56 protein-coding genes and 1 riboswitch (2 of these 57 running past the window's edge) are annotated in these 57,671 nt (G+C 51.4%); of the genes, 40 read left to right on the forward strand and 16 right to left on the reverse strand.

The annotated features are described in order from the left end of the window. From ligA to JG50_RS0105470, 7 genes are all read left to right on the forward strand, one after another. Positions 1 to 879: the 3' portion of an NAD-dependent DNA ligase LigA gene (gene ligA / locus JG50_RS0105445; RefSeq protein ID WP_181735414.1), read on the forward strand. It extends 1,158 nt beyond the left edge of the window; the window shows 879 of its 2,037 coding nt (coding positions 1,159-2,037); the start codon falls outside the window, past its left edge; its stop codon occupies positions 877 to 879. A gap of 218 nt (positions 880 to 1,097) precedes the next feature. Then, entirely contained in the window at positions 1,098 to 2,783 is a 1,686-nt protein-coding gene (locus JG50_RS0105450; protein ID WP_033100172.1) for a transglutaminase domain-containing protein, read from the forward strand. A 235-nt stretch (positions 2,784 to 3,018) separates the two neighbouring features. Beyond that, positions 3,019 to 3,957 carry an RluA family pseudouridine synthase gene (locus tag JG50_RS0105455; protein ID WP_033100092.1) on the forward strand — a complete coding sequence of 313 codons (939 nt, stop codon included), beginning with the start codon at positions 3,019 to 3,021 and terminating at the stop codon, positions 3,955 to 3,957. 1 nt (position 3,958) lies between these two features. Then, the gene (locus JG50_RS0105460) at positions 3,959 to 4,411 is read left to right on the forward strand and encodes an NUDIX domain-containing protein (protein ID WP_033100093.1); all 453 of its coding nucleotides are present in this window, start codon (positions 3,959 to 3,961) and stop codon (positions 4,409 to 4,411) included. A 285-nt stretch (positions 4,412 to 4,696) separates the two neighbouring features. Further along, complete coding sequence (locus JG50_RS18685) at positions 4,697 to 5,299, forward strand: esterase/lipase family protein (RefSeq protein WP_052154024.1); 603 nt, start codon at positions 4,697 to 4,699, stop codon at positions 5,297 to 5,299. 21 nt (positions 5,300 to 5,320) lie between these two features. Beyond that, on the forward strand, positions 5,321 to 6,346 hold the full coding sequence (locus tag JG50_RS18115; protein WP_052154025.1) for a hypothetical protein: 1,026 nt from the start codon (positions 5,321 to 5,323) through the stop codon (positions 6,344 to 6,346). Between the two features lie 235 nt (positions 6,347 to 6,581). Further along, a complete protein-coding gene (locus JG50_RS0105470; RefSeq protein WP_033100094.1) occupies positions 6,582 to 7,358 on the forward strand; it encodes an SDR family oxidoreductase in 777 nt (258 codons plus the stop codon). An 84-nt stretch (positions 7,359 to 7,442) separates the two neighbouring features. Here JG50_RS0105470 and JG50_RS0105475 read toward each other — a convergent pair whose 3' ends face one another. After that, the gene (locus JG50_RS0105475; protein WP_033100095.1) at positions 7,443 to 7,622 is read right to left on the reverse strand and encodes a hypothetical protein; all 180 of its coding nucleotides are present in this window, start codon (positions 7,620 to 7,622) and stop codon (positions 7,443 to 7,445) included. Positions 7,623 to 7,773: 151 nt separating this feature from the next. Here JG50_RS0105475 and JG50_RS0105480 point away from each other — a divergent pair, with 151 nt between their 5' ends. From JG50_RS0105480 to JG50_RS0105490, 3 genes are all read left to right on the forward strand, one after another. After that, positions 7,774 to 10,455 (forward strand): transglycosylase domain-containing protein, encoded by a 2,682-nt coding sequence (locus JG50_RS0105480; RefSeq protein WP_033100096.1) that lies wholly within the window; start codon positions 7,774 to 7,776, stop codon positions 10,453 to 10,455. 100 nt (positions 10,456 to 10,555) lie between these two features. Then, positions 10,556 to 11,602 carry a YkvI family membrane protein gene (locus JG50_RS0105485; protein WP_033100097.1) on the forward strand — a complete coding sequence of 349 codons (1,047 nt, stop codon included), beginning with the start codon at positions 10,556 to 10,558 and terminating at the stop codon, positions 11,600 to 11,602. A gap of 17 nt (positions 11,603 to 11,619) precedes the next feature. Then, positions 11,620 to 12,189 carry a glycerol-3-phosphate acyltransferase gene (locus JG50_RS0105490; RefSeq protein WP_033100098.1) on the forward strand — a complete coding sequence of 190 codons (570 nt, stop codon included), beginning with the start codon at positions 11,620 to 11,622 and terminating at the stop codon, positions 12,187 to 12,189. 41 nt (positions 12,190 to 12,230) lie between these two features. Here the strand turns inward: JG50_RS0105490 and JG50_RS0105495 are convergent, their stop codons facing one another. Beyond that, on the reverse strand, positions 12,231 to 13,025 hold the full coding sequence (locus JG50_RS0105495; protein WP_033100099.1) for a DUF2797 domain-containing protein: 795 nt from the start codon (positions 13,023 to 13,025) through the stop codon (positions 12,231 to 12,233). A 256-nt stretch (positions 13,026 to 13,281) separates the two neighbouring features. Between JG50_RS0105495 and JG50_RS19995 the strand changes: the two genes are divergently transcribed. Together JG50_RS19995 and JG50_RS0105500 are read left to right on the forward strand one after the other, a co-directional pair. After that, a complete protein-coding gene (locus tag JG50_RS19995) occupies positions 13,282 to 13,449 on the forward strand; it encodes a hypothetical protein (RefSeq protein ID WP_160173816.1) in 168 nt (55 codons plus the stop codon). A gap of 22 nt (positions 13,450 to 13,471) precedes the next feature. Beyond that, a complete protein-coding gene (locus JG50_RS0105500) occupies positions 13,472 to 14,353 on the forward strand; it encodes an SDH family Clp fold serine proteinase (RefSeq protein WP_033100100.1) in 882 nt (293 codons plus the stop codon). 165 nt (positions 14,354 to 14,518) lie between these two features. Here the strand turns inward: JG50_RS0105500 and JG50_RS0105505 are convergent, their stop codons facing one another. Together JG50_RS0105505 and JG50_RS0105515 are read right to left on the reverse strand one after the other, a co-directional pair. Continuing rightward, the gene (locus JG50_RS0105505; protein ID WP_033100101.1) at positions 14,519 to 14,851 is read right to left on the reverse strand and encodes a metal-sensitive transcriptional regulator; all 333 of its coding nucleotides are present in this window, start codon (positions 14,849 to 14,851) and stop codon (positions 14,519 to 14,521) included. 992 nt (positions 14,852 to 15,843) lie between these two features. Next, positions 15,844 to 16,683, reverse strand: a complete 840-nt coding sequence (locus JG50_RS0105515) for an alpha/beta hydrolase family protein (protein ID WP_033100103.1) — start codon at positions 16,681 to 16,683, stop codon at positions 15,844 to 15,846. A 74-nt stretch (positions 16,684 to 16,757) separates the two neighbouring features. After that, positions 16,758 to 16,947: riboswitch (cobalamin riboswitch) on the forward strand. A 148-nt stretch (positions 16,948 to 17,095) separates the two neighbouring features. Here JG50_RS0105515 and JG50_RS0105525 point away from each other — a divergent pair. The 11 genes from JG50_RS0105525 (at position 17,096) to JG50_RS0105575 (ending at position 25,732) form a co-directional block, all read left to right on the forward strand. Continuing rightward, positions 17,096 to 18,037: an ABC transporter substrate-binding protein gene (locus tag JG50_RS0105525; protein ID WP_033100105.1), complete on the forward strand. Its 942-nt coding sequence runs from the start codon at positions 17,096 to 17,098 to the stop codon at positions 18,035 to 18,037. Continuing rightward, entirely contained in the window at positions 18,034 to 19,068 is a 1,035-nt protein-coding gene (locus JG50_RS0105530; protein ID WP_033100106.1) for a FecCD family ABC transporter permease, read from the forward strand. Before JG50_RS0105525 ends, JG50_RS0105530 begins: the two co-directional genes overlap by 4 nt. A gap of 15 nt (positions 19,069 to 19,083) precedes the next feature. After that, positions 19,084 to 19,872, forward strand: coding sequence for a heme ABC transporter ATP-binding protein (locus JG50_RS0105535; protein WP_052154027.1), 789 nt, complete (start codon positions 19,084 to 19,086; stop codon positions 19,870 to 19,872). Continuing rightward, entirely contained in the window at positions 19,869 to 20,462 is a 594-nt protein-coding gene (locus JG50_RS0105540) for a cob(I)yrinic acid a,c-diamide adenosyltransferase (RefSeq protein ID WP_033100107.1), read from the forward strand. Before JG50_RS0105535 ends, JG50_RS0105540 begins: the two co-directional genes overlap by 4 nt. Positions 20,463 to 20,502: 40 nt before the next feature. Then, a complete protein-coding gene (locus JG50_RS0105545; RefSeq protein ID WP_033100108.1) occupies positions 20,503 to 20,859 on the forward strand; it encodes an arsenate reductase family protein in 357 nt (118 codons plus the stop codon). A 116-nt stretch (positions 20,860 to 20,975) separates the two neighbouring features. Continuing rightward, positions 20,976 to 21,419, forward strand: a complete 444-nt coding sequence (locus tag JG50_RS0105550) for a ferritin family protein (protein ID WP_235281618.1) — start codon at positions 20,976 to 20,978, stop codon at positions 21,417 to 21,419. 268 nt (positions 21,420 to 21,687) lie between these two features. Further along, complete coding sequence (locus tag JG50_RS0105555) at positions 21,688 to 23,289, forward strand: thiamine pyrophosphate-binding protein (RefSeq protein ID WP_052154028.1); 1,602 nt, start codon at positions 21,688 to 21,690, stop codon at positions 23,287 to 23,289. A gap of 191 nt (positions 23,290 to 23,480) precedes the next feature. Beyond that, positions 23,481 to 24,020: a peroxiredoxin gene (locus JG50_RS0105560; protein WP_033100109.1), complete on the forward strand. Its 540-nt coding sequence runs from the start codon at positions 23,481 to 23,483 to the stop codon at positions 24,018 to 24,020. Between the two features lie 79 nt (positions 24,021 to 24,099). Then, positions 24,100 to 24,540: a TlpA family protein disulfide reductase gene (locus JG50_RS0105565; RefSeq protein ID WP_033100176.1), complete on the forward strand. Its 441-nt coding sequence runs from the start codon at positions 24,100 to 24,102 to the stop codon at positions 24,538 to 24,540. Positions 24,541 to 24,554: 14 nt separating this feature from the next. Beyond that, complete coding sequence (gene gcvH / locus JG50_RS0105570; protein ID WP_033100110.1) at positions 24,555 to 24,938, forward strand: glycine cleavage system protein GcvH; 384 nt, start codon at positions 24,555 to 24,557, stop codon at positions 24,936 to 24,938. Between the two features lie 368 nt (positions 24,939 to 25,306). Then, positions 25,307 to 25,732 (forward strand): hypothetical protein, encoded by a 426-nt coding sequence (locus tag JG50_RS0105575; protein ID WP_033100111.1) that lies wholly within the window; start codon positions 25,307 to 25,309, stop codon positions 25,730 to 25,732. Positions 25,733 to 25,768: 36 nt separating this feature from the next. Here JG50_RS0105575 and JG50_RS0105580 read toward each other — a convergent pair whose 3' ends face one another. The 3 genes from JG50_RS0105580 to pckA all read right to left on the reverse strand — a co-directional run bounded on the left by JG50_RS0105580 (position 25,769) and on the right by pckA (position 29,245). Then, on the reverse strand, positions 25,769 to 26,527 hold the full coding sequence (locus JG50_RS0105580) for a DUF3050 domain-containing protein (protein ID WP_160173817.1): 759 nt from the start codon (positions 26,525 to 26,527) through the stop codon (positions 25,769 to 25,771). Positions 26,528 to 26,828: 301 nt separating this feature from the next. After that, positions 26,829 to 27,458 (reverse strand): uridine kinase, encoded by a 630-nt coding sequence (gene udk / locus JG50_RS0105585; protein ID WP_033100112.1) that lies wholly within the window; start codon positions 27,456 to 27,458, stop codon positions 26,829 to 26,831. 203 nt (positions 27,459 to 27,661) lie between these two features. Beyond that, a complete protein-coding gene (pckA, locus tag JG50_RS0105590; protein WP_052154030.1) occupies positions 27,662 to 29,245 on the reverse strand; it encodes a phosphoenolpyruvate carboxykinase (ATP) in 1,584 nt (527 codons plus the stop codon). Between the two features lie 333 nt (positions 29,246 to 29,578). Here pckA and JG50_RS0105595 point away from each other — a divergent pair, with 333 nt between their 5' ends. Next, positions 29,579 to 29,959, forward strand: a complete 381-nt coding sequence (locus tag JG50_RS0105595; RefSeq protein ID WP_033100113.1) for a S1 RNA-binding domain-containing protein — start codon at positions 29,579 to 29,581, stop codon at positions 29,957 to 29,959. 263 nt (positions 29,960 to 30,222) lie between these two features. Here the strand turns inward: JG50_RS0105595 and JG50_RS0105600 are convergent, their stop codons facing one another. Together JG50_RS0105600 and JG50_RS0105605 are read right to left on the reverse strand one after the other, a co-directional pair. After that, positions 30,223 to 30,792, reverse strand: a complete 570-nt coding sequence (locus JG50_RS0105600; protein ID WP_033100114.1) for a class I SAM-dependent methyltransferase — start codon at positions 30,790 to 30,792, stop codon at positions 30,223 to 30,225. Positions 30,793 to 30,798: 6 nt separating this feature from the next. Next, a complete protein-coding gene (locus tag JG50_RS0105605; RefSeq protein WP_052154031.1) occupies positions 30,799 to 31,788 on the reverse strand; it encodes a TIGR01212 family radical SAM protein in 990 nt (329 codons plus the stop codon). Positions 31,789 to 31,934: 146 nt separating this feature from the next. Here JG50_RS0105605 and JG50_RS0105610 point away from each other — a divergent pair, with 146 nt between their 5' ends. From JG50_RS0105610 to JG50_RS0105645, 8 genes are all read left to right on the forward strand, one after another. Then, the gene (locus JG50_RS0105610) at positions 31,935 to 32,801 is read left to right on the forward strand and encodes a Cof-type HAD-IIB family hydrolase (RefSeq protein ID WP_033100115.1); all 867 of its coding nucleotides are present in this window, start codon (positions 31,935 to 31,937) and stop codon (positions 32,799 to 32,801) included. A 611-nt stretch (positions 32,802 to 33,412) separates the two neighbouring features. After that, complete coding sequence (locus JG50_RS0105615) at positions 33,413 to 34,741, forward strand: hemolysin family protein (RefSeq protein ID WP_232330913.1); 1,329 nt, start codon at positions 33,413 to 33,415, stop codon at positions 34,739 to 34,741. Between the two features lie 759 nt (positions 34,742 to 35,500). Beyond that, positions 35,501 to 36,607 (forward strand): pyruvate dehydrogenase (acetyl-transferring) E1 component subunit alpha, encoded by a 1,107-nt coding sequence (pdhA, locus tag JG50_RS0105620; RefSeq protein ID WP_052154033.1) that lies wholly within the window; start codon positions 35,501 to 35,503, stop codon positions 36,605 to 36,607. Positions 36,608 to 36,610: 3 nt separating this feature from the next. Next, complete coding sequence (locus JG50_RS0105625) at positions 36,611 to 37,591, forward strand: alpha-ketoacid dehydrogenase subunit beta (RefSeq protein ID WP_033100116.1); 981 nt, start codon at positions 36,611 to 36,613, stop codon at positions 37,589 to 37,591. A gap of 121 nt (positions 37,592 to 37,712) precedes the next feature. Next, the gene (locus JG50_RS0105630; protein ID WP_033100117.1) at positions 37,713 to 38,996 is read left to right on the forward strand and encodes a dihydrolipoamide acetyltransferase family protein; all 1,284 of its coding nucleotides are present in this window, start codon (positions 37,713 to 37,715) and stop codon (positions 38,994 to 38,996) included. Between the two features lie 4 nt (positions 38,997 to 39,000). Continuing rightward, positions 39,001 to 40,419: a dihydrolipoyl dehydrogenase gene (gene lpdA / locus JG50_RS0105635; protein ID WP_033100118.1), complete on the forward strand. Its 1,419-nt coding sequence runs from the start codon at positions 39,001 to 39,003 to the stop codon at positions 40,417 to 40,419. Positions 40,420 to 40,794: 375 nt separating this feature from the next. Further along, complete coding sequence (locus JG50_RS0105640) at positions 40,795 to 41,304, forward strand: hypothetical protein (protein WP_033100119.1); 510 nt, start codon at positions 40,795 to 40,797, stop codon at positions 41,302 to 41,304. A 28-nt stretch (positions 41,305 to 41,332) separates the two neighbouring features. Then, positions 41,333 to 41,725, forward strand: coding sequence for an acyl-CoA thioesterase (locus JG50_RS0105645; RefSeq protein WP_033100120.1), 393 nt, complete (start codon positions 41,333 to 41,335; stop codon positions 41,723 to 41,725). Positions 41,726 to 41,836: 111 nt separating this feature from the next. Here JG50_RS0105645 and JG50_RS0105650 read toward each other — a convergent pair whose 3' ends face one another. The 3 genes from JG50_RS0105650 to JG50_RS0105660 form a co-directional block, all read right to left on the reverse strand. Then, positions 41,837 to 42,064 carry a DUF1128 domain-containing protein gene (locus JG50_RS0105650; RefSeq protein ID WP_160173818.1) on the reverse strand — a complete coding sequence of 76 codons (228 nt, stop codon included), beginning with the start codon at positions 42,062 to 42,064 and terminating at the stop codon, positions 41,837 to 41,839. Between the two features lie 140 nt (positions 42,065 to 42,204). After that, positions 42,205 to 42,786 carry a YdcF family protein gene (locus JG50_RS0105655; protein ID WP_052154034.1) on the reverse strand — a complete coding sequence of 194 codons (582 nt, stop codon included), beginning with the start codon at positions 42,784 to 42,786 and terminating at the stop codon, positions 42,205 to 42,207. A gap of 44 nt (positions 42,787 to 42,830) precedes the next feature. Beyond that, a complete protein-coding gene (locus JG50_RS0105660) occupies positions 42,831 to 43,148 on the reverse strand; it encodes an iron-sulfur cluster biosynthesis family protein (protein ID WP_052154035.1) in 318 nt (105 codons plus the stop codon). 305 nt (positions 43,149 to 43,453) lie between these two features. Between JG50_RS0105660 and hutU the strand changes: the two genes are divergently transcribed. The 3 genes from hutU to JG50_RS0105675 are packed head-to-tail and all read left to right on the forward strand — an operon-like array spanning position 43,454 to position 47,394. Next, the gene (hutU, locus tag JG50_RS0105665; protein WP_033100123.1) at positions 43,454 to 45,115 is read left to right on the forward strand and encodes a urocanate hydratase; all 1,662 of its coding nucleotides are present in this window, start codon (positions 43,454 to 43,456) and stop codon (positions 45,113 to 45,115) included. Positions 45,116 to 45,121: 6 nt separating this feature from the next. After that, positions 45,122 to 46,414, forward strand: a complete 1,293-nt coding sequence (gene hutI / locus JG50_RS0105670) for an imidazolonepropionase (RefSeq protein ID WP_033100124.1) — start codon at positions 45,122 to 45,124, stop codon at positions 46,412 to 46,414. Further along, a complete protein-coding gene (locus tag JG50_RS0105675) occupies positions 46,396 to 47,394 on the forward strand; it encodes an agmatinase family protein (protein ID WP_052154036.1) in 999 nt (332 codons plus the stop codon). The genes hutI and JG50_RS0105675 overlap by 19 nt, the downstream gene beginning before the upstream one ends. 24 nt (positions 47,395 to 47,418) lie before the next feature. Here JG50_RS0105675 and JG50_RS0105680 read toward each other — a convergent pair whose 3' ends face one another. Further along, positions 47,419 to 48,927: a class I adenylate-forming enzyme family protein gene (locus JG50_RS0105680; RefSeq protein WP_033100125.1), complete on the reverse strand. Its 1,509-nt coding sequence runs from the start codon at positions 48,925 to 48,927 to the stop codon at positions 47,419 to 47,421. Between the two features lie 409 nt (positions 48,928 to 49,336). Between JG50_RS0105680 and tpx the strand changes: the two genes are divergently transcribed. Both tpx and thpR read left to right on the forward strand, forming a co-directional pair. Next, positions 49,337 to 49,858 (forward strand): thiol peroxidase, encoded by a 522-nt coding sequence (gene tpx / locus JG50_RS0105685; RefSeq protein ID WP_033100126.1) that lies wholly within the window; start codon positions 49,337 to 49,339, stop codon positions 49,856 to 49,858. A gap of 102 nt (positions 49,859 to 49,960) precedes the next feature. Beyond that, a complete protein-coding gene (gene thpR / locus JG50_RS0105690; RefSeq protein WP_152568491.1) occupies positions 49,961 to 50,533 on the forward strand; it encodes an RNA 2',3'-cyclic phosphodiesterase in 573 nt (190 codons plus the stop codon). Between the two features lie 4 nt (positions 50,534 to 50,537). Here thpR and thiC read toward each other — a convergent pair whose 3' ends face one another. Beyond that, positions 50,538 to 52,370 (reverse strand): phosphomethylpyrimidine synthase ThiC, encoded by a 1,833-nt coding sequence (thiC, locus tag JG50_RS0105695; RefSeq protein ID WP_081943736.1) that lies wholly within the window; start codon positions 52,368 to 52,370, stop codon positions 50,538 to 50,540. Positions 52,371 to 52,972: 602 nt separating this feature from the next. On the opposite strand from thiC, the gene JG50_RS18690 reads away from it, so the two are divergent. Genes JG50_RS18690 through JG50_RS20630 form a run of 3 tightly spaced genes read left to right on the forward strand, consistent with a single transcriptional unit; the run spans position 52,973 to position 54,341 of the window. After that, positions 52,973 to 53,773, forward strand: a complete 801-nt coding sequence (locus JG50_RS18690; RefSeq protein WP_160173819.1) for an ATP-binding cassette domain-containing protein — start codon at positions 52,973 to 52,975, stop codon at positions 53,771 to 53,773. A gap of 58 nt (positions 53,774 to 53,831) precedes the next feature. Next, positions 53,832 to 54,182 (forward strand): GNAT family N-acetyltransferase, encoded by a 351-nt coding sequence (locus JG50_RS18120; RefSeq protein ID WP_235281619.1) that lies wholly within the window; start codon positions 53,832 to 53,834, stop codon positions 54,180 to 54,182. Between the two features lie 15 nt (positions 54,183 to 54,197). Beyond that, a complete protein-coding gene (locus tag JG50_RS20630; RefSeq protein WP_235281620.1) occupies positions 54,198 to 54,341 on the forward strand; it encodes a hypothetical protein in 144 nt (47 codons plus the stop codon). Here JG50_RS20630 and JG50_RS0105710 read toward each other — a convergent pair. Then, a complete protein-coding gene (locus tag JG50_RS0105710) occupies positions 54,338 to 55,009 on the reverse strand; it encodes a site-2 protease family protein (RefSeq protein ID WP_033100128.1) in 672 nt (223 codons plus the stop codon). The genes JG50_RS20630 and JG50_RS0105710 overlap by 4 nt on opposite strands. A gap of 233 nt (positions 55,010 to 55,242) precedes the next feature. Beyond that, positions 55,243 to 57,671, reverse strand: the 3' portion of a protein-coding gene (gene acnA, locus JG50_RS0105715) for an aconitate hydratase AcnA (RefSeq protein ID WP_033100129.1). The gene runs 277 nt beyond the window's last position; only the last 2,429 of its 2,706 coding nucleotides appear in the window; its start codon lies off the right edge, out of view — the gene reads right to left on this strand; the stop codon is at positions 55,243 to 55,245.

A 57,671-nucleotide genomic window follows, 5' to 3' on the forward strand; every position in this document is an offset into this window, starting at 1 on the left:
GTGGTCGGTGTGCTCAAAGAGAAGCGCACGGGGGAGGAAACGCCGTTTTCCATGCCGACCGAGTGCCCGGAATGCGGGAGCCGGCTGGTCAGGCTGGAAGGAGAGGTCGCTCTGCGCTGCATCAACCCGGAATGCCCGGCCCAAACCCGTGAAGGGATTATCCACTTCGTCTCCCGCGGGGCGATGAATATCGACGGATTGGGAGAAAAAGTGGTGACTCAGCTGTTTGAGCACGGGTTGGTTCGTGGGGTCGCCGATCTCTACTACTTGCAAAAGGGAGATTTGCTGAAGCTGGAACGGATGGGCGAAAAGTCGGTGAACAACCTGCTGCAGGCGATTGAAGCGAGCAAGGAAAATTCACTGGAGCGGCTCATCTTCGGCCTCGGCATCCGCTTTGTCGGCGCCAAGGGGGCGAAAATTCTCGCCCGCCACTATAAACGGATGGAGCGCCTGCTTGAGGCCGGGGAAGAAGAACTGACGGCGTTGGAGGAGATCGGGCCCAAAATGGCGGACAGCATTGTCACCTACATGGCCAAACCGGAAGTTCGCGAGACGATTCGGCGCCTCAAGGAAGCGGGCGTCAATATGGAGTACAAGGGGGCGGATGATGCGGCTTTCCCTGCTGCGGAAGGTCATCCCCTGGCCGGAAAAACGGTGGTGATCACGGGAACACTGGAAAGCATGTCCCGCAATGAAGCTTCCGCCCGGCTCGAATCGCTCGGCGCCAATGTGACGGGAAGCGTCAGCAAGAAGACCGACTTGCTCATCGCCGGCGAGAAAGCAGGTTCCAAGCTGGAGAAAGCGCAAAAGCTCGGAATAGAAATCTGGGATGAAGAACGGTTTTTAAGCATTCTCCCGGAGCCTGTGTCGCAAGTATGAGAAATATGCCCGGATATAATCCCCCTGGCAAAGGCAGTCAGGGGGGTTTTTTATTTGAAATCACTGCCCTGAAAAAGCCCGTCCGACGATTGGCTCACGATTTTTTCCAAAATAAAAAGGGAAAAGGATGATCGATGACAAAAAATAGTAGGAGTCAAAATGGCGGGATGATCAGGTATAATGAGAAAAAAAGAATGAGGGTGAAAGGCCGGAGATTTATGAGTTGGAAATGGTTAGCTACCGGTTGTGCGCTGCTTACTGCCTTCCTCCTGGGAATGTCGTCCGTCGGAGATGGATTCGCGCAGTTGCCCCACCAGCCGAAAGAGGGCTTTTCTTTTGTAAAATGGATTAAACAGTTGGAAGAATCATACATAAGTCAACCAATTGTCTTGCAGCCATATGCCAAGCAATTGAAAGCACGGCTGGACGCACCCAAATACGATCGGGTTTCTGCCAACGGATCTTTGCCGATTTCGGGAACGGTGGAAGATTACGGCAGATTGGCCTCTCCCTATGTTTGGATTCATTTGCAATACGAGGGGCATTCCAAGGGAAATCTTCCAGACACGATGGATTACTATGTGCCGATCAAGGAAGGGCGTTTCAAGCAGACGGTCCGCTTTTTTCAAGGAAAAGGGGATTACCAGGTCTCCGTGCGCCTGCCGGATCTGAAGAAAGAGAATTATTACTATCTCATGACCTCTTTTACGGCAGATAACCAGAGCGATGAGATCAGCCGCGACATCGTTTACAGCGTGACGGCCAGACAAGCAGGACTTTCGCTTGCCAATCCTTCCCAAGGCTATGTGCAGGCGGACGATGAGGTTCTGGTAAAAGGAAGTGTGGGCAGCGGCATCCAGCGTGTGCTGATTCAGCTGAAAAAAGGGAATCAGGTGTGGCACAAGGAAGTCAGTACGGACCGCGGCCGGTTTGCCGAACGGGTTCCCTTGCTGTACGGGCAGGGGATTCACGAGATTCAGGTGATGGTTCCGGCCCGAAACAAACCGGATACGTTTATTGAAGGAGCCACTTTATTTGCCGAGCACACGAAAAATGTGGAGCGAAGCCCGGTCATGTTTACCTCGCTCTACAGCAAGCGCGGCATCCATTTGCTCTCTCCCGAGGTCAGCGGAGACATCGCTGATTTGTCCTTCCGCATTGCCGGCACGATTGATCCGTCGGCAGAGGATGCAAAACAGACCCGGTATATGGTCGTGCGCACGCAAAAAGGAGAGGACAAGGCGACATACTTCATCCCGGTTCACGACTATCGCTTTGACGGGAAAGTCTGGCTCCGTTTCGGCCCCGGAACATATAAAGTGACGCTGTATGTCCCGGAGATCACGCAGAAGCAGCGGGATTACTTCCGCTTCTTTACGGTGGCCGAGTTTGATGTGAAGAGCACGGCGAAGGAAGATCTGCGCGATCTGCTGCCGTCAAGGGGCATCCAGTCCGATGATCCGACGATCGAGTGGCTGGCGCAGCATATTACCGAGGGGGATCAATCGGAACGCTCCAAAGCCAGGGATATTTATCTGTATGTGGCCAAAACGATGAACTATGATGTGGAAAAGTTTCGCAAAAACGAATTTGCCTGGGATGACAGTGCGTTAAAGTCGCTGCGAACCGATTCCGGCGTTTGCCAGGATTACGTCTTTTTAACGATTGCGCTGCTTCGTGCCGAAGACATTCCCAGCCGCTTTGTGGAAGGAATGGCCGGAGGTCAGCGCCACGCCTGGGTGGAAGCGAAAATCGGGGGGCGCTGGGTGACGATGGATCCGACATGGGGTTCGGGTTATATCACGCCGGGCGGCCAGTTTGTGAAGAAGCTGGACATGCGGTATTTTGATCCGGACCCGACCTTTTTTGCCAAAACACATAAACGAACCGGTGTGGTTTACTGAGCATGGGGAAACGTCTCCATGCTTTTTTCTGTGTGGTATAACGCATATCGGGTCGTAATCTCCTCCCTGTGTTCCCAACGGCCGGCCAGGGGCACGACTCTTTTTCCGGGTTTGCTTAAATCCCGCTTCGGGTGGGATCGGTCATGATTGTTTTTCTTGCAAGGAAATGAAACATGGTATACTACTTGATGGCCGGATTGAGTGAATGACCTATTGGAAGCAATTGAGGTGTTTGATGAATACGACGATGTTTCACCATGAGGTGACAGAAGAAGAGAGCGGCAAAATGCTGCATCAGGTGCTGAAGAATCGGTTTCGCTTTTCCAGACGGATGATGAGCCGGCTCAGATTGGGCCGTTTTGTGACCGTCAATGGAGAAGTGATTTATTTTACTGCGCGCGTGCAGGAAGGGGACCGGATTGAAATCCGTTTTCCCGAGGAGGAGACGGATCATATTCCCCCGCAGCCGGTGCCGTTTACTGTCCGGTATGAAGACGAGGATCTCATCGTCATCGAAAAACCGCCGGGGGTGGTGGTTCATCCGACACGCGGGTATCCCGACCAGACTCTGGCCAACGGGCTGATGCATTATTGGCAGAAAAAAGGGGAAAAACACAAAGTCCGCCCGGTTACCCGTCTCGACCGCGACACTTCCGGGCTGATGGTGGTCGGAAAGCATGCGTATGCCCATGCCTTTCTGGCCGAGCAGATGGCTGCGAAACGCTATGAACGCAGCTATCTGGCGATCGTGCACGGTGCGGTGAAAGAAGAGTGTGGAACGATTGACCGGCCCATCAAAATCGATGTGGAGCGCAAAGTTTACCGGTACGCCGGGGAAGGAGAAGGAGGGACGCCGGCGGTTACTCACTTTGAGGTGGCAGAGCGCTTGCCCGGGGCCACTTTGCTGCGCTTGCGGCTGGAAACCGGGCGCACGCACCAGATCCGCATCCATCTCTCGTCAATCGGCCATCCCATCATCGGAGATGAGATGTATGGAATCGCCGAAGAACCGCCGTTGATCGACCGCCAGGCGTTGCATGCGTTCCACCTGCGCCTGTTTCATCCCCGCTTTCGCGAGTGGCTGGAATGGGAAGCGCCGCTGCCGGAGGATATGCAACAGTTATGGGAGCGGTTGAAAACGGGCGGGTTTCCGGCATCTGAGGGGGAGAGATAACGTGCAGCCTGACAAAGAGCGCATCGATGAAATCCGCCCGGCAGTCGCAGTGATCATCTTTGACCGCGAGCGACGCATTTTACTGCAAAAACGGGCGGATGTACAACGATGGGGGCTTCCTTCGGGCCATGTCGAACCAGGGGAAACGGTGGAGCAGGCAGCGATCCGCGAAATCTGGGAGGAAACAGGTCTCAGGGTGCGGATTGTGCGGCTGATCGGAGTTTATTCCGAACCGGATTCACAAATTTTTCATTACCCTGACGGGCGAACGGTTCATTTTGTCACCATCTACTTTGAAGCGGAAATCATCGGCGGTGATCTGTCCGTCCATTCAAGGGAGTCGATGGAGATCCGTTTTTTTCCCTGCGATGAACTGCCGCAAGAGATGATTCCGATGCATCCGAAGTGGCTGGAGGATGCCTTGGCCGCGGGGCACAATGGATTTGTCCGGTAGCAGGCTCCGCTTGTGTCCGACGGTTCATCTTGGCCGGAGCGCTTGCGGGAAAGCGTTTAGTAATCATTTTATTGGATCAGTGCATTCATGTGATAACCAAGACGTGTGGATGAAGCGATTTCCGCTGTCAGAGAGTGAATCCGGCAGTGGGAATCGCAGCTAAGGAATGAAAAGTCTGGTTTTTGAAGCATATTTTTATTATTATTTAGAAGGTTTTTATTAATTATATACTGAATATTATTAATATATTGATAACAATACCCCGATAAAGGAGATGACTGCGACGTGAAAGCGCGATGGCGTTTGGCGCTGGTTTTGACCCTTTGTCTGTTGCTGGCATTGCCGATGAGTATCGTGCAGGGAGCAAAGGCGGAAGTGCCCCCGCCGAAAGTGATGGGACATGTCACTGTTTCCGGTTCTGCCGGTACGGAGTCATTGTCGCCGCCATCCAATTCCACCACGCCGGGAACCTGGTTTGTCGGAGCGACTCCGCCCAATGCCGATTTGAGCAAGCCGCCGATCGTGTTTGTGCAAGGGATGAACGGCAAGGCGCAGGACTGGTGGAGCGATACAAGGTATCACGGGGTTAATGATATGTATGAACTCGCTTATGCAAACGGTTACAGAACGGCTTTTGTCCAGTTGTATGATGCGGCGGGCAACGGATCGGCCAGACCGGAGGACAACGGCAAACTGCTCGCGCAAATGCTGGCGCAAATCTCCGCCTATTTCGGTCAGAAAGTGAATATTGTCGCCCACAGCAAAGGCGGGCCGGATACCCAGGCAGCTCTGGTTGAGTACGGCGCTTATCCTTACGTCAACAAGGTGGTCACCCTTTCCTCACCGCACTACGGTTCGGATCTGGCCAATCTGGCATACAGCTGGTGAGCCGGGTGGCTGGCCGATCTGTTGGGGCAGCACAGTCCCGGGGTCTATTCGCTCCAGACGGGTGAAATGGAGAAATACCGGCAGCAGATCGACTCCAATCCCAATGTTTCCAAAAACGCCTATTTTACTGCTGCGGGCGATGATTGGGGACCATTTATGTCCGCGCTCTGGTTCGGGGGCCTTTATCTCTCCCAATACGGGGCCAATGATGGCATGGTAAACGATTGGAGCGCCGATCTTCCTTACGGGCGACACCTGTTTACCTCCCATGCTGACCATGATTCCATTCGGACGGGATCAGCCTCCTTCAGTCAAATCGATCCCGTCCTGCGCACCGCTGCCGCTTCATCAGTCGTGACGACGGCGGCAAAACCGGCAACACAGGATACTGATCCGGCGGCTGATCAGACGTATGTTCATGGCGGTCCGCTGACCACCGGGAAAACGGAAGTGCAAACCGTTCCGGTTGAGACGGGGCTGGCGCAAGCTGTTTTTGCCGTGCTGACTAAAGGTTCCGATGTAAACGTTTCCCTGGTTTCCCCCAGCGGAAAAGTATACAAAAAAGGAAATCCCGTTTACTCGTCGGGAATCGACCAGGATTTCTTCAAAGGGGCAACAGTTCAGGAATTTCGGGTGGAAAAACCGGAAAGCGGAAACTGGCAGGTTCGCCTCTCCAGTTCCCATGATGACGCCTATCTCTTGACCACGATGTTTTCCGGCGGGGAAGCAGCTTCCTTTTCCGTCGATCTCCCGCGCAGGTGGAGCCGCAATGCCCTGCCGATGTCTGTCCGGTTCAAGCATCTGGAAAAATGGGACCTTGCTGCCCTTCAGGCTCAGGTGAAAGTGCTGACTTCTGCCGACATGAAGAACAAGAAGACGAAGGGACTGCAATTTTCCCTGAAGCCAACGCAGGGTTCCGCTTTATCCGGAGCATTCAAGGGGGCAGAGCCGGGCGTCTACAACTTTACCATCGAGGTGCGCGGGAAAACGAAGCAGGGGTCCCCTTTTGCCCGCACCATCATCCGCTCGGTCTATATCGGCAACTAAATCATCCGCTCTGTTCGCAAAACAAAGGGAAGGGGTGCGACGAGACCAATCGGAAATAAGAAACGGGATGAACCGGATCATCACATGGGTGATCCGGTTTTTCTGTTCAGGGCGGTCATGACTGATGGCCGGATAGCCGGATTGGCCAATGGAATTCCGGGCCGATGCAGATTTTTTTGCCACTTTTTTCATATAGATTATGGAAGAGATGAAAGAATGAGAGGGTGACGTGAACATGGCGAAGCCGGATCGGCCCGTCGCATGGGTGGCAGGCGGCCCGAGGGGCTTGGGCGTGCAGGTGGCAAAAGGATTGGCCCGGGACGGATACCGAATTGTGATCAATTATCGAAAGAGCGCGGAAGCGGCCCGAAAGTTGGCAGCAGAGATCGAACAAATAGGAGAAGAGGCGTATCTCATCCAAGGCGATCTGAGCCGGTTGGAGGAGATCCGGGACATGGCCCGCCGGGTTTTGAACCATTGGGGCAGGGTTGATGTACTCGTGCTGATGGCCGGGCCTTTCATTTTCAATCATACGCCTGTTGCCGCGTTTACGGATGCGATGTGGCGGGAAATGATAGAGGGAAATCTGTCCGGGGCTTTTTACTTGTTCAGGGAAATTATTCCATATATGCGCAAGCAGGGAGGCGGGCGCCTGATCACCCTGGGTTATCCGGATGCGGAAATCGCTCCGGCATGGGCGGGATTTGGGCCTTATGCCGCGGCCAAGACGGGTCTGGTCACCCTGACGCGCACCGTGGCCCTGGAAGAAGCGGAAAACGGCATCACCGCCAATATGGTATATCCCGGCGACATTCGCGATCCTTACAAGGAAGCGATGATTGCCGAAGCGCGGGGCAAAAAAGATCCCCGCACACCGATCGGGCGTCCGGGTACGGGGGAAGACGTGGCACGGGTGGTCCGTTTTCTCGCCCATCCTGATTCCGATTTTATTACCGGTGCTGTGATTCCGGTGACGGGGGGTTTTACAAATCCGCGATTTTATGTAAAATAGGCATAAGTTTTGTGTAATATTCCTGTAATAATTTTAAAAACCGACAAACCCTGTTCACATGATTTAAGCTATAATGATGAAGTGCTATTTAGAAGAATTCTTTTCTTTTCTATTTATGTAAAAAGCCAGCCAAAACCAGAAAGCGGAGCCGCCCAAGCCTAGGATCAGACCGGTCATGCCGGCTGTTTTCCAAAGGAACAGGGAGGCGGCGATCCCGATCACCCCGGTTGTGCGGCTCGCAAAAATGACAGCCTGTGTAAGCATGTTTTCTCACCTCTGCTATTACTATAGCACAGATGAGAGGCTGGCAAAAATGCAAGATCGCAGTCCTGGAAGTGGATGATTCGGCGGATCCCGATGCTGGGATACAGATGAAGCAGTGTGCAGGTAACACGTGTTTCAGGAGGTTAACGCAATGGACGATTTTCGCAAGGTGAGCATGAGGAGTGGGTATTCGCCCATGCCGCCGCGTTCTCGCAGCGAACGAGTCGGTCCCCGCTCCCGCTCCGGCGGACGAGGTACCGGGGGCCCCGGGAAGCGCGGGAAGAAAGCGGGATGGAGACGTTTTTTCACATGGAAATGGTTCTTATTGGTTCTTTTAACATCTTTTCTGCTCATGGTCGGTGGATGTTCCGCCATCATGATGTCAGCCAACCCGAACGAATTGAACAAAGTGAACAAGAACAATATCGCGGCCGCGTCGAAAATCTATGCTTACAATAATAAGCAAGAGCCGGTCGACTCCTTCGGGTATGACAACCGCGAATGGATCAGTATGGATGAACTGCTCAAGCATAATAAACTGATGGTCAACACATTTGTGAAGACCGAGGACCGCCGTTTCTACCAACACCACGGGGTGGACTTCCAGGGGCTGGCCCGGGCGGTTGTCAAGGATGTCATCTCCATGGATAAAGCGGAAGGGGCCAGTACGATCACCCAGCAGGTCTGCAAAAACATCGTGTTGGAGAACTCTGCCAAAACGTATACCCGTAAAATTAAAGAGATCGGTTGTGCGCTCAACCTGGAGCGAAAACTGAAAGAAGAGGGAAAAGATCCGAAAAAGCAGATTCTCGAAGCGTATCTCAACTACATCAGCTTCGGCGGCAACATCGCCGGGGTGCAGATGGCGGCCAAATCCTATTTTGGCTACGATTTGAAAAAGCAAGAGCTTCCGGTGCAGGATGCGGCCATGCTGGCCGGGATGCCGAAAGGGCCGTCGTTGTATAACCCGATCCGGCACAAAGAAAAAGCACTGGAACGCCGAAACGTCATTTTGACGCAGGTCATGCCGGTTGATGATGTGATGCCTCCGCTGATTTCGCAGGCAGAAGCGGATAAACTGGCGCAAACGCCTTTGAACCCTTGTGAAAACTGTGCGGAGAAATACGCCAAGAAGAGCGATTTTGACGCGTACAAGGATCTGATTCAAAAAGAGCTGAAAGAGGAATATGGCATCGATCCGGATGATTTGGCAACGGGAAGCTACCAGATTTATACGGCGCTTGATCCCAAGGCGCAAGGTGCGGTGCAGGAAGCTCTGAAGAAAGACAGCCTCTTTACCAACGCTTCCGGCACAAAGCTGACAGCGGGCGGAGGCAAAGTGGATGCCGATGCGGGAATTACCGTGATTGACCCCAAAACAGGCGGGATTCGTGCCATCGGCGGCGGACGGAACTTTGTCCATACCGCTCATATCCGGGCTTTGGAACTGCATCAGCCGGGTTCATCGATCAAGCCGCTCACGGTCTATTCACCGGCGATTGAGAAACATGATTACAATGAGTATTCGATTGTTCACGACAAACCCGTCGACTGGGCCGGTACTTGGCATCCGCAAAACTATGAACCGGGCAGCTTCGGTGATATCCGGATGGAAAAAATGGTGGAGGAATCGTACAACCTGTCGACGCTTAACCTGTTGCACGATGTCGTGACATTGCCTGTGGCCTTCGAATATGCCCAAAAACTGGGCCTCAATCTTGTACCAAATGACCAGGCGTATGCTGCCTTGGGTCTTGGCGGTTTGACCAATGGGGTAAATACGGTGCAAATGGCCGGAGCCTATTCCGTCTTCCCCAACGGTGGTTATTATTATACCCCGCATGCCATCGTGAAAGTGGTGGATGCGGATGGCGACGTCAGGAAACGAAAACATCCGATTGAAGACACTCCTACCAATGTATTCTCGAAGAAAACAGCTTACTATATGACGAGGATGCTGAAAAAAGTAGTGAGTGAGGGTACGGGTTCCACATTTGCCGGATTGCATAACGGTTGGGATGTGGCCGGTAAGACGGGAACGATTAACGGAGAGAAATCCGGCTGGTTTGTCGGCTATACGCCTGATCTTGTCTGTGCGGTTGACGTATTCTACCCGGGTTACTCCGGTGACGACTACGTCAAGATGACCGGGGGAACGGCGCCGGCAAAAATCTTCTCCTACGTGATGAAGAAGTTGACCGACGATAAACCGCCGAAACACTTCAGCAATTTTGGGGTTCCTGATCCACAGCCGCCGTTTGAGCTGCATGCTCCGCATCTGACTGCCGTATCCCAAGAGGATGGCGTTCTGCTGCAATGGCAGGCTCAGCCCAACCGGGTGAAATATCAGGTGTTCCGCGACGGGCAAATGATTGCGGAGCTTGGTCCGGGTTCGACCAGCTATAAAGATACCGATGCCAAACCGCCGGCAGCTTCCGGAGGAGATGGCGGAGACGGCGGATTCTGGGATAAAATCATCGGTGGCGGTGCTGCTCAGTCCAAATCCTACACGTATAAAGTGGTAGCGATTGACACGCAGGCAACCGATCCCGGTGCAGCGCAAAAAGAAAGTAATTCGGTGACGGTGACCCTATCACCAAAAAAGCCGGAAAACCCGGATCCAAACGGAAACACGAACGACCAAAACGGCCAGAATGGCCAGAATGGTGGCCAAAACGGGAATAATCCCGGCGGCATTTTCAATCCTCCTCCGTCTGATGGCGGCCAGAATGGCGGTGGTACCCAAGATGGTGGCGGCCAGGATGGCGGCTCAACCGGAGGAAACGACAAACCGCCAAAAGGTGGCGGTGGAGGTGGCGGCGGCTGGTGGTAGTCGCAGCCCTGGAAAAGACCAGCGAACTTTCGCTGGTCTTTTCTTATGCCCGTTTTCATAAACTAGTCCTAACCAGAATAGAGAAGGGACGTGGATTGCCTTGCATGCATTTGGCAGATGGCAGCGTGCCAGCCGCGTCGGGTTTACCTATATCGGAACGGTGATCGGGGCCGGATTTGCATCCGGGCAGGAGATATTGCAATTTTTTACCTCCTTTGGCGAGGAGAGCATCTGGGGAGTGCTGCTGGCAACGGGCCTGTTCGCCTGGTTGGGATCGCGCATGATGTTGATGGGCGCCCGGTTGAGGGCGTTTTCTTATGAAGAATTCAATACGTATCTGTTTGGTGAGCGCTGGGGGCGCTTGATGACCTTATTGGTGGGGCTGATGCTGTTTGGCGTCACCACGGCGATGATGTCGGGGACAGGGGCACTGTTTCAGGAGCAGTTGGGTTTTTCCTTCCATCTGGGCGTCATTTTAACGGCTTTATTCTCCTTTATTGTGATTTTGCGCGGGATGGATGGCATTTTATCGATTAACACTCTGGTCGTTCCGTTCATGTTTTTGTTCACCGTTCTCGTCGCGATTTACGCATGGGGCAGCCATCCGGGATCACTTCTGATTACTTTCCCGGAAGAGCCGCTGCACCATCACTGGTTTCTGGCCGCCATTGTGTATGTCGCTTTTAATTTGGTCATGATGCAGGCCGTGCTGGTTCCGCTCGGTGCCGAAATCGAGGATGAAAGCACCATCCGCCTGGGCGCCTGGATCGGCGGCCTTGGACTTGGTGTGATGCTGCTTGCCTTCAATTTTGCGATGCAAGTGCATTGGAGTGAAGTGGCTCATTTGGAAATCCCGATGGCCTATGTGATCAGCACTTTGGGGGCGGGAATGAAATATTTATTTTTGGTGACGATTTGGGCGGAGATTTTCACCACCCTCGTCGGCAATGTGTACGGCTTGACGGCCAATCTTCGACAGATGATTCCGCTTTCCGATCGTCCGATCGTTGCCCTGATTTTTGTATTGGGCTATCTGTTTTCCCTGTTTGGCTTTCCCGCATTGGTTCGTTACTTATACCCGCTGTTCGGCTATTGCGGATTGATGCTGTTGGTGCTGCTGATCTTTCGCCGGTTGCCCAATCTGTAGAAAGGAGGAAGAGAGGGATGGCCTTACTCATATCGATCATCATCGCCTATTTCATCGGCGCCCTCCCGTTTGATTGGTGGGTGGTCACGAAGCCGGCCTATCGCCTTCGTCTTCCTTCCTTTTCCGTATTGAACCGGCGGGAGGCATTTGTCCTGATCGTCATTGATCTGGTAAAGGGGATGGCGGCGACGCTGATCGGCTTTTCGGTCGCCGGCTGGATGGGAGCCTACCTGGCTGCTGTGGCTGTAGTGGTCGGCAGTTTGTATTCGGTGTTTCTCGGCTTCCGGGGGGGCACCGGGATCGGCGTGGCTGCCGGGGCGCTGCTGATTTTAAGCCCTCTGCTGATTCTCATCGGCATCTTGATCTACCTTTTCAGTCTGCTTACGACACGGGTGCTGTTTGTTTCCACGTTGCTGACCACGACGGCGATGATTATCTTTGCCGTTGTGCTGGCCACCCAAATCTATGTGTGGATGGTGATTATCGTGGTCGGGGGGCTGATCTTGTACCGGATTCGGCCGAAATGGAAACGGATCAAGCGCTTTGAACCACCCTACCGCTTTAGAAACCCGTTTCGGCTGAAATAAAATGGATGCGCACAAAAAAAAGCAGGTTTTTTCCCTGCTTCTCAAAATTCCAGCGCCACCTTGAACCCCGCATGTTTGCGCACACCAAACACGCCGTTGTCCAGGATGAGGTACTGCGCTTTGACGCCGATCAGTTTTCCGCTGATTGTCTCCTGTTTTTCCAGATTAAACGAGGTGATCTTCGTCGGGGTGCCGATGTGTGGGTAATCGAACTGAAGCACTTGCGGCTCCTCGATCAGATAGCGGCGGTATGCGTCCGGCAATTTTTCGATTAAATCAGCCCGGGTTTGCAGCAAATCGATGTCGGCTGTTTCGTTTTTCAACATTTTGCGCCAGTTGGTCTTGTCGGTGATGTATTGGGAGAGGAAAACTTCGATTTCGCCGGCATCTTTTCGGGTGGGCACTTCCATCAACGGCAGGGCCGCGACCGCTCCCTGATCGACCCAGCGTTTCAGCCGGTTGGTTTTTCGCGTGATGCCCACTTTGACATCGCTGGACAGAGCCAGGTAGACGATATGGGGCTGCATGCAGTGATGCCGGCCAAATTCGGGGTCACGGCAGGTTCCTTCATGAAAATGGCAGCGTTCCGGCCTGACGATGCAAATGTCATTGTCCGGCAGTTTGCGAAAACAGTTAAAACAGGAGCTGTTGTTGCCGTAAAACTTTTTCGTTTTGCGGCCGCAAAAGATGCAGTTTCGCTCACCGAGGAACGTGATTTGTACTTCTTGTCCCAACCGCGCGTTCAGCCCGATTTCCTGGTCATCCAGTTGCAGGGCGTATTCGACGGGGGCCGCCCCCTGATGAACAAGCGGGCGTAGGATACCGATTTTTTTCACGGAAAAAGCTCCTTTGCATAAGTATATTTCAACGATCGAGATTCGCTCTGGCAGAATCGATTAGTTTCAGTCTAGCAAAGATCGGGCAAATCGATCAATAGAATTCAAGATGTGGAAAATCGGGGGAGATCGGGAGGAACAGCGGCGAGGAAGTGTCAAAAAAGGATTTTTTGCCGGTGAGAATTACCTGCATCTTTCTGAAATGTTTCGCATATAGTATACTTAAGGTATGCTGGCTGGAGGAGGGTTGTATGCCATGTTCGATGCTTTATTGGCCGCGAAAGAAGACGCGCTTGTCAAATGGAAAAAAGAAAGCGAATACGAAAATTTCACGAAGTCGGTACAAAAGCTGAAAAGAGATATGGAAACGATGGGAATCAAGCCATCCAAAGAAAAGTTGTACGGTCGCCCGTACCGGGTCTAATCCAAAGAGAAAAGGGGATTCCATGGATTACCAACAGCTTTCTTTGCCAAAGCAGACACCGCTTTATCATGCCGTTCACCGCGACCGCTATGAAAGGCAGGAATTTATCAAGGAGATTGAACAGGCAACGGGGCGAAGAATCCTGGTTTATTTAGCCAATTTGTCACATCCTGACAGCGCGATCACCAGAGAAGATATCGCTCCGTTTTATGAAATTGTTTCTTCCCTTGATGAGAACAGCGATGTCGATCTGGTGATCGAAAGTCCGGGCGGTGATCCGAATGCTGCCGAAACCCTTGTGCATACATTGCTCTCCAAGACGAAGCATTTGCGCGTTGTAGTTCCCCAGGCGGCCAAAAGTGCAGCGACATTGATCAGTTTGGCGGCCGATGAAATCATGATGAGCAATACGTCGGAACTGGGGCCGATCGATCCGCAAATTTCCATTCCCACGGTTTTCGGTTATCAGTACCGGCCGGCCCAAGCGTTTCTGAATGGATTGGAAATCATCAAGAGAGAACATGCCAATGGACAACCCCTCAACTCGGCTTATCTGCCGTTTTTGCAGGGAGTTGACGCAGCTTTGATCGATTTCTGCCACAAATCGATTGAACATTCCAAACGTTTGGCGGTGAAGTGGCTCCGGCGGTCGATGTACAAGAATCATCCGCTCAAGGCCAAACAGATTGCCGAGACATTGATCAACATTGACAAATACCCCAATCACGGTTCGGTAATTAACTATCAGGAGGCGCAAGCAATCGGGTTAAACGTTGTCTACAAACCGTTTACGGACCCGGTTTGGCAGGCGCTTTGGCGGCTATATACCCAATACCTGGTCATGATGCGGGAGAAAGCAGGCGTAAAAATATTTGAAAGCAATGTCTCCTCCGTCATGATTTAAGTTTGGATAAAAATTCGGGTAAATCACCCGGATTTTTTTATTTTACCGAATTCGCAGGCCGGATAGCGGTGCCTCTCTGATCGGCCGGCAGGGGTGTGGGAAGAATCAGGGAAGCACCGTGTACCTCCCGGTTTTGCCATGATTCGGGGATCCGGCGACTGCCGTTCATTTCATCAGTTTTTTCACCGTAATGAGCAATTCGTCGATCACTTCAATGTCGCCTTCCTGCAACCGTTCCACCACGCAGCTGCGCAGATGCCCTTCGAGAAGAATTTTCCCCACACTGTTCAATGCGGATTGAATCGCTGCGATCTGATTGAGCACATCGTCGCAGTAGGTATCATTTTCAATCATTTTTTTTACGCCGCGAATCTGCCCTTCCACCCGGTTGAGCCGGGAGATAAGGTTGTTTTTTATTTTCGGCGGGTGGTGGCTTTTACGCCCTTCGGCAGGGCAGCATTTTTCCTCATATGGAGGTTCAACCATCATTTCACCCATTTCTGACTGATTTCTCTTAGACGTTCCTATGCTATTTTTTTATTATATCTCGAATCAAGGCAGTATGATAATTTCTTTTTATGATGGACATTCATAAAGATTATTTCCAGTACGACAGTTGCGATTGTGGGTTATAAAATACATGGCAACTATAAGGTTTTTTAGGAATAAAATTCGCTCCTTCATATTTTAATGAATCAAAGTTTATTTGGTAAAAGAGAAGGTACATGATATGAGAGATTTTCAAATCAATAAGCATAATTTTTTGTTTAATATTATTATATTGAATAATAGTGAATTTATTACATAATGTAATTATTAAATTATATCAGGAGGGTGGATCTTTGAAAAAGATAAAACCGATCGTTTTATCTCTTCTTTTTTTCATCTCCATTCTCAGTTTGCCTTTTGTGAATGTAAGTCAGGTAGAAGCAGCTTGTTCGGATTGGGCTGCACAATGATTATTTACGCCTCCCCCCGAATGGCCATATTGGAACCAGTAATCTGTGCTATTCTAGCGGGGATAAAATCTATGCTCGCGTGATTGCAAATAATGATGGCAATAAAAATGAAACAGTGGGTGTATACTTACAAAAATTGAGTGGCGCAGTTGGGTAACCTTGTCTAGCACACGAGTATATAAAGATGGTGATAATCATTATTTTACATTTTCCAATCTTTCCAGCGGAACCTATCGTTATCTTGTAGAGAATGACCGGCCTCATGATGCCTGGGTGAGAGCAGATTTATCAACCGATAAAGATATCGCCGCATTGTTGGGGCATCCAGGTAAATAAACAGGCTGTAACTCGGTCTTTTGCAATCATTTGATCCCAATCAAACCACATAAATTTTGTTCCCTTGAAAAACGCCATTCCTTCAAATACCTTCAGAAAGAATGGCGTTTTTTTATAAATATGTTGGATGTGAAATGAAAACCAACAGAATCGAAAATACCAGAGAAACAATGCCGATATTTTTTCAGAGATTCTCTAAAACTCCGCCAGGAAAAAGTCTGTTGTCAGGTTCAGCGCCTCTTCCAGCTGCGGGGAGATTCCGGCAAAAGGATGCACCGAACGAAACGTGTGATCAGCCCCGCGGATGATATGCATCGACGCATGGGGAGCGCGTTTGGCCATTTGTTCGGCTCCTTGCAAAAAGCCGGGGAGATCTTCGTCGCCCTGGATGATCAGCAGGGGCTGCTTCAGTTCAGGCAGTCGGTCCATGAACTGGAAGCGTTCCCGGTTGGCTTCAATGTCGTCCAACACTTCACGGTCGATCGGAAGCTGTTGTTTCGTCCGCGCATTGGTGACATAGCCGATTCCCTTTTGCCGGATTTCCTCCATCACTTCCGCAGCGAAAAAGTCGGGGCGGTGGATGCTGTTGAAAATGGCTACGGCACGGATTTCCCCGGGATGATCAAGGGCAAAGATGAGGCTGTTTCCCCCGCCGCGGCTGTGGCCCAGAAGGCCGATGCGCTCCACATCCAGTTGCTCTGCCCCGGGCAGACGGCCTTGTTTCAGATGGCTGAGCAAAACGGACAAGTCTTCCTGCTCCCGGGTAAAGGTCAGGTGAGCGAATTTGTCCAGCTGTGTAAAGCTCTGCAAATCTTCACCGATGCCGTTCATGGAAAAATTAAACGTGATCGCTGCGATCCCTTTGCCGGCGAGGCGCTTGCCGATCACCGGAAAAAAAGACCAGTCCTTGAATCCTTTGAAACCGTGGCAAATGATGACAACCGGATGTTTGCCCCCGGCGGAAGGAAGAAACAGATCCCCGCGGATCACCCGGTTTTCCTTGTTCAATTCAATTGTAAATGGATGTGCCGGCATTGAAGAATCCTCCTTTTTTCATCTGGTTTGAAAATTGCCAACCCTCATCCTCTTCTTCTATAATGATAACGAACGAAGTGCATGGAGAAAAAGGTCTTTCTTTTTACGGGAAAGCGAAGAGGGAAGCCGGTGAGAATCCGGCGCGGTCCCGCCACTGTGATTGGGGAGGACGGCTGCCGTTGATGCCACTGTCCGGACGGATGGGAAGGCGCGGCCCGACGATGAACCATAAGCCAGGAGACCTGCCTTTTTCAATCCATCTGCGTTCTCCTTCGAGGTAAAGGAGAGACGTATGCGCAAAGGGGTTGTATCCGAACCCCCCTGTTTTCGCATGCCATTCTCCTTCCTGTGCCCTTTAAGGCCGGCACAGGTTTTTTCATGAATCGAGCCGAACAGGAGGGGGTTGATCAGATTGCGTAAACTTAATCGTGTCATGGTCTTATGTTTATCGTTTGTGCTCTTGTTTACGTTGGCCGGATGTGCGGGCGCAAATAATCCTGCCGGGCAAACAACGCCGAAAGCGTCGGGGACCAGCTATCCGGTGCAAGTGAAGGATATGGCCGGAGAAGTGACGACGATCAAAAAAGAGCCGAAGCGGATCGTTTCGCTTATTCCGAGCAATACGGAAATCGCCTTTGCCCTTCATTTGGACAAAGAAGTGGTCGGGGTGACGGCCAATGACGATTATCCGGCCCAGGTGAAAAAATTGCCAAAAGTGGGAGACTTCACGATCAATGTGGAGCAGGTGGTCGCGCTCAAGCCTGATTTGGTGCTGGCCAATACGGCGAATGACAAGCAGACGATCGAACGGTTGAGAAAGCTGGGCATTCCCGTGTTGGTGCTGGGGGCGAACAGCATTCAGGACGTTTATCGCTCGATCAACGTCACAGCTGAAGCGACCAATCATCTCCCGGAAGCCAAACAACTGATTGACGGAATGGAAAAAGAGCGGAAAGAGATTGCCGACAAGATTGCCGGGGTTCCCAAGGACAAACGGATGAAGGTATGGATCGAACTGGATCCCAATCTGTTCACCACGGGCGGGGATACCTTCATGAATGAGCTGGTCACCGCTGCCGGAGGGCAAAACGTGGCCGGCGGATTAAAGGGCTGGCCCAAGGTTTCTCCCGAACAGGTAGTCAAATGGAATCCCGACGTAATCATCACTTTTCACGGCGGGGAAAAAGAGATTTTGTCCCGTCCGGGCTGGTCTTCGATCAGTGCCGTGAAAAACCACCGCGTCCACGCGCTTGACCCTGATTTGACCAATCGCCCGGGGCCGCGCATATTTCAGGGCGTGAAACAGATCGCATCGCTTCTCTATCCTGAACTTTTTGGCGGGAAGTCAAAGTGAAGGGCCGGCCAAAGAAGCTGATCTGGGGCGGGGGACTTTTCCTCTGCCTCCTTTTCACTTTCTCACTGTCGGTCTCGCTCGGCAGCACACATATTGACATGATGACCGTCTGGAAAGTGATCGGGGAAAAATGGGGCGTGGGCAACGGAAGCGGAATTAACGCCACCGATGCCGTGATCATTTGGCAATTAAGGCTGCCGCGGGTGTTGTTGGTGGCTTTGGTCGGGGCGATTTTGGCCATCGCCGGCGTGGTTTATCAGGGGATATTGCAAAATCCCCTGGCTGATCCCTATATTCTGGGGGTTTCCTCCGGGGCATCGGTCGGGGCAGTTTTGGCGATTGTGACCAGTTGGGGTGCGGCATTGCTGGGAGGCTGGTCGCTGCCCGCCTTTGCCTTTGCCGGGGCCTGCCTCGCACTGGCGCTGGTGCTGATGCTTGCCCGCGGGCGTTCAGGACTCAACGTGATCTCCCTCATCTTGTCCGGAGTCGTTGTCCAGAGTTTTTTTGCCGCGCTGCTCACCTTTGCCCTGTCATTTAAACCGGAAGAGATGCAGCGGATTCAATTCTGGCTGATGGGCGGGTTTTCGCTGGGGGACTGGAACCAGGTGGGTGCGGTATTTCCCTTTTTACTCATCGGTTTTCCTGCCTGCTGGCTGATGAGCGCCGATCTCAATCTGATGGCACTGGGGGAACGCGCGGCGGCCCATCTCGGGGTCAATGTGGCAAAAACGAGAGTTTGCCTGCTTCTCATCGCATCGATGATGACCAGCGCGGCCGTGGCCGTCTCCGGCATGATCGGCTTTGTCGGATTGGTGATCCCTCACATCATGCGCATGTTGACCGGCGCCGACCATCGCTCTCTGCTTCCCCTGTCTGCATTGGCCGGGGCGATCTTGCTTCTGCTGGCGGATTGTCTGGCGCGGACGCTGATCGCTCCCGCCGAGTTGCCGATCGGAGTGATCACCTCTTTTGTCGGGGTGCCTTTTTTCGCATTGATCCTCAAGCGGCATCAGCGGAAAAAAGGGGAATAGAAAGGAGGGGGCACCATGCTTCAGGCAGCCCGGTTGGGGAAAAAAGCCGGCGGCCGCTGGCTGTTACAGGAGATCGATCTGTGTGTGGAGAAAGGGGAAATGGTTGGCGTTCTGGGGGCAAACGGCAGCGGCAAAAGCACGCTCATCCGTTGTCTTACGGGCGAATGGAAAGCGGACAGCGGCGAGGTGAGGCTGAAGGGAGAGCGGATCGACACGTATTCGCCCAAGGAAAGAGCGCGGATTGTCGCCGTCCTGGCCCAGGAACCGCTGGGAGAGATCGAATTTACAGTCGAAGAAGTTGTGAAAATGGGCCGTTATCCGTACCAAAGCAGGTGGTCATGGGCCTCCGGGCGTGATTTCGATGTGTGTGATTCCGTGCTGCGGCAAACCGGGCTCTGGCCGATGAAACAACGGCAACTGGCCGAGCTGAGCGGCGGGGAACGGCAGCGGGTGGCGATTGCGCGAACGATGGCCCAGGAACCGGAATTATTGGTTTTGGATGAACCCACGACTTTTTTGGACATCCGGCATCAGCTGGCGATTTTAGATTTACTGAAAAAGTGGCAGTCTGAATGCGGCCTCACCATCCTGATTGTGCTGCATGACCTCAACTTGGCAGCGCAATATTGCGACCGGCTGGTTTTGCTGAAAGAAGGCCGGATGGTGACCAGCGGTGTTCCAAAAGCGGTTATCACCCGGGAGAGGATCGAAGAGGCATATGGGGTGACGCCACTGCTTATGACGCATCCGACGCTTCACGTTCCGCAAGTTTTTTTGCAACCCGCAAAGGAGGAGAAAAAATGAAAATCTACACCCGAACCGGTGATGAAGGGAAAACCGGCCTGATCGGAGGGCGTGTCAGTAAGGATGATGTCAGGGTTGAAGCATACGGGACGGTGGATGAGTTAAATGCTTTCGTCGGCGAAGCGGTGATCCGCCTGGACGCAAAACGGGATGAGGATCTGATTCAGGATCTGACGGAAATCCAGCACGAACTGTTTGATGCCGGTGCAGACTTGGCGCAAGCGGGCAAAAGCCGCCAGTACAAGGTTTCTGCGGAAATGGTGACCCGTTTGGAAGAGTGGATCGACAAATACGATGCTGAATGCAAGCCGCTTCAGCGCTTCATTTTGCCCGGTGGTTCCCCGGGAGCATCTGCGCTTCACGTCTGCAGGGTGGTCGCGCGCAGGGCCGAGCGGCGCGTGGTCACACTCTGTGCGCAGCAGGAGACCAATGATGAGGTACGCCGTTACCTCAATCGTTTGTCCGACTTTTTCTTCACAGCGGCCCGTGCCGTCAATGCCAGAGCCAACGTTTCCGATGTGGAATACAAGCGGGGCAGTCAAGTGTTTAGGCAGGCGGATGCGGGGAAAAATGAAAAGGATAAACAGTAGAGGCTGAGGTCTTTGTCAACAGGAACAGGAGGAATGACCGATGTCCCTGATCATGTACCAATACCCGAAGTGCGGAACATGCCGGAAGGCCAAGAAATACCTGGAGGAACACGGCATTTCGTTTACCGATAAAAATATCGCCGAGGAGCCGCCTTCGCGTGAGGAACTGGAAAAACTGATCAAAAAGAGCAGTTTGCCGATCAAAAAGTTTTTCAACACCAGCGGGCAAAAATATCGCGCCCTCGGATTGTCGCAAAAGCTGAAAGAGATGAGTGAGGAAGAAATGCTGGATTTGCTCGCTTCCGACGGCATGCTCATCAAGCGCCCGATCGTGACAGACGGCAACAAGGTGACGGTTGGGTTTAAAGAAGACCTGTATAAAGAAACGTGGGGTTAGAAAGAGGTAACATCCTCGACCGTCATTCGGTCGGGGTTTTTTTGTGCACGAGGTACAAGTGGCGTACATACACTTTCCATAGCATTGTCGTTACTTACTGCGAGGAGGAACGAATTGTGTATAATATTCCCTATCTGCAAATATCGCAAGCACTGGATACGCATCTGGTTCAGGATATCGCCCACGCGATCAACGGAGAATACAGTGCGATTGCCTGCTATGCCCAACTGGCAGAATTGGCGGATACTCAAGAGGAAAAAGAGCGTATTTCAGAAATAAGAGAAGATGAAATCAAACATTATCGTGCCTTTTCCAATATTTATTTTCAGCTTACGGGTAAACAACCGGAACCGAAGATCACGGAAAAATGCCCCGATAACTTTAAAGAAGGATTAAAGTTTGCAATCAAGGATGAACAGAAAACGGTTGACTTTTACCTGGATCTGGCTGACCGGACAAGAAACCGGAATATAAAAAGAGCGTTTCAGCGCGCCGCAGCAGACGAACAGAATCACGCGGTCTGGTTTTTATATTATTACACATTGCAATGTTGCGGATAATTTATAGAAACCGGTGTGTTGATTGATTAAATACGGTACGGTATTAAATTCCGTCAAGGCGACAAGAGTCCAAGACTCATACCGGAAAAACGAAGCCTCCTGTTATAGTGGGGCTTTGTATTTTTTAGGAGTGAAAGTGATCCCGTTGCCTGTTTAATGCGATGGCAGCGTTGAAAATTCCGGAGCATGATCAAGCGAAGCAGATGTTTTTCGTGATCGGTTGTGTAAGATAAAACGGAAATAGGCACAATAGAAAGGGAGGTGTGAAATGGGGATTCATGTCGCCGGGCATTTGCTCAAACAGCTGGATATTTGGGGATGTCAGCGAATTTACGGTGTGATCGGGGATGCCAATCTTGATTTGCTTGGCGAACTGGCGAAACAGTCCGGGGTGAACTATATCGCATGTCGTACGGAAATGGGAGCTGCGCTGATGGCCTCGGCAGAAGCGAAATTGACAGGAAGGCCTGGCGTTGTTCTGGCGACAAGCGGTCCGGGGATCGTTTCGCTTTTGAATGGATTGGCGGATGCCGCGGCTGACGGTGTTCCGGTACTGGCCATCACCGGTCAGGTGGAGCGAAGCAAGTTGGGAACGGGCAGTAAACAGGAAATCGACCAGCAGCGGTTAATCGAGCCCATCGCCCTCTTTTCCGCACTGGTCGCTGACGGGAAAGGATTTTCCACACAGTTGAATCTGGCCTTCAAAGCGGCGGTAAACCGGGGCGGTGTTGCCCATTTGTCGATTCCCAAAGAGATGTGGCGGGAAGCGACGGATGAAATCTTTTACCCGAATCCGCCGCTTATGCCGCCGCTCCAGCCGCAACCTGAGGTGATGGCAGAATTGCTCTCCCGGCTGGGGCAGTCGACGCGGCCTGTATTTTTGGTGGGGCGGGGGATTGCCGGAGCAGAAGAAAAGGTGATTCGCCTCGCAGAAACGGTTCAGGCGGCGATTATTGCGACGATGCCGGCGAAGTCGCTCATACCAAATGATCACCCTCTGTTTGCCGGCGGATTGGGACAGGCGGGCAGCCAGTCGGCAACGGATCTCCTGCAGATGGCGGATTTATGTGTGATCCTGGGAGCAACCTGGTGGCCGCAAGCGTTTGTGCCGCAAAAGATTCCGGTGATCCAGGTGGACCGGATCCCGGAGAATATCGGGCGAACGCGTCCCTGTGTCACCTCGGTGGTTGGCGATGTGTCGTATGTGGTGGAGGTTTGTTTGCAGGAGATGCCGCAGAAGGATCAGGCGGAGTGGATGGAACTGATTCAAAAGCGCAAACAGAGCTGGCAGAAACGGATCGAGGAGGAAACCTCGCCTTCGGCCGGCATGCTTACCCCTGCCAGGCTGATGTCTGCTTTGGGCACGCTTGTTGATCCGCGGGCAGTCATTGTCCTTGATGTCGGAGACCATACTCTTTGGTTTGAACGAACCTTTCCCTTAAAGCAACAGGAAATTCTGATCTCCGGGAAGTGGAGGACGCTCGGATTTGCCCTGCCGGCAGCAATTGCCGCTGCTCTCAATCATCCCGGGCGTCAGGTGATTGCCATCGTCGGTGACGGGGGTTTTCCGGTGACGATGGCTGAGTTGGCCACGGCAGCTGCCCGCCGTCTCCCGATCAAGCTGGTTTTGCTGAATAACGGATGTTACGCGATGGAGAAAAACCGCATGAAAAGCGCCGGTTTGCACACGCTTGGAGCTGATTTGGACAATCCGGATTTCGTGCGTCTGGCCGAATCGTTCGGGTTTAGCGGATATCGCATTCAGAAGGAGCAAGACTTGCCGCTGCTAAAAGAAATGATCGCGATTGACCAACCGGCACTGGCCGAAGTGATCTGCGCAGATGGGATGCTTCCTCATACGCGGATTTAGGGAAAGACTTTGGCGTAGTAAATGACAAAAGATCTCAATTTATAATTAATATAAATTAGTATTGACTTTAATCTGGGGGCGTGTTATTTTTAATTTGTACCAAACAGGCCTTACCCGCTGTTTAATGCTAATCCAAATTGGGAAAGGTAAGTTTGGATCAAAAGTATACTTAATCTGAGGAGGTTATTCTCGTGGCACATCGTCTTGTAGGATTGCCAGCTCCCGATTTTGAATTGGAGAGCACCAAAAATCTTGAAACGCTTGACGAAAAGGTGCGCCTCTCCGACTATAAAGGAAAATGGCTCGTTCTGTTCTTCTATCCGCTTGACTTCACTTTCGTATGCCCGACGGAAATCACTGCTCTTTCCGATCGCTACGAAGAGTTTGCCGATCTTGATGCGGAAATTCTCGGTGTAAGCACCGACAGCAAATATTCTCACCGCGCTTGGATCAACACTCCGCGCGATGCCAATGGTCTCGGTAAAATCAATTATCCGTTGGCTGCGGACACCACCCATAAAGTAAGCCGCGACTACGGCGTTTTGATCGAAGAGGAAGGAGTTGCGTTGCGCGGGTTGTTCATCATCGACCCGGAAGGCATTGTTCGTTATCAAGTCGTGCATGACAACGATATCGGACGCAGCGTTGATGAAACCCTGCGCGTATTGCAAGCATTGCAAATGGGTGGACTGTGCCCTGCCAACTGGAAACCGGGGGATAAAACCCTTTAATCTTCACATCGATTCCGAGGGCCTAACTAGTGCGTTAGGTCCTCTATTTCCATAAAAGGGGAGGCTGAAGAGAATGGCGTTGCGTTTGCGTACGGAAATGCCCGAAATCAAAGGGATTACGGAATGGGTCAACGGCGAAGTGACCAATGAAGATCTGAAAGGACAACCGGTGATCGTTCACTTCTGGTCCATCAGCTGCCACATGTGCAAGAAGAGCTTGCCGGAAGTGAACAAGATGCGTGAAGAGTATCCGCAAATCAAGTTTGTCGGGATTCACATGCCGCGTTCGGAAAAAGATACAGATGTGGACGCAGTCAAAGAAACCATAGTAAAATACGAACTGAAGCATCCGCAAGGGATCGACAACAGCCACAGCGTCGTGGATGCTTTTGAAAACGAATTTGTTCCTGCTTTTTATCTGTTTGATGCCAACGGATTGCTCAGACACCGCTCTGCGGGCGAAAAAGCCCTGTCGATGTTGAAACGTCCGTTGGAACGCGTATTGGGAGAACTTGAGTAAGCGGAGGGTCCGACATGAATTTGCCAAAAGAGCTGCGTTATTCAGAAGAACATGAGTGGGTACAGCGCCTGGAAGGAAACAAAGTGCGGATCGGGATTACCGACTTTGCGCAATCGGAATTGGGAGACATCGTCTTTGTCGAATTGCCGGAAGCAGGTGCCGAGCTGAAAGCCGGGGAGCCCTTTGGCAGTGTTGAATCGGTTAAGACCGTCTCGGAATTGTATGCGCCGGTCAGCGGAAAAGTGTTGGAGGTAAATGCTGCTTTGGAAGGGTCTCCGGAAAACGTAAACGATTCTCCTTACGAAGACGGCTGGATGATTGTTGTGGAAATGGCAGATTCTTCCGAACTCGAAAACCTTCTTGACGCTGAAGGTTACGAAAAAGTGGTCAGCGAATAAGTTGGCTGACAGACTTTTCGCCCCTGTGGGAACTGTTGCCAGGCTTTGGCCGGCTGTCGGTCCTTCAGAAGGGGCGTTTTTGTTTTTCTGTGGACGGATTGCCACCATCGCACTCGGTTTGGCAGATTGCAAGGATGAGTGAAGAATTTTTGAAGGAGATTACATCGTTTCATATGGTTGCTGGTTTGCACGGAAGAGGCAATCGTGAGTTTGTCGGCGCACGGGAAGGAAATGGCAGTCTATTTTCTTTGGTATAGGTTGTTTTGAACTTACTGATTTGTGGTAAAATATATACACATCCATCGATTCTTGATCGGATCTGGAGAATGGATGATCCCGATCATGAGTGGGAACAGGAGGGAACGCCCATGAGTTACTGCTGTGGAGCTTCAACGATTGGTTTTATCGGGTCTTACCGGCAGCAGTCCGTCATGGTGCATCAGGTGCCATTGCTCTATTGCCCGGTATGCCATGATGTGCAAGTTCATCCTGCCGTAAAGGAAGAGTTTGAGCTGGTGGTAGATTATGCGAAGGAAGATCGCGTCAGAGAGGTAACCCTCCGTGAAACGATTACCCCCGAAATGATCGAGGAATGGAAAGAGTACGGAATCAGTTTTCAAGAAGATGCCGATTTTGAACCGATTTTGCGTGAACAAATTGATCATTCGCTCGATCTGCTCCGAGTTTCCAAGATTTTGAATGATAAAGAGTGGGGAGAAGAACTGAAAAAACGTTTGAAAGCGCTTACAACGCAATTGAAAAAACTGGAAGAGCAAAAAGAGGAAAGCAGATAGACAAAAATGGAACCCGGATTGGCCCCGGGTTCTTTTTCATTGGCGCTTGATTTCGGCCAGGATTCCATCCAACACTCCGCGCCAGGCCGCCAGTGTGGCGTGCGCCACTTTTTCGGCCTGCCCGATCTTGACCGGATCTTCCCCGCACAGGGTGAGCAGCAAATTCTCCGCGATCGGGGCCCGTTTGTTGGAGCTAATCTGGGTATGGCGATTGAGAAAGTAGATGAGCCGCTCTGAAACGGAGATTTTGGAAAAGCTTTTGGCCAGACGGGCATACAGTTCCGGCACCAAATATTCGTATCCGTAGCAGAAGGCAGAGGCGACTTCATGCAACTGACCATTGCCGGCAAGTTCAAGACACTGCTTGGTGAAATCAGCAGCAGAAGGCGGGATTTCGCTCTGAAACAGCGACTCGACCGGATGGTAGCCAGCCTGCAACATTTGCAGGTATGTCTCAATCGGATTCGTGTCTGCTTTCATTTCCTCCATGGCTTGAAAATAAATTTCAAAATGGCTGGCATAGTTGCCCTTTCCGTCTTTGTCGGTTTCTTCCCAGACGGCCAATTCATTGAGAAAGCGGGCAAATGAAGCATTTGTCCGCGGCAGCCAGGGCAGGGAGACACAAGTGAATGACTGTTGCAATTTTTTAAGCAAAGACATATAAACCCATACCACAAAAATATGGTGCTTCATAAAGATTCGCACATTTCCCTCTGTATGGAGATGCGACAGCAAAGCGTGAGTCAAAATTTCCTTGCGGGCGGCTTGAAGTGATTGGGTTTCTAACGTTTTCAACGGTTTCTCCTCCCGGTTTTGCGATTGATCAGCTCCGAATCCCATCCCCCGACTCGCTCGCGGTCAACGGGATTCTCCGTTTATGTTCGCATTGGATTGATCAACAGGTGATGATATCAGTGAAATCAAAGGATATTTTAACGTATTCCTGACATTGTTACAATTTGCGCCGCTAAGCAATCAGGTCTTTTCGGCATAACCCGGGATGAAATCTTGAAATGAGGAAGGAAAGGCGGGCATGATGCCCCGGCTTGTGACGCACTTTACAGAAAAAGCCCTCCAAGTCGGGATTGGAAGGCTTTCAGATCGTATCGGCAATTCGGAGAAAGGTCCGGATCTGATTGATTAACAGATTGATCGCCACTTGGTTGTGACCGCCCTCAGGGATGATGAGATCGGCGTAGCGCTTGCTCGGTTCGACAAATTGCAGGTGCATCGGGCGCACAACATTTAAGTATTGTTCCATCACCGATTCAAATGTTCGCCCACGCTCCTGGATATCCCGCTCGATCCGCCGCAAAATCCGCACATCAGCATCGGTGTCCACGAACACCTTAATATCCATCAGGCTGCGCAAACGTTCGTCATCGAGGATGAGAATCCCTTCGAGAATGATGACATCCCTGGGATTGAGAACGACGGTTTCCTTGGCCCGGGTGTGGAGCTTGTAATCGTAAATCGGTTTTTCAATGGGACAGTAATTTAAAAGCTGCTGGATGTGGGAGTACAAAAGATCATTGTCAAAGGCGAGCGGATGGTCGTAATTCGTTTTTTTTCTCTCTTCCAGGGTGAGGTGGGATTGATCTTTATAGTAGGAATCCTGCTCCAGGTAAACCACCGATTCAGCAAACTGCTGAACCAGTTTTTTGGCTACGGTCGTTTTTCCCGAACCGGTTCCTCCGGCCACTCCAATTACTACGGGTCTTGTCATAAGTCGCTTCCCTTCCTATAGCAATAAAACCCTATATTTTACTGTTGAGATCATATCAATATTATAGTTTTATTGCAAGTTAAACATTGTTCCATTAAAAAATGATTAAGTCTATGTGAATGGAATGCCGAGGATGAGGGGACGTGATGCCCCTTTACGAAAAAAAGCCAACAGACCGTTTTTGATCTGTTGGCTGTTCCGGTTCAGTCGGCGAATCTGGGACCGGATTGGCGGATGGAATCGCTCACATTTCTAAAGGATGCGAAATGCTGATGGAAGCGCTTGGCCAGTTCTCGCGCTTTTTGATCATATTCCGCTGGGGCGGCCCAGGTATTGCGCGGGTTCAGGATTTCGGCAGGCACGCCGGGACAAGAGACGGGAATTGAAAGGCCGAAGATCGGGTCTTCGATATATTCCACATCGCGAAGCTGCCCTTTGATTGCGGCATGAACCATCGCGCGGGTAAAACGGAGATCCATCCGGCGGCCGATTCTGTAAGGTCCTCCCGTCCAGCCGGTATTGACGAGATATACTTCCACCTGATGCTCGGCCACTTTTTTGCCCAGCATCTCAGCATACATTTCTGCCGGGCGAGGCAGGAAGGGAGCTCCGAAGCAAGTGGAGAAAGTGGCTTCGGGTTCTGTCACGCCACGCTCGGTTCCCGCCAGTTTGCTGGTGTAGCCGGACAGAAAATGGTACATGGCTTGCTCCGGTGTCAGTTTGGAGATCGGGGGCAGAACGCCAAAAGCATCGGCGGTTAAAAACAGAATCACGCTGGGATGCCCGCCGCGCCCCTCTTTTACCGCTCCCGGGATATAATCAACCGGATAGGCAGCACGCGTGTTTTCCGTAAGTGTGTCATCCTTGTAATCCGGGGATCGGTCTGCTGTCAGCACCACATTTTCCAGCACTGTGCCAAAACTTACGGCATTCCAGATCTGCGGCTCTTTCTCGGGATTTAAACCGATGCACTTGGCGTAGCAGCCGCCTTCGATGTTAAATACGCCCTGGTCTGACCAGCCGTGTTCGTCGTCTCCGATCAAAAAACGCTCCGGGTCAGCGGACAAGGTGGTTTTGCCGGTGCCGGAAAGCCCGAAGAAGAGAGCGACATCTCCGTCTTTTCCCATGTTGGCGGAGCAGTGCATCGGCATTACCCCGTATTCCGGCAGCAAATAGTTCATAACGCTGAAAATCGACTTTTTCATTTCCCCTGCATATTCCGTCCCGGCGATCAGCACCATGCGACGGGCAAAGCTGATTGCGATGACTGTTTCCGAGCGGGTTCCAAAGACGGCCGGGTCTGCTTTAAAACCGGGGGCGCAGATGACGGTAAATTCCGGGTTATGCTGTTGCAGCTCTTCTTTTGTCGGTCTGACAAACAATTGATGAACAAACAGATTATGCCAGTCGTATTCGTTGATCACGCGTACCGGAAGGCGGTAGGTTGGATCTGCTCCGGCAAATCCGTCGAAAACAAAAACATCTTTTTCCATTAAGTAATCTTGCATGTGTTTGAAAAGAAGTGCAAATGTTTCCGGTTCCATCGGCTGGTTGACCGGTCCCCAGTCAATCTGTTCCTTGATTGATTCGTCCGCTGCGATATATTTATCCTTGGGGGAACGTCCGGTAAAAGAGCCAGTCGTGGCCCGTAAGGCACCGTTCGCTGTGAGAACCGCTTCATTTCGCTTGAGTGCTTGCTCGACCAGTTCGGCGACAGTCAGCTGATAGTGCACTTTGGCGCCAAGCTTAAAGGTTGAGCCGCTGTTTGCGGGAATTACCATACTCATACGTAACATCCACCTTTTTTATTTTTGCAATTTTATGTTGGAATCGCGATTTATGATATACCGAATCAATAAATAGTATAACATAATGGTATACAGAGGGTGAATATGTTATTTTTAATTGCCGCTGATTCCGAATCGTGATGAACCAAATGCCGAGTCGGGCGATGCTTGAAAAAACGTTTATATTTAATTGGTTTGGGAATAAGATGGAAGTAATATGTGGAGATTGTCATAAAGCTTAAGGAAATTGTTTCTAGGTATTAATACCCATTGACTTTTACAAAAATAAATGGTACCTTTGTACAGAATGAATTCCACTTCGGGAGTGTTATAATGAGCGAGTTAAAGGAAGGGGCCGTCGTACAGGGAGAGGTGATCTCTACCAAACCATTTGGTGCGTTCGTCAAGCTTGAGTCGGGTGAAACCGGTTTGGTTCACATCTCTCAGATCTCGACAAAGTATGTAGAAAAAGTTGAAGACGAATTGCAGGTCGGTGCGGTAGTCAAAGCAAAAGTGCTTTCGATTGATCCGTCAGGAAAGATTTCCTTGTCGATAAAGGCGCTCCAGGATGACCGTCAGCGGGAACGCAGAGGCGGCGATCGTCGCGGTGGACGGAAAAGCCCTGCTGATTTCGAAGATATGATGAAAAAATGGATGAAGAGCAGCGAAGAACGCTTGAGCGCACTTGCGGCGAAGCAAAGAAGAAACCGATAGAAATTAAGAGAGCAACATCTTCCAGAGGGGAAGATGTTTTTTTATGCCTGCATCCTTGCCGGGAGAATCTGAACTTTACATCGGAAGCGCCGCACAACCCCGGATGGAAGTTCAGGCAATCGCAAAAGGGGAAGAGGTGCCCCTCTGCTGACTGACCGTTCGGAACGCAGTGATGTTCAGGGAGGCACCATGACCTGGCCTGCAACATGCTTTCACGGGCCTGGAATGGGAGGGACCGAACTGATTTGCTTCATTTATCGGGTTTACCTCTTTTCGATTATGACCAGCGAAGGGGCTTGCTTCCGATTGATCAGCTGTTGCCACAGCACTTGATAGGATTTCGGACATAAGCCTGTGGCAAAACGGATGACGTGGTCCGCTTCCTCCTGGCCGCCGGGATGTCCGGTATACAGTGCACAGGTGAGAATGCCGCCGGATTTGAGCCAATCCAGTGCCGTTTGCAAGGCGGGAATGGTTGTTTCTTTCCGGGTGATGACGGATGAATCCCCGTGTGGCAAGTAGCCGAGATTAAACATGGCGGCATGAATCTTTCCTTTCAATCGGGGGGGAAGTTCCTCTCCCATCCGATGATGGCTGGCATGAAACAAACGAACCTGTTCCAGCTGTCCCGCTTTTTCCAGACGGCACCTTGCTTGTTGCAGGGCGGCTTGCTGAATGTCAAAGCCGAATACGGCTCCGGACGGCCCGGTTGTTTCAGCCAGAAAAAGGGTATCATACCCGTTGCCGACCGTTCCGTCAATCGCGAAACCGCCGGGAGGCAAGGCTTGTTTTATGTAGTGGCGGGCGCTTTGCAAAATGGAAGGGAGGATCATGACGGATCACTCCCTGATGTTGCCCGGAAGCTGAATGCCCCGCCGCGGCTGTGCTTTTTTCCCTTGCCAGGTATTGCGGCGTTTCAACTCATCGTCGATCGCGTTGAGTACTTCCCATTTTTTTGTGCTCCACATCGGACCGATGAGAAGGTCAGGTGGTCCGTCACCGGTCACACGGTGAATAATCACGTCGGGAGGAAGGATCTCCAGCGAATCGACAACAAGGCGAACGTACTGGTCTTTTTCCAGGAATTGCACCAGCCCTGCTTCGTATTGCTTCACCATCGGCGTGTTCTTCAACAGATGGAGCAAATGGATTTTAATGCCCTGAATATCCATATGGGCACAGGCTTCCACCGTCTGCATCATCATCTCTTCTGTTTCCCCCGGCAAACCGTGGATGATGTGGGCGCATGTATAAATGCCGTGGCGCCGGAGTTTTTCCACACCTTCGACGAAGCAGGCAAAATCATGACCGCGATTGATGAGCTTTGAGGTGGATTCGTGGATGGTTTGCAGACCCAGTTCGACCCAAAGATAAGTGCGTTGATTCAGTTCAGCCAGATATTTCACGACATCATCCGGGAGGCAGTCGGGGCGGGTGGCAATGGCCAGACCGACCACTCCTTCCTGCTCCAGGATCGGCTCGTACATTTCTTTTAAGACTTCCACCGGGGCATACGTGTTGCTGAATGCTTGAAAATAGCCGATATATTTGGCGTCCGGCCATTTGGTGTGCATTCGGTCTTTCACTTCTTGAAACTGTTTTAATAAATCATCGCGCCGGTTGCCGGCAAAATCACCGGAACCGCGGGCGCTGCAGAAGGTGCAGCCGCCGATGGCCACTTTTCCGTCGCGGTTGGGACAAGTGAAGCCGCCATCCAGAGCCACCTTGAACACTTTTTGCCCGAACAGGCTGCGCAGATGATGGTTCCATGTATGGTAACGTTTATCTCCCCACAGACGAGGAGCGGTTGTTGGCATCTCTTCGTGCATGACGATCATCCTTTATTCTTCTGAATCTGTTCCTATTATACATGATTTGCGGCTGGCATGCTTCTTCATCAAGTTCATGATCGTTTTTGGAAATTGAGTTACAATATAGATTCGGGTGACTCACTAACATCGAGGGAGTGAAGAGCGTGGTTAAACTGGTTGTCAGTGATTTGGACGGAACCCTTTTAAATGAGGAAGGAAAAGTCAGTGAGGAAAATAAACGGGCCCTTCGTTTGGCTGAGGAACACGGCGTGCAGGTGATGATTGCGACGGGCCGTCCCTACCGCTCGGCCATGGAAGTGGTCGAGGAAGCGGGATTGAAATGTCCCTTGATCTTCTTAAACGGTGCCTGTATCCAAACCCGGGACGGAGAGAGGATTCAATCGATTCCGCTGGGTCGGGAACAGGCGGAAATGCTGCATCAAAGGTTTGAAGAGATCGGCATTTACCATCAGGCTTATACGGATCAGGGATTATATGCCAGCCGTCGAGGCTTTGATCTTTTAAAAGTGGAACTGGATCGGGTGAAGAGCGCAAACCCTGAGGTTGACCCGGATGTTTTGAAATCAGCGACCATTGACCGCTTGAAACATTATTGTGTGTCTGGGGTACATGTTGAAGATGCTCTGCAAAACCCCGATGCGTCAATCTATAAAATCCTCGCTTTTTCCATGGAACCGGATAAGCTGGAGCAAGCCCGGAAAAAGGCGGAAGAACTAAGCGGCGTCATTGTGACCGCCTCTGCCGAAAATAATATCGAGGTGAACCATCCCGAGGCGCAAAAAGGAAAGGCAGTGGCTCTCTATGCCGAAAAGCTGGGGATTCCGCTTGAACAGGTGATGGTGATCGGAGATAACCGCAATGATTTGTCGATGATGAAGATTGCCGGTTACAGCGTGGCCATGGGCAATGCCGATGATGAAGTGAAACGCGTCTGCAAATACGTAACCAAGTCCAACTCGGAACACGGAGTCGCCTATGCCATCGAAAAGTGGGCGCTTGCCAAAGCGTAAACCATATTGGAACGCAGATACACCACCTGAAAACACTCAAGGCTGGGTCCGCGGGTTCCTGATCCCGGCTGCATTGACTTCACAGAAAAAATTCACACCGCCGACTTCCGGAAACGAGCGATCCGGCGGGCGGCGGTGTTTTATCACTTCACGAGAAAGAGACCTGTGACTTCAGTTTGGGGGATGAGAGAACTTCAGGCGGGGATGTTTCCACTCTCAAAGCCTGACATCCTTGTTCCAAATGACAATGGATAAGATTAAATCTCACCTTCGGTTGTGATTGTGAATTGTGAGATGTATTTATGTATTTATTTACGTTGCCATCATATCTTAACATCAAGAGGAAAATTACCGCCCTGTGTCGTTCGCCGATTGGGGCGGCGATTTCTTTCTTCGAATGAACTGAATCCCATTCAGACGGGTCCTTTTTTGTTTGCTCTGTTTTTGAACAGAGGAAATCAACCAGCCCGGCCCAGAGGCAGAAGGCAGGAATGAATCTTTCTGCCGAAGTTAATATTTTTCTTATCAGCGTGTTTCTATATAATAGATAGAAAGGTAGATTTTCATCTGCTCCATTTTCATTTTTCATTTGTCTGGGAGGAAGGCAAAAATTGGATGATGTTGCCAGTAGTCTGATACGTTTGTTTTTCGTTGTCCTGCTCGTCTTATTAAACGGTTTTTTTGTGGCGGCTGAATTTGCGATCGTCAAAGTGAGATCAACCAGGATCGCACAGATTGAGAATCGGAGGGGGAGAGTGGCGCAACGGGTTCTGGCCAATCTCGATGCCTATCTGTCGGCTACCCAACTGGGGATTACGCTTGCTTCCCTGGGGCTCGGGTGGATCGGAGAACCGGCCGTCGCCAAACTGATTTCGCCGGTGTTGGCGTATGTGGGCGCCCCGGATTGGCTTATTCATACAATTGCGATTGCGATGGGTTTTTCCATTATTACCTTTATGCATATTGTGCTTGGGGAAATGGCGCCGAAGTCGATCGCGATTCGCCAAGCGGAATCGATTACCCTGTGGACCGCAGTCCCGCTTCATTTATTTTACCGCTTGTTCAAACCGTTTATTTTCATTCTGAATTACAGTGCCAACCTGGCATTAAAAGCGTTTGGCATCGAATTCAACGAAACGCAGCAGGCACATACGGAAGAGGAGATTCGCATGTTGATCGCACAGAGCCACAAAAGCGGTGTGATCGACCAAACAGAGTTGACATTGTTTGATAATGTCTTCGATTTTACGGAACGGGTCGCCCGTGAAGTGATGGTTCCGCGGGTAAAGATGGAGTGTTTGTTTCAGGATAATACGTTTGAGGAGAACTTTAATATTATTAAGAACAGCTATCATACCCGCTTTCCGCTGTGCGGGCGTGACAAGGATGATATACAAGGGATTATTCACATACGGGATGTTTACAATAAATTATCTGAAGGGAAAACACCGAACCTGAAAGAGCTGGCTCGCCCGGTGACGGTTGTTCCGGAAACGATGGAATTGAAGGATATTTTGGTCAACCTGCAAAAGAACCGGGGAGGGATGGCCATCGTCGTCGATGAGTACGGAGGAACGGCGGGCCTGGTGACAACAGAGGATATCATCGAGGAGATTTTCGGGGAAATCCAGGACGAATTTGATAATGAAAAACCGCAGTTCCAGAAGCGAGGGGAGAATACTTCCATTGATTCGCGCCTGCTGATCGAAGATGTGAATGAGTATTTTGATATCAATATAGAAGATCCCGATAATGACACCATCGGAGGATGGCTCTTTTCCGCATTGGGCAAAGTCCCGGAAGTGGGGGACCAAGTGCCCTATGACGGATGGATGTTTACAGTGGAGGAGATGGATCAGTTGCGCATTTCGCGCATTTTCGTTTCTCCGCATCTGACCCGGAACGAGGAGAGCGAGGAAAAGCTGTCGCTGCCGCGATAGATTGATTGGATATATAGGGGGACGATTTGGTCGTCTCCTTCTTTTTATGGTCTTGTAAAAGAAATAAACTCAGGTGTTGGGACCTGAGTCTGCATCAATGAGATTGATGAAAGGAGATTAGCTGCTGGGAGGATCCGCAACAAAACAGCTGTACATCCGGGTCACCTCTTTTAATTTTACTGCTGCCATTTTCGCTTTAAATCATTGTACTCTAAATGCTGAGTTATTTTCAATATAAAGGGTATATTGCTATTGATATAAATATTTTATTAGTTCGTTCCAGTTGAACGATTTGTGTTAAGTAAAAAATATTTTCATAAAAGCTGTGGCCGGGGGGATATAATAGACCGTTAATTCCGTATTTAATGAGAATTTTTATTTTCAATTTTTCATAAAGGGGATTTTGATTCGGGGGTAATATAAAAGAGAATCAACAGCCTGGTTCAAAGAAAGACAGCCAACCATTGGCAGAACGTAAATTTTGAGTGGCGAAATTTGTCCACACCGCGCATTTTCACCGGGTTTCACGGGGAGGAGAGCGATGGTAGGCCAGCGAAATAACCGGAAGGTTCATTGACAAATTTTCGTGGAGTTGTATTATTGAAGAAAGGCCATTTGTTTCATTGGGGAAAGTGTTAATAAAATCAACAGATTTGAAATGATTTGTAACACTGTTTTAAAACAGAACTCATAATTAGTTATAACAGTGAAACGCTTTCACGACCGCTGATACTTATACTGATTGAGGTGAGTAAAACCATGGCCAAAACCAAACAGCGTGAAAAGGGGTATGGAAACGCAGAGGTTCGCCTTGAGCGGATCGAGCCGTTTTCCATCCTGTCGGTAGAAGGGAAAGTAATCAACAAGGATCAAATGCCGAGGCTGAGTGATGAACAGCTTCGGGAATTGATGAGAAGAATGGTCTTTACCCGTGTATGGGATCAACGTGCCGTAGGATTGGCGCGGCAAGGACGGCTGGGCTTCTATGCTCCGGTTTCCGGACAGGAAGCAACCATGATCGGCAGTGAGTTTGCGCTGAACAAAGATGACTACATCCTGCCGGGTTACCGTGACATTCCGCAGCTCTACTGGCATGGTTATCCGATGTATCAGGCGTTTCTGTGGTCGCGTGGCCATCAGCACGGAGGAGAAATCCCGGAAGATGTTCATGTCCTGATGCCGCAAATCATCATCGGGGCGCAATACGTGCAAACCTCCGGTGTGGCAATGGGGCTGAAACGCCGTGGCAAGAAACAGGTGGTCATTACCTTTACCGGTGACGGCGGAAGCTCGCAAGGTGATTTCTACGAAGCGATGAACTTTGCCGGCGTTTACAAATTGCCTGCCATTTTTGTCGTGCAAAATAACCGTTATGCCATTTCCACACCGTTCTCCAAACAGACGGCGGCGGAAACCGTTGCCCAAAAAGGTGTCGCCGCAGGAATCCGCAGCATCCAAGTGGATGGCTTTGACGTATTGGCTGTGTACAAAGCGGTGGCCGATGCCGCTCAACGCGCGCGCAACGGAGAAGGCCCGACCTTGATCGAGGCACTCAACTACCGTCTTGGACCTCACTCGATGTCCGGGGATGACCCGACCCGTTACCGTTCCAAAGATGAACCTTCTGAGTACGATGAACGGGAACCGTTGGTACGTTTCCGCCGCTTCCTTGAAGCAAAAGGCCTGTGGACGGAACAAGATGAAGAAAGTGCGATTGAAGAAGCAAAACAAGCAGTGGCGGATGCGGCGAAGAAAGCGGATAAATTTGAGAAAATGACCATTGCCGGCCTGATCGACAGCATGTACGAAATCACGCCTCCGCATCTGGAAAAACAGAAAGCAGAGTATACGAAGGAGGGCAAATAAACCATGCCAAAGATGACAATGGTAAAAGCAATCAACGATGCCCTGCGCGTGGAATTAAAACGGGATCCGAACGTGCTCGTATTCGGTGAAGACGTAGGGGTTAACGGGGGTGTGTTCCGCGTTACCGACGGCTTGGCCAAAGAGTTCGGGGAAGACCGTGTGTTTGACACTCCTTTGGCTGAGTCTGGAATCGGCGGTTTGGCCATCGGTTTGGCTACCCAGGGATTCCGTCCTGTTGCGGAAATCCAATTCATCGGTTTTATTTTTGAAGCGATGGATTCCATCTGTGTCCAAGCTCCGCGGATGCGTTACCGTTCCGGCGGCCGTTACCAAGCACCAATCGTATTCCGCGCTCCGTTTGGTGCCGGGGTGAAACCACCGGAACTTCACGGGGACAGCTTGGAAGGTTATCTCACGCAAACACCGGGATTGAAAGTCGTTTGCCCGTCCAATCCATATGATGCCAAAGGATTGCTGATTTCGGCCATTCGTGACAACGATCCCGTTTTCTTCCTCGAACATCTGAAATTGTATTTCTCTCTCAAGGATGAAGTGCCGGAAGGAGAATACACTGTTCCGATCGGGAAAGCAAACGTGGTTCGCGAAGGTTCCGATGTGACCATCATCACCTACGGCGCCATGGTTCACACCTCTTTGAAAGCCGCTGAAATTGCGGAAAAAGAAAGAGGAGCCAAAGTGGAAGTAATCGACCTGCGGACGCTCAGCCCGCTCGATACCGAAACCATTATCAACTCGGTTGAAAAAACCGGCCGCGCGATCGTTGTGCAGGAAGCTCCGCGCAGTACCGGTATTGCTGCCGAAGTGATTGCGCAAATTAATGAAAATGCCATTTTGAAACTGGATGCACCGGTCAAACGCGTTGCTCCGCCGGATACGGTCCTCGCCTTCCCGCTGATTGAGGAAGAGTGGATTCCGGATGCTTCCCGCGTTGTGAAAGGCATCTACGAAGTTCTTGATTTTTAATGATTTGTCTTCCCATGACGGCTGTGTAGTTCGGGCGGACACAGTCTATCCGCGGTGACTTCCGGTTTGGTCACCGCCTCCTTTTGCCCGATGATCTGAAGTTAGAACAGGAGGAACTATCGTGGCAGCATATCAGTTTAAGTTGCCGGATGTGGGTGAAGGGATCCACGAAGGCGAAATCGTGAAGTTGCATGTCAAAGAAGGCGATCGGATTCAAGAATTCGATATTTTTGCCGAAGTTCAAACCGATAAGGCGGTAGTGGAAATTCCCTCCCCGGTGACAGGGGTTGTGAAAGAGATTAAAGTAAAAGAAGGCGAGATCGCCTTGGTTCATTCCACCATCGCCGTCATTGATGCCGAAGGTGTAGCAGAAGAAGAGGCTGCCGGGGAACAAGCGGCAGAATCGGTTGAAACGAAAGAGGAAAAACCGGCAGAAGCGAAACAGGAAGCACAAGCGGAAGCGCCTGCCGCCAAACGCGGCAATGTGAGCGCCATGCCGTCCGTTCGCAAACTGGCGCGTGAACTGGGTGTTGACATTACACAAGTGACAGGTTCCGGCAAAAACGGGCGGATTTTGGCCGAAGACGTCAAACGCTTTGCCGAGGGAGGCGCGGTTCAACCGGCTACAGAGCAAAAAACGGAAGCACCGGCTCCGGAAGTGCCCGCGGCAGCACCTGCACAAAAAACACCGATCGAAACGACCGGAAACGAGGAACGGATTCCGCTCAAAGGCATTCGCCGCACGATTGCCACGCGCATGGTCGAGAGCAAACATACGGCTCCGCATGTTACCCTGATGGACGAATTCGATGTAACCGAACTGATCGAATTGCGCAAATGGGGCAAATCCGTTGCTCAAGAGCGCAACATCAAACTTACTTATCTACCGTTCTTCATCAAAGCGGTCGTGGCCGCCCTGCGTGAGTTCCCGACTCTGAATGCATCCATTGACGATGAAAAACAGGAGATTGTGATCAAACATTACTATCATATCGGCTTGGCCACGGCAACGGACAATGGCCTTATGGTTCCTGTCATTCGCGATGCCGACCGCAAATCGATGTTTGATCTGGCCAAAGAAATTGCCGACAAGGCTGCACGCGGCCGCGAAATGAAGCTGGATCCGAGTGAACTGAAAGGCAGCACCTTCACCATTTCCAGCCTCGGCGGTTTTGGCGGTGAATTCTTCACACCGATCATCAATTATCCTGAAGTTGCGATTCTCGGTATCGGGGCAATCAAAGAGAAACCGGTTGTTCACAATGGCGAAATTGCCGTTCGTTCCATCCTGCATGTATCTTTGAGCTTTGACCATCGCCTGATCGACGGGGATGTTGCTGCACGGTTTATCGGACGTTTGAAACAAGTCTTGGAAAGCCCGAAATTGTTAATGATGGAGATGTGATAACATGGTAGTGGGAGATCTTGCTCAAGAAGTAGATGTTCTCGTCATCGGCGCGGGCCCCGGCGGATATGTGGCCGCCATTCGCGCCGCCCAATTGGGACGTTCCGTTGCAATCGTGGATAAAGGAAATCTCGGGGGCGTTTGTCTCAATCGCGGATGTATTCCCTCCAAAGCGATCATCTCGGCTTCTGAACGGTATACCGGGATCAAGGAAGCGGGCGAAATAGGGATCGAAGTTTCCGGCGATGTGACCGTCAATATGCCCAAACTGATGGAATGGAAAAACGGAGTGGTGAAAAAGCTGACCGGCGGCGTAAAATCGCTCCTCAAAGGAAACAAAGTGGAGATTTTAAGCGGTGAAGCATTTTTCAGCGGTCCCAATTCCGTTCGTGTCGTAACCGACGATTCCAGCCAAACCTATAAATTCAACGATGTGATCATCGCGACCGGTTCCCGTCCGGCTGAGCTGAAAATCCTGCCGTTTGACGGCAAACGGATTCTCTCCTCGACGGAAGCACTCAATCTGCAAGAAGTGCCGAAGCGTCTGATCGTGGTCGGCGGCGGTTATATCGGATTGGAACTGGGGACGGCTTATGCCAAACTGGGTGCGGAAGTAACCATTCTCGAAGGAACCAAATCTCTCCTTCCGGGAACCGACCCGATGCTGACCAAAGTTGTCAGCCGCAAATTGAAAAAAACCGGTGTGAACGTCATTACCGAAGCGATGGTGCAAGGCGGCGAAAACACGGGCGATGAAGTTGTCGTTCGTGCGCAGGTGAACGGGGAAGAACAAACGTTTACCGCTGACTATTGCCTTGTTGCCGTTGGCCGCAAACCCAACACCGATGAGCTCGGTCTGGAATATGCGGGTGTCGAACTGGATGAGCGCGGATTTATCAAAATCGATAACCAATGCCGCACCAATGTGGAACACATCTATGCCATCGGTGACTGCGCAGGCGGTGCGCTGCTGGCCCACAAAGCGAGCTACGAAGGCAAAATTGCCGCCGAAGCGATTGCCGGGCTCAACAGCGTCATCGATTATCAGGCCATGCCGTTTGTTATCTTCAGTGATCCTGAAATCGCCTATACCGGCTTGACCGAAGCGCAAGCGAAAGAACAAGGTTATAACCCGGTTGTCAGCCGGTTTGCCTTCCAAGCCAACGGACGCGCGTTGTCCATGAATCATGCCGAAGGTTTTGTACAAATCGTTGCTGATTCCGAAACCAAACAAGTACTGGGTGTACAAATGGTTGGTCCGGAAGTTTCCTCGTTGCTCGGCGAAGCAGTATTTGCCGTGGAAATGGGAGCAAATGCCGAAGATCTGGCCCTCACCATCCACGCGCATCCGACCTTGCCGGAAACGATTATGGAAGCAGCGGAAGGCATTCTTGGACATGCGATTCATATGGTAAATAAATAATTTCTTGCAACCCCCCTTAAAACGCTTTTTGAGCATTAAGGGGGGGTTGTTTTGTGGAAATATGACAGAAATTTAAAAATAATCTTTCTGCTGTCTGATTTGCCTCCGATTCATAATATAATAGTCGTGTAGTTTGCATGATGACCGCAGTGCTTTTTTATTGCAAGAAGACGAAAGAGTTTTTATCAGGAGCATGCAAATTTTAACAAAAATTATTATTTTAAATTTCGTTAAATTGAAGGAATTTTAAGGGGTTACATGGAAATGATTAAATCCCTCTTTTATAAGTGGCTGCAACCGATCATCGTGATGAGGAGAATGGGGGAGAATGCGTTTGTCACAGGGATGACAGCGTGTTTAAGGAGGCATGGGTTGATGAAAATGGGCGATATCATTCCGGCGTTGAAAAAGATGAATGTCAGTCTTAAGCATGAAAAACCGGGTGATATGACAAACGGGCAGCTTCATGCCGTTTTTCGGATTGTGGGCGAAATTCTGGGAGATCAACCGACGGTTACGATCGAAGATGAAGAAGCGTGGATGAAATATAAAAACAATTTTTTAACGCGGCGGGTGTTGCACGCCTGGGCGAAAGCCCGGTTTAAAATTTATTTGAATTCAACATCTGCAACAGAGAAAACAGAAATTATGGCTGAATTGTTTGAACAGATCAAGCCGGTGCTTTTTAAGTGTTTTATTGAAGAGTACGGGGTGGAAGGGCTGCCGTTAAATCCGCTGACCTTCCGTGCCTTTGTATGGAATCAGGCGTACATTGCCAGGAAGTTTCATTGTTATAAAGATGAACAATACTGGAATGAAATGATAGACATGATCGATACGCTGAAAGAAGAGTGTTTTGCCGACCGGTGGAAAAATATTTATTAAAGCGATGTGTGAACTGGGGAGGGAGAAGATGAAAACCTCAATTCAGATTGAAGTGCGGCCAACGGAAATCGATGTGATGGGGCACGTCAATAATGCAAAATATCTGGAATACATGGAATGGAGCCGTGAGGATTGGTATAACTGTACGGGATTGCCTTTTGACGTGTTTACGGAAATGGGAGTGGGGACCGTTACCGTCAATATCAATATCAACTATCGGAAAGAAGCGAAACTGGGGCAGAAACTGACGATCTCTACGGAGCCGATTCGCAAGGGGCGCACCAGTTTTGTATTGAAGCACGAAATCTATAACGAGCAGAACCAGCTGGTGGCTGATGCGGAAGTGACATGTTGTACCATCGACCTGAAAGCGCGCAAATCCGTTCCGCTCCCCAAAGAACTGGCGGCACACTTTGCCTAGCGGAGCGGGGTACATACTTTTGCGGTGAAAGTGGCTGTGCAGACAAGTCATGGATTGTCAAGAAGACAGCGGGCAAGAAGTGGGACGCTGCTTTATGCCCGCTGCCTTCTCTTATTTTTGCCGCAGATCGCGCAGTTCTTCCAGGATGCCTTCGATCTCCATCATGGTCAGCTTTCCCTGCTTTTTTTCAATCAACTCATAGATCTCACGGATTTCCTCATATTGACCGAGATTGAAATCGTTTGGGTTGATCAGAGCGGCATTGACCAACTTGAGCTTCGCTTTGATCTCATTGATGAGATATTCCAGATTGGCCTCGGTTGCCTTTTCCAAATTCACCGTTTCCATCCTCTCTTTGTATGACATTCCTTATTATTGTAACGAAAAAAGGCCGAAAAACCCAGTATGATCGCAGCAATGCTCCGAAAGGCCGGGTGTTTGAGGAATGTGACTTCCTGCGCCCCGGCAGCATTATCCGGCTATTTTTTTAACAATTGTTGCTTGACCAGCGCCAAGCATTCACGCGCTTTGTGATAGGGAACGAACAGAACCTTCGAGTGAACGGGAGAAGGATCGGCCTTGATCCCGAACCATTTGGCATACTGCAAAGCGCGGTACATATGGTAATCGTGTGTGATGACCGTGATGGATGCAAAGGGTTTCTGCTTCAGAATGGCGGCGGAGTATTGCATGTTTTCCTTGGTGTTGGTCGATCGCTTTTCAAGAATGATCCGGTTGCCCGGAACCCCGTGGGCAACCAGGAATTGTTTCATGCTTTCCGCTTCCGTTATTCCTTCCTCTTCCGGTCCTCCGGATAAGAGAAGATAATCCACTTTTCCTTGTTGGTACAGCATGATGGCCGTTTGGCAGCGCTCCTTTAAAGCGGGGCTTGGCTTGCCATCCCACAGTGCGGCACCCAGTACAATACCGAGCTGATAATGGCCCGTTCCGGGTTGGACATCATCATAGCGCGAGACGCAATTCCAGAATACGGCTACGGGGAGGAGGATCAGGAGCGCCATCAAGGCGGTCGCGAATAAGATCCACTTTTTAAACTGCATGGTTTCTCTTTCCTTTTGCGGAGAAATTGATCTTCTGTTTACCTTCATTCAAAAGGGCATTCCGGCATGGATGGCGGGTGTGGATGAAAGATGGAAAATTTCCCGTTTTCCGGATTGAGGTCGATGATGACCCCGTCCAGCCATTCCCGCTCATCGCCGCGCCAGACAAAGGGGACGCCGTTGACAGAAACGGTTTCCATGCGCGCGTCAGCCTCGGTTATTTCCAAGGCGAACGAAAGGCTGTTGCAACCGGTGGTGAGCGGAATAATGCGAACAGCCAGGGAATGGCCGCCGGATTTTTTTTCTTCATAAAGAAGCAGATGCAGTTTGGCCGCGGCGCGGGGGCTGAGATTGATGTTCATGATTTCATCTCCGTCCAGTGAAATTCCAACGGTTCCGAGCAGAGTTCACAAAGAAATATATCAAAAAACAAGGGGTCTGAAAAGAAAGGCATGACCCGGCCTGCATTCGAGTCTGCGTCATTGCGCTAAATCACTAATACAGTCGCTTGCTCCTTGTTTTTATTCAATGTTAATGTAAAAACAAGAAGTTGTTAAATTATAAAATTTTATTTTTATCTGTCGCCTTGGTATTTAGCCGGTCGTGAAATATCATTTGCCTTTATCGTTCCGAAAGTTCTAAACCGATGTCAGAAGGGGGACGGGCTATGCGTGACTGGAGCCGGGAAGTGATTCGTGCACCCCGGGGAACGAAGCTGACGGCCAAAGGATGGATTCAGGAAGCGGCACTGCGAATGCTCATGAACAACCTTGATCCGGATGTGGCCGAAAAGCCGCAGGATCTGGTCGTTTATGGCGGCATCGGCAAAGCGGCGCGCAACTGGGAGGCATTTGCGGCGATTGTGGATACGCTGACCAGACTGGAAGATGATGAAACGCTGTTGGTCCAATCCGGCAAACCGGTTGCGGTGTTCCGAACGCACCGGGATGCGCCGCGGATGCTGTTGGCCAATTCCAATCTCGTTCCGGCCTGGGCAAACTGGGAGACGTTCCGCGAACTGGAGCAAAAAGGGTTGATCATGTTCGGGCAGATGACGGCGGGAAGCTGGATCTATATCGGAACACAAGGAATTTTACAGGGAACGTATGAAACATTTGCCGAAGCGGCCCGGCAACACTTTGGCGGTTCGCTGCGGGGAACCGTCACCGTGACGGCAGGACTCGGCGGAATGGGCGGGGCTCAGCCGCTGGCGGTGACCATGAACGGCGGAGTGATCATCGCTGTTGAATGTGACCCCGCACGGATCGAGCGCCGTTTGGCTACCAGGTATCTGGATATGAAAACGGATTCGCTGGATGAAGCGTTGCAATTGGCCCAAGCGGCAAAACGCGAGGGGCGTCCGCTCTCCATCGGATTGTGTGCCAATGCGGCTGAAATCCTTCCCGAGATGGTCCGGCGCGGATTTATTCCTGATCTGGTCACGGATCAAACTTCGGCGCATGACCCGTTAAACGGCTACCTCCCGGAAGGAATGACTCTGGAAGAAGGGGACCGCTTGCGAGAGACCGATCCCGATGCGTATGTGAAGGCGGCCAAGGCGAGCATGGCCAAGCATGTAACGGCGATGCTGGACATGCAAAAACGCGGCGCTGTCGCTTTCGACTACGGTAATAATATCCGGCAAATGGCTTATGAGGAAGGGGTGAAGGAAGCGTTTAACTTCCCCGGATTTGTGCCGGCTTTCATCCGTCCGCTGTTCTGTGAAGGCAAAGGGCCCTTCCGCTGGGTTGCCCTGTCGGGGGATCCCGAGGACATTTATAAAACGGATGAAGTGATCCTGCGCGAATTTGCCGACAATCAGCATCTGGTGCGCTGGATCAAAATGGCGCAGGAAAAAGTGCAGTTTCAGGGGCTGCCGTCCCGCATTTGCTGGCTCGGATACGGAGAACGGGCAAAATTCGGGCGCATTATTAATGAAATGGTCGCTTCAGGGGAGATTAAAGCACCGATCGTGATCGGGCGTGATCACCTCGATTGCGGATCGGTCGCTTCGCCCAACCGGGAGACGGAAGGGATGAAAGACGGCAGCGATGCCGTTGCCGATTGGCCACTGCTCAACGCCATGATCAATGCCGTCGGCGGAGCCAGTTGGGTTTCCCTGCATCATGGCGGGGGCGTCGGAATGGGTTATTCAATCCATGCAGGCATGGTGATCGTGGCCGACGGAACACCGGAAGCGGGCAAACGGCTGGAACGGGTGCTGACCACCGATCCGGGCATGGGCATTGTCCGCCATGTGGACGCCGGTTATGAACGGGCGATCCGGACAGCGAAAAAACACGGGATTCAGATTCCGATGATGGAGTGAGGAACGATGAACCGATGGCTGATTCACGGCGCGAGCCAGCTCCTCACCTTGAAGGGGGCCAGCGACCGGCCGAAGCGCGGCAAGCAGATGTCCGAATTGGGCATCATAGAGCAGGGCAGTCTGGCCATTGAAAATGAGCGGATTTTCGCGGTTGGCAGCAGGGAAGAGATGGAGCGGGAGGTCCGATTGCGCTGGGGCGGGCTTGACGGGGTCCGGGTGCTGAATGCCGCCGGCAAAGTGGTGATGCCGGGATTGATCGACCCCCACACGCATCTGGTCTTTGCCGGAACGAGGGAATATGAGCTGGAGATGAGGTTAAACGGCCGCACCTATTTGGAAATTTTGCAAGCAGGAGGCGGCATTCTGGCCACCACGGCCATGACGAGAAGCGCGACGGAAGAGGAACTGACGGAACAGACACTGAAGCGGTTGGATCGCTTTTTGCTCCACGGTGTCACCACGGTTGAAGCAAAAAGCGGCTACGGGCTGACGCTGCAGGATGAGTTGAAACAATTGCGCGTGGCCAGGCGGGTTCATGAGGAACATCCGGTCGATGTTGTTTCCACTTTTATGGGAGCCCACGCGATTCCGGAGGAATATAAGCATGATCCCGAAGAATATGTGCGCCTGGTGATCGGGGAAATGATCCCCCGTGTTGCCGGGGAAGGTTTGGCGGAGTTTTGTGATGTTTTTTGTGAGAAGGGTGTTTTTTCGCTTGAGCAAACGGAACGCATTTTAACGGAGGCCAAAAGGTGGGGATTGGTGCCGAAATTGCATGCCGATGAGCTGGAACCGATGGGTGGCGCTGAATTGGCCGCGCGGATCGGAGCGATTTCCGCAGACCATCTGCTGAAGGTTTCCGATCGCGGGATTCGCGCCATGGCGGAAGCGGGGGTCGTCGCCGTTCTGCTGCCGGGCACCGCTTTTTTCCTGATGGCTCCCTGTGCCCGGGCCCGCGACATGCTGGAAGCGGGTGTGCCGGTTGCGCTTTCCACCGATTTTAATCCCGGTTCATCACCGACGGTTTCGCTGCCGGTCATCATGAATCTGGCTTGTTTAAACATGAAGATGACGCCGGCCGAAGTGATTGCCGCTGCGACGATCAACAGCGCCCACGCCATCGGCAAAGCGGGAGAGATCGGCAGTCTTGAGCCGGGCAAACAAGCGGATATTTTGATCCTGGATGCTCCGAACTACGCCCATCTTTCTTATCACTACGGAGTGAATTTGACTGATTCGGTCTTTAAAAAAGGGGAATTGGTTGTGCAGGGAGGGAGACGATGCGATCTGCCCATCTGAATCCGCCGCCGTTCATCCATCAAACGGGTGGAAGCGATCCCTTTGATCCCAAGGTGAGCGGTTGGATTTTGCCGTGGGATGGCAAAGAGGAAATGGATGTAGGGTTTATCGGGGTTCCGCTTTCGCGTTCCTCGATCAGCGCTTCTGCCGCCAGTGAAGCGCCGATGGCCGTCAGACAGAGCTGGCGCAGTTTTTCCACCTACGATGTGGATCACGATGTAGACCTGTTTCCGCTTAAGGTGCGGGATCTTGGCGACATTCGCATGCATGTGACGGATATTTCGCTGTGCCACCGCCACATTGAACAAGGGATGAAAGATGTCTATGAGGCGACTGCCCGTTTTCCTGATTTTCTGCCGGTGATCATGGGCGGGGATCACTCGATTACCTGCCCGTCCGTGAAATCTTTTGCGCAGTTTCATTCGGGAAAAAAGATCGGGCTGTTGCAGTTTGACACCCATTTTGATGTGCGGAGCCTGGAGAGCGGGGGGCCGAGTAATGGCACGCCGATTCGCGGATTGATCGAGTCAGGTACGATTCAGGGGGAAAACATTGTGCAGATCGGCATTCACGGTTTTGCCAACGCAGCGGTTTACCGGCGATATGTCGATGAGCAGGGGATTGTCTTTTTTACCATGCGCGAAGTGCGCAGCCGGGGTCTTTCAGCAATTATGGAAGAGGCGGTTTCCCGGTTGAAGGAAAAGGTTGATCTGATCTATGTGACCGTGGATATCGACGTGCTGGATCTTTCCTTTCTGCCGGGATCTCCGGGCCCTTCCCCGGGCGGAATGTTCTCATGGGAGATGTTCGAAGCGGTGCATCGGTTGGGAAAGGAAGAACAGGTAAAAGCACTTGATCTTGTCTGCCTCGATCCGTTTCGCGATGTGGCCGGAGTTTCGGTAAAAACGGCGATGCACACGATTTTATCCTTCCTGTCCGGGGGTTGTCTGCGGCGGAGAGGGGTAGAAGACAGCCTGTGAGTCAGCTTCTCACAGGCTGTTTGTTTATTCCTGATTGGCATATTTTCGCAAGAGGTATTTCAATGTTTTGCCCATGCTGTTTTTCGGCAGCTCGTCAATAAACTCCACGTCATATAACTTGTAATCGGCCAGGTGTTTGCGCGCATGGGCGAGGATCTTATCCGCCGTGATTAAGGCCCCTTCCTTTAACACAACATAGGCGCGCGGCAATTCTCCCCAGACCGGATGCTTCACACCGACAACGGCCACATCGCTGATTTCCTCCAACTGCATGAGGATGCTTTCCACTTCGGCCGGAAAAACTTTTTCACCGCTGCAGATGATCATATCACGCAGGCGATCGATGATATACAAAAATCCGTCTTCGTCTAATTTGCCGACATCTTTTGTGTAATACCAGCCGCCATGAATCACTTTTTGCGATTCCTCGTTGTTCTTCCAATAGCCGAGAAATACCTGTTCCCCGCGGACAACCACTTCACCGTACTCTCCCGGCGGCAGTTCTTCGCCAGTAACAGGATCGAGAATCTTGATTTCCGTTAAATAAAGTCCTTTTCCCACTGAATGGCATTTATCCAATCCCATGTTGGGCATCCAGTATGTAATCGCACCCGTAAATTCCGTTGCCCCGTAAACCTGATTGATGGAATAGCCCAATTCGTACATACCCTTGATCAGATGGGGCGGCACCAGTGATCCGCCGCAGACGATGCTCCTGAGCGAGGTGGTGTCGCGGTTGCAGCTTTTGGCTGTTTCCAGCATATAAGTCAGCATGGACGGGACGGACATCATGCCGGTGATTTTTTCGGCTTCGACCAGATCCCAGAGCTGAACCGGATTAAATTGGGGAGCCAGAATTAATGTCATGCCGCGAATGATCGCATTGATAATAAACATCATTCCGCTGATATGAAACAGAGGCGTGACAAACAGAAAACGGTCGGCCAATCGCAAATCCAGCGTATTGATATTGGCAAGTCCGGCGGCATAAATATTTTTGTGCGAGCAGACGACGCCTTTTGGTTTTCCGGTCGTCCCGGAGGTATAGATGATTATGGCCGGGTCATATTCCTCAACCGGGAGGTTTGGCTCCGTGTCGGGATAGTAAGAAAGCAAGTCGGCAAAGGAGTCATGGTTTTCATCCCGGTATATGCGGATCGCTTCTTCCAGTTCCGGCAGGTTGCCGATCTCTGCGATTGCCTGCTGAAACGCATGATCAAAAAACAGCAATTTTGCCCCGGAGTCCTGCAAAATCCATCCGATCTCGGCCGGCTTTAACCGCCAGTTGATCGGGACGGCAATCGCACCGATTTTTGCCGCAGCCAGGAAAATGAGGGGAAAAGGATAATCATTGGACAAGAGAAAAGCGATTCTGTCTCCTTTTCCCACATTGCGCTGCAACAGGAAATTCGCCAGGCGGTTGACGAGGGAAGCATATTCTTTATAAGTGATTCGTTTTCCGGCAGAGACGACTGCTTCAAGATTAGGAGTCAAATAAGTTCGACTGCGCAAAAGTTCACCGAGCGTATTCATGAATGGCCTCCATTTAAAATTTGATGAAGTAAGGGGAGGATGTTTGGATCGAGTAATATAATTTAAAATAAATATTTTATGAAATGATCCAAATCCTCTTTTCATAATAAAGAAGGAAAGCGGTTATTTCAATCTTGTGAATAAGGGAAGCGATGCGAAAGATCGCTCTTGTCAATGAAGGTGAATCTCTTCGGAATCATATGGAATTTAATCCTTGAGACATTGCTGACCAAGCATTTGCGGTTGATCGTGTATGTATGAGCACTCCAGTGAGAAACGGTGTCCGCTTCGGGAAAAAAGTGAACGGACAGGCGTCGTCCGGGGAGAATTCATCGGAATGGCTTGTTTCCCTTCAAAGGGAACTCATGGTAAGATAGAGAAGAATTCATGAAATAGGAGGCTGGTTGTGATGGCAGTAGAACGTCATGGAGCCGTGACATTTAAAGGCAACCCGGTTACCCTCATCGGCCCGGAGCTCAAAGTGGGCGATCAAGCACCGAACTTCACCGTATTGGCGAATGATCTTTCTCCGGTCACCCTGGAGGACAGCAAAGGGCAGGTTCGCATCATCAGCGTGGTTCCTTCCCTGGACACAGGCGTCTGTGATCTGCAAACCCGCCGTTTTAACGAAGAAGCCGCCAAATTGGACGGAGTGAAAGTTCTTACGGTCAGCGTTGACCTTCCATTTGCACAAAAACGCTGGTGCGGTGCAGCCGGAGTGGAAAATGTGCAAACGCTCTCCGACCATCGTGATCTTTCGTTCGGCACGGCCTACGGGGTGGCAATCAAAGAATTGCGCTTGTTGACCCGGGCTGTTTTCGTTGTCGACCAAAATGACAAGGTGGTTTATGTTGAATACGTAAAAGAAGCAACCAACCATCCTGACTACGAAGCACCTGTTCTTGCCGCCAAAAAAGCGCTGGGTCAATAAGTTACATAAAGCGGGAGAATGATTTATGCGCATAAAGGAAGGGGACCCTGTAACAGATGAGGGTCCCCTTTTTAAATCTTGAAAACAAAGGAAGTGAGCGATTTGCAACGTCAGCCTGAACCGCGATTGTTCATTGCCGTTTCCCTGCCTGCCGGACTGAAACGGATGCTGGCAGACTGGTGTGAAAAACAGAGCGAAACTTGGGCTTTCGGCAAATGGGTGAATCAGGAAGACTATCATATCACCCTGAAATTTTTGGGCAATTGCACTCCGCGGCAAATCAGGGAAATAACGGAGGAACTGCGCGGACTGGCAGCGGTTGCTTCCCCCTTTTCCCTGACGCTTGCGGGACTGGGAACGTTTGGCCGCCCTGCCTCACCGCGAATTTTGTGGGCCGGGGTCAGCGGGGATTTGCCGGCTTTGACATCGCTTGAACAAAAGATCGGAAACAGACTGGCTCCGCTTGGCTTTCCCCGCGAAGAGCGCCCATACCGCCCGCATGTGACATTGGCGCGAAAATGCCAAATGCATGATTTTCCGGCCCCGGAACTGTTACAGGCGGCATGGCCGGAGAGACTGACGCAGACTTGGATCGTCCGGGAATTGATCCTGTATGAAACGAAATTGGGAAAACAGCCCATGTATCACGCAATGGCCCGTTTCCCATTCCGCTGATCGCTTATTTGTAGATCGATGAACCGGATTGTTTGAATTCGGCCGCCTTTTCCTTCATTCCTGCTTCTGCAGCTTCTGCCAGCGCCAATCCGTTTTTCTCCGCGTATTCGCGAATATCCTGCGTGATGCGCATGCTGCAGAATTTGGGCCCGCACATGGAACAGAAGTGAGCCGTTTTCGCAGGTTCGGCCGGCAGGGTTTCGTCATGGAACGCTCTGGCCCGTTCCGGATCGAGCGATAGATTGAACTGGTCGACCCACCGGAACTCAAAACGCGCTTTGGACAAGGCGTCATCGCGAATTTGCGCGCCGGGATGACCTTTTGCCAGATCGGCAGCGTGTGCGGCGATCTTATAGGCGATCACCCCTTCTTTTACATCTTCTTTGTTCGGCAGGCCCAGGTGCTCTTTCGGAGTGACATAACAGAGCATCGCGGTTCCGTGCCACCCGATCAGCGCTGCACCGATGGCCGAGGTGATATGGTCATAACCGGGAGCGATGTCGGTGGTCAATGGACCTAATGTATAGAAAGGAGCTTCATGGCAGATTTTTTGTTCGATATCGATATTTTCTTTGATTTTATGGAGCGGTACATGGCCTGGTCCTTCGATCATTACCTGCACGTCATATTCCCATGCAATTTTCGTTAACTCTCCCAGTGTGTGAAGCTCCGCCATCTGTGCCTCGTCATTGGCATCGGCGATCGACCCGGGGCGCAATCCGTCGCCGAGCGAGACGGAAATATCATAGGTTCTCAGGATTTCGCAAATCTCCCGGAAATGGGTGTACAGGAAGTTTTCTTCATGGTGTGCCAGACACCAGGCAGCCATGATCGAACCACCGCGGGAGACGATTCCGGTCACGCGGTTTGCGGTCAGCGGAACATATCGCAGCAGCACACCGGCATGAATGGTGAAGTAATCGACTCCCTGCTCCGCCTGTTCAATCAGGGTATCGCGGTACACTTCCCATGTCAGATCTTCCAGAACGCCGTTCACTTTTTCCAGCGCCTGATAAATCGGCACGGTTCCCACCGGCACGGGTGAGTTGCGGATAATCCATTCCCGGGTATTGTGGATGTTTTTCCCCGTGGACAGATCCATAATGGTATCGGCGCCCCACAACGTCGCCCAAGTCATTTTTTCCACCTCTTCTTCAATGGAGGAAGAAACGGCGGAGTTACCAATATTGGCATTGATTTTGACATGAAAATTTTTGCCGATGATCATCGGTTCGGCTTCCGGATGGTTGATGTTGGCCGGGATGATGGCGCGTCCGCTGGCCACCTCCTGCCGGACGAATTCGGGATCCAGGTTTTCACGGATGGCGACGAATTCCATTTCCGGCGTGATGATTCCTTTTTTGGCGTAATGCATCTGCGTCACCGTTTTACCGGCTTTGGCGCGCAACGGCCGAACATTGGGATGCGGGAATGTGTCGAGCTGCCGGACTTTTTCTTCCGACCGGTATCCGTTGTCGACCGGTTGTACCTGCCGGCCTTCATATTCCTCTACATCGCCCCGCTCCAGAATCCATTTTTGCCGCAGTTTGGGCAAGCCCTTGCGCAGGTCGATCTTCGCTTGCGGGTCGGTATAGAGGCCGCTCGTGTCATAGACGCGAACCGGATCATTCGGGGTTTCCCCGCGCCAGTCCTTAGTCGGGGACAGTGAAATTTCCCGCATCGGAACGCGGAGATCGGGACGTGATCCTTCGACATACACTTTCTTGCTGTTGGGATAAAAGTAGCGGTTCAATTTGCTTTCCTCCTGTTTTGTGGATAGGGTCCACAAGGAGAAAACGGGAGAGGATAAATGAGGGAAGAGAAATAAAATAGCCATACACCAAGCGCGTATGACTGGAAAATGGAGAAAATTTGCGAAAAGGAGATGCAATGATCCCTATTCATCCATTCCTACGCTGGCATTACCCAGATCAGGTTCACCGGTCGGCGGCAGAGTTCTCCGCCCTCTCAGCCTGGCTCACTCCAAGCTCCCGTTTCTCGCATATGGAATTCTACACTTTCAACCTATCACAGAAGGAGGATGGGGTCAATCCATTCCTTTGCCAAAACAGAATGTCACCCAATTGAAAAAAGATTCTCCTTTAAATCGTCCACTTGGATTTTATTGTAAGTTATACTAGAATTAATAAAGAATATAAAGGTCAGAATTTATCACGTATTTGGACAGATGGATGTTTGATCCTCTCACTCAGGCTTTTTAATAACCCCATGAAAATCAAGATCTTTTCTTACATAAAAACATTTGTCTGACACAGCGCCGGAAGAAAAATTTTTTGAAAAATCAGGAGGGGGGATGGCGGCCTGCTGACTGATCAGCAGAAACGCTGGGTCAGGGGGGCGCAACCCGAAAACCATGCCTTTCACAGAACACTTGATTTGGACAGACTTGCAATTCGGCCGGAAAGGGTGACGTTACCGTTGCGTATAGATTGGTTCCATTTGAGAAAAACATTTGATTCTTACGATGCGTCAAGACGATCCTTCCGTTCGCCCTGCCTGGGATTGCTCGATTTTTCCGCTTCGATCCGGGCCGGAGTTACCGTTATATTGGGCCCGAAAGGCGCGGGCAAAACCACGCTGTTGCGTTTAACCGCCATGGTTTCTGTCCCGGATGACGGACGGATTATTTATCAATGGGGTGAGCAAAAATCGTACGTTTGGTCGAAGGGAAATGCGACGGCCGGCTCATCCTTTTTGACGGAGCTGAAGGGAAAAATCAGTTATGTTCCCGTTCACTGCAGATGGGAGACGGACATGACCGTTGAAAAAGCGTTTTTGTATGAAGCGCAGTTGAAGCGCGTGATGAATCCGCGAAGAAAGAGTGCTGAAATCGTGGCCAAATGGGGGTTGGCCGGTTTTCGCCGCTCGTTTGTCAGTGAGCTGTCCGGAGGAGCTTTTAAACGCTTTTTATTGGCTCACAGTTTGCTGGTCGATCCCTCCATCTGGATTTTGGATGAACCGACCGAGGGATTGGATGAATTGGGCAAAAAACTTTTGTGGCGGGAGTTGCGATCCAATCCGCAAGGCCGGATTACCATGATCGCCACGGAAAAGGACATGGAGCTGGCGGAGGCGGCTGATGACTTGATCTTGATGGAGGCAGGGGCATGCCGCCGGATCGGCAAAAAGAAATACCTCGCAGCCAGTGTGCCGGAAGGAACCGTGGCTGCCTGGTACCAGGCGATGCAGGCATTTGCCAACCTGCGCCATTTCCGGTAGCGTCGCAAACCTCAGATTATGGAAAGCAACATACCTGATGAAAAGGGGAGTCAACAGCATGACGAAAACTATCATCCGCGCCCCCGAATCGGGTGAAGAGCAGGAGTGGTTGCGGCGCTTGTGGCAGAAGGAATGGGGCGGAGCAAAGATGGTTTCCAAAGGGAACGTTTTTCATCTGCATGAGTTGTCCGCCCTGATCGCGATTCAGCGAGGGAAGCCGGTGGGAGCCGTCACGTTTGCGATTCGGGCCGATGCGGCGGAGATCCTGAGCCTCAATGCGCTGATCCCAAACTGCGGGGTGGGCGGCAGCCTGCTCCGGGCGGTTGAGCAAAAGGTGAGAGAGCAGGGCGGGAAGCGCATCTGTCTGATCACAACCAACGACAATCTGAATGCTTTGCGTTTTTATTAAAAACGGGGGTACCGGATGGTTGCTCTTTACCCGGGAGCGGTTGACGAGGCGCGCAAACAAAAACCCTCCATTCCGCTGGTCGGAAATGAGGGCATTCCGCTGCATGATGAGATTGAATTGGAAAAGCGCTTGCCGGGAGCAGAGGATTCTTCTCTTTAAAACAGAAAATGCAGCCAATCGCTCATGGCATTAATTGTACCGGGGATGAAAAAAGAGAAGTAAGGGGCCAAGACAAAGTTTCCGAGTGGAGTGACCGCCAGAATGATGAACAGGAGCCAGCCGTACGATTCATATTGATGCATTTTCGCCCGCGTTTCATTGGAAACCAGATCTTCGATGAAGCGATACCCGTCCAGGGGTGGAAACGGCAGAATGTTGAAGAAGAAAAGAAGGATATTGAAATGGACCATGATGGAAAAAAAGGTGGTCATGATGCCGATCATGTTCGGAGTAAGGCTGGCATACCAGGAAAACTGCTGCAACAGGTCCCAGATGAACAGGGACAGAAAGGCCAGGAGAAGGTTGCTCAAGGGGCCGGCGATGGTAATGAGCGGACCGACCAGTTTGCGATTGCGCAGATAAAAACGATTGACCGGCACGGGTTTTGCCCAGCCAAATCCGGCTATGATCACCAACAGCGCCCCGAGCGGATCAAGATGGGCCGCCGGATTTAATGTGAGCCTTCCTTCATTTTTGGCTGTCGGGTCTCCAAAGCGGTAAGCGGTATAGGCATGAGCGAATTCATGGACGGTAAAAGCGATCAGGAGCGTGACCAGGATGAAGGGAAGCTGGGATAGCGGATAGGCCAGCCAGGATGAAAAATTCACAGGGCATCACCTTTTTCGAGATAATCAAAAAGCAGTGCCGAGTGGGTGGCACTGCTTTCATCATAACATTTGGATCAATTCAATGCGATTGCCAAACGGATTTAGAAATTCAAAACGGGCATGCCCGGGGATGGAAACGGAAGGCTTAACCGGGATACCAGGAACGGTGAGCCGTTCTTCCCATGCGCCCGGGTCATCGAAGAGATCATTCCTGACCGGGATTCTTACCCGCTTTAACCGTTGAGGATTTGGCGCAAGACCGTTTGCAAAATACCGCCGTTGCGGTAATATTCCACATCGACCACGCTGTCCAGGCGCACGTCGACATCGAATTCAACCGTGCTTCCGTCCGGTTTGGTCGCTTTCACTTTCAGGGTTTGACCCGGAGCGATTTGATCGTTCAAACCGATGATATCAATGGTTTCTTTTCCGGTCAGGCCGAGCGATTTCCAGCTTTGGCCATCTTTGAATTGCAGCGGGAGCACGCCCATGCCCACGAGGTTGCTGCGATGGATGCGCTCAAAGCTTTCGGCGATCACGGCTTTGACCCCGAGCAGGTTGGTTCCTTTTGCGGCCCAGTCACGGGAGCTGCCGGTGCCGTATTCCTTGCCGGCGATGACGACGAGCGGGGTGTTTTCCTCTTTGTATTTCATCGCCGCATCGTAGATGGACATCACTTGACCGCTCGGAACGTGTTCCGTCACGCCGCCTTCCGATCCCGGTACCACCTGGTTGCGGATGCGGATGTTGGCAAAGGTGCCGCGGGTCATAACACGGTCGTTTCCGCGCCGTGAACCGTAGGAGTTGAAGTCTTTTACGCTGACGCCGTTTTCTTGCAGGTAGCGTCCGGCCGGGCTGTTGGTGGCGATGCTTCCTGCCGGCGAGATGTGGTCGGTGGTCACGGAATCACCGAGGAGAGCCAGGATGTGTGCGCCGGAAATCGGTTTAATCTCTTCCACTTCCGGTGACAGGCCGACAAAGAAAGGCGGTTCCTGGATATAGGTCGATTTTTCATCCCACTCATACAGAACGCCTTTTGGTGTGGGCAGTTGGTTCCAGCGTTCGTTGGCATCAAACACTTTGGCATACTGTTTGCGGAATTGTTCCGCGCTGATGGCGCTGGCCATCACATCGCTGATCTCCTGCGAAGACGGCCAGATATCTTTTAAATAAACCGGCTGTCCGCTCGGATCGTGGCCGATCGGCTCTTTTTCAAAATCGATGTTGACTGTTCCGGCGAGGGCATAAGCGACAACCAGCGGCGGGGAAGCCAGGTAGTTTGCTTTCACCAGCGGATGGATGCGCCCTTCAAAGTTACGGTTACCGGAGAGGACAGAGGCGACGGTCAGGTCGTTTTCCTCAATCGCTCTGCTCACATCATCAGAGAGAGGGCCGCTGTTTCCGATACAAGTGGCGCAACCGTAACCGGCCACGGTGAAGCCGAGTTTTGCCAGCGGTTCAATCAGGTTCGCCTTGGTCAAATAGTCGGTTACGACTTTGGAACCGGGGGTTAAGCTGCTTTTCACGTAAGCAGGTACGCTCAGGCCTTTTTCGACCGCTTTCTTCGCCACCAAACCGGCGCCGACCATCACGGACGGGTTGGATGTGTTGGTACAGCTGGTGATGGCTGCAATCACAACCGAGCCTTGTTTCAGTTCATAAGTGGTTCCGTCGGGACGGGTAACGCTGACCGATTTGCTGATTTCCTGGTCGGACAGGCCGAATCCGCGCTCATCAATCGGTTTGCGCAAGGTTTCATTCCAGGATTCTTTCATTTTGCTCAGCTCAATGCGGTCTTGCGGGCGTTTTGGTCCGGACAAGCTTGGAACGACGGTCGACAGGTCGAGTTCGATCGTATCGGTGTATACCGGATCAGGTGTTTCATCCGTACGGAAGAGGCCTTGTGCCGTGTAGTATTCTTTTACGAGCTGCACGAGGCTTTCATCGCGCCCGGTGTTGCGCAGGTAGTTGAGCGATTCTTCGTCAACCGGGAAGAAACCGATCGTGGCACCGTATTCCGGAGCCATATTGGCAACCGTCGCACGGTCGGCCAGGCTCAGATTGGACAGACCGGAACCGTAGAACTCGACGAACTTGCCGACAACGCCTTTTTTGCGCAGCATTTCGGTGACGGTGAGGGCGAGGTCGGTTGCAGTGGCTCCTTCAGCCAGTTTTCCGGTCAGTTTAAAGCCGATCACTTCTGGGGTGATGAAGTAGAGCGGTTGCCCGAGCATGCATGCTTCGGCTTCAATGCCGCCAACGCCCCAGCCGACAACGCCGAGCCCGTTGATCATGGTGGTGTGGGAGTCGGTACCGACAAGCGAATCCGGGAATACCACTTTTTCGCCGTCCACTTCCCGGGTCACGGCCACATTGGCCAAATATTCCAAGTTTACCTGGTGGACGATGCCGGTTGCCGGAGGAACAGCGCGGAAGTTATCCAGGGATTCGGCAGCCCAGCGCAAGAGTCGGTAACGCTCTTCGTTGCGTTTGAACTCCAGGTCCATGTTGTACTCCAAAGCATCGCTAGTTCCGGCTTTATCGACCATCACGGAGTGGTCGATGACCAGATCAACGGGAATGAGCGGGTTGATGCGTTTGGGATCACCGCCGACGCGCGCCATGGCTGAGCGCAGTGCAGCAAGGTCCACAACGGCCGGTA

This window comes from Thermoactinomyces daqus, assembly GCF_000763315.1.
Classification (GTDB): domain Bacteria; phylum Bacillota; class Bacilli; order Thermoactinomycetales; family Thermoactinomycetaceae; genus Thermoactinomyces_A; species Thermoactinomyces_A daqus.

Coding starts and splice junctions, on each gene's coding strand:
- JG50_RS0105450 (WP_033100172.1), top strand. CDS start 1,098: ATGAGTTGGAAATGGTTAGCTACCGGTTGTGCGCTGCTTACTGCCTTC.
- JG50_RS0105455 (WP_033100092.1), top strand. CDS start 3,019: ATGAATACGACGATGTTTCACCATGAGGTGACAGAAGAAGAGAGCGGC.
- JG50_RS0105470 (WP_033100094.1), top strand. CDS start 6,582: ATGGCGAAGCCGGATCGGCCCGTCGCATGGGTGGCAGGCGGCCCGAGG.
- JG50_RS0105475 (WP_033100095.1), bottom strand. CDS start 7,622: ATGCTTACACAGGCTGTCATTTTTGCGAGCCGCACAACCGGGGTGATC.
- JG50_RS0105480 (WP_033100096.1), top strand. CDS start 7,774: ATGGACGATTTTCGCAAGGTGAGCATGAGGAGTGGGTATTCGCCCATG.
- JG50_RS0105490 (WP_033100098.1), top strand. CDS start 11,620: ATGGCCTTACTCATATCGATCATCATCGCCTATTTCATCGGCGCCCTC.
- JG50_RS19995 (WP_160173816.1), top strand. CDS start 13,282: ATGTTCGATGCTTTATTGGCCGCGAAAGAAGACGCGCTTGTCAAATGG.
- JG50_RS0105500 (WP_033100100.1), top strand. CDS start 13,472: ATGGATTACCAACAGCTTTCTTTGCCAAAGCAGACACCGCTTTATCAT.
- JG50_RS0105505 (WP_033100101.1), bottom strand. CDS start 14,851: ATGGGTGAAATGATGGTTGAACCTCCATATGAGGAAAAATGCTGCCCT.
- JG50_RS0105515 (WP_033100103.1), bottom strand. CDS start 16,683: ATGCCGGCACATCCATTTACAATTGAATTGAACAAGGAAAACCGGGTG.
- JG50_RS0105535 (WP_052154027.1), top strand. CDS start 19,084: ATGCTTCAGGCAGCCCGGTTGGGGAAAAAAGCCGGCGGCCGCTGGCTG.
- JG50_RS0105540 (WP_033100107.1), top strand. CDS start 19,869: ATGAAAATCTACACCCGAACCGGTGATGAAGGGAAAACCGGCCTGATC.
- JG50_RS0105545 (WP_033100108.1), top strand. CDS start 20,503: ATGTCCCTGATCATGTACCAATACCCGAAGTGCGGAACATGCCGGAAG.
- JG50_RS0105555 (WP_052154028.1), top strand. CDS start 21,688: ATGGGGATTCATGTCGCCGGGCATTTGCTCAAACAGCTGGATATTTGG.
- gcvH (WP_033100110.1), top strand. CDS start 24,555: ATGAATTTGCCAAAAGAGCTGCGTTATTCAGAAGAACATGAGTGGGTA.
- JG50_RS0105575 (WP_033100111.1), top strand. CDS start 25,307: ATGAGTTACTGCTGTGGAGCTTCAACGATTGGTTTTATCGGGTCTTAC.
- udk (WP_033100112.1), bottom strand. CDS start 27,458: ATGACAAGACCCGTAGTAATTGGAGTGGCCGGAGGAACCGGTTCGGGA.
- pckA (WP_052154030.1), bottom strand. CDS start 29,245: ATGAGTATGGTAATTCCCGCAAACAGCGGCTCAACCTTTAAGCTTGGC.
- JG50_RS0105595 (WP_033100113.1), top strand. CDS start 29,579: ATGAGCGAGTTAAAGGAAGGGGCCGTCGTACAGGGAGAGGTGATCTCT.
- JG50_RS0105600 (WP_033100114.1), bottom strand. CDS start 30,792: ATGATCCTCCCTTCCATTTTGCAAAGCGCCCGCCACTACATAAAACAA.
- JG50_RS0105605 (WP_052154031.1), bottom strand. CDS start 31,788: ATGCACGAAGAGATGCCAACAACCGCTCCTCGTCTGTGGGGAGATAAA.
- pdhA (WP_052154033.1), top strand. CDS start 35,501: ATGGCCAAAACCAAACAGCGTGAAAAGGGGTATGGAAACGCAGAGGTT.
- JG50_RS0105625 (WP_033100116.1), top strand. CDS start 36,611: ATGCCAAAGATGACAATGGTAAAAGCAATCAACGATGCCCTGCGCGTG.
- lpdA (WP_033100118.1), top strand. CDS start 39,001: ATGGTAGTGGGAGATCTTGCTCAAGAAGTAGATGTTCTCGTCATCGGC.
- JG50_RS0105640 (WP_033100119.1), top strand. CDS start 40,795: ATGAAAATGGGCGATATCATTCCGGCGTTGAAAAAGATGAATGTCAGT.
- JG50_RS0105645 (WP_033100120.1), top strand. CDS start 41,333: ATGAAAACCTCAATTCAGATTGAAGTGCGGCCAACGGAAATCGATGTG.
- JG50_RS0105655 (WP_052154034.1), bottom strand. CDS start 42,786: ATGCAGTTTAAAAAGTGGATCTTATTCGCGACCGCCTTGATGGCGCTC.
- JG50_RS0105660 (WP_052154035.1), bottom strand. CDS start 43,148: ATGAACATCAATCTCAGCCCCCGCGCCGCGGCCAAACTGCATCTGCTT.
- hutU (WP_033100123.1), top strand. CDS start 43,454: ATGCGTGACTGGAGCCGGGAAGTGATTCGTGCACCCCGGGGAACGAAG.
- hutI (WP_033100124.1), top strand. CDS start 45,122: ATGAACCGATGGCTGATTCACGGCGCGAGCCAGCTCCTCACCTTGAAG.
- JG50_RS0105675 (WP_052154036.1), top strand. CDS start 46,396: ATGCGATCTGCCCATCTGAATCCGCCGCCGTTCATCCATCAAACGGGT.
- JG50_RS0105680 (WP_033100125.1), bottom strand. CDS start 48,927: ATGAATACGCTCGGTGAACTTTTGCGCAGTCGAACTTATTTGACTCCT.
- tpx (WP_033100126.1), top strand. CDS start 49,337: ATGGCAGTAGAACGTCATGGAGCCGTGACATTTAAAGGCAACCCGGTT.
- thiC (WP_081943736.1), bottom strand. CDS start 52,370: ATGGCTATTTTATTTCTCTTCCCTCATTTATCCTCTCCCGTTTTCTCC.
- JG50_RS18120 (WP_235281619.1), top strand. CDS start 53,832: ATGACGAAAACTATCATCCGCGCCCCCGAATCGGGTGAAGAGCAGGAG.
- JG50_RS20630 (WP_235281620.1), top strand. CDS start 54,198: ATGGTTGCTCTTTACCCGGGAGCGGTTGACGAGGCGCGCAAACAAAAA.